This window comes from Cohnella rhizosphaerae (assembly GCF_029525575.1).
In the GTDB taxonomy this organism is placed as follows: Bacteria; Bacillota; Bacilli; order Paenibacillales; family Paenibacillaceae; genus Cohnella; species Cohnella rhizosphaerae.
Genome location: NZ_JAPDIA010000007.1, coordinates 865,070 through 921,014, shown reverse-complemented (window position 1 = coordinate 921,014; position 55,945 = coordinate 865,070). Strand labels below are relative to the sequence as shown.

The 55,945-nt window shown below is 61.7% G+C and carries 49 protein-coding genes, 10 pseudogenes and 3 riboswitches (1 of these 62 only partly in view); of the genes and pseudogenes, 17 read left to right on the top strand and 42 right to left on the bottom strand.

Features of this window, described 5'->3' with window-relative positions:
* From OMP40_RS22030 to rpiB, 8 genes are all read right to left on the bottom strand, one after another.
* Nucleotides 1–667: the 5' portion of a DUF4247 domain-containing protein gene (locus OMP40_RS22030; RefSeq protein WP_277534560.1), read on the bottom strand. It extends 113 nt beyond the left edge of the window; only the first 667 of its 780 coding nucleotides appear in the window; the start codon lies at nucleotides 665–667; its stop codon lies beyond the left edge, outside the window.
* Nucleotides 664–1,179 carry a DUF4178 domain-containing protein gene (locus OMP40_RS22025; RefSeq protein WP_277534559.1) on the bottom strand — a complete coding sequence of 172 codons (516 nt, stop codon included), beginning with the start codon at nucleotides 1,177–1,179 and terminating at the stop codon, nucleotides 664–666. Before OMP40_RS22025 ends, OMP40_RS22030 begins: the two co-directional genes overlap by 4 nt.
* Before the next feature lie 24 nt (nucleotides 1,180–1,203).
* Entirely contained in the window at nucleotides 1,204–1,608 is a 405-nt protein-coding gene (locus OMP40_RS22020) for a DUF350 domain-containing protein (protein ID WP_277534558.1), read from the bottom strand.
* Between the two features lie 167 nt (nucleotides 1,609–1,775).
* Nucleotides 1,776–2,444, bottom strand: coding sequence for a PspA/IM30 family protein (locus tag OMP40_RS22015; protein ID WP_277534556.1), 669 nt, complete (start codon nucleotides 2,442–2,444; stop codon nucleotides 1,776–1,778).
* Between the two features lie 173 nt (nucleotides 2,445–2,617).
* Nucleotides 2,618–3,691, bottom strand: coding sequence for a KamA family radical SAM protein (locus OMP40_RS22010; protein WP_420872030.1), 1,074 nt, complete (start codon nucleotides 3,689–3,691; stop codon nucleotides 2,618–2,620).
* Between the two features lie 164 nt (nucleotides 3,692–3,855).
* Nucleotides 3,856–4,003: riboswitch (cyclic di-AMP (ydaO/yuaA leader) on the bottom strand.
* 108 nt (nucleotides 4,004–4,111) lie between these two features.
* Nucleotides 4,112–5,362 (bottom strand): serine hydroxymethyltransferase, encoded by a 1,251-nt coding sequence (locus tag OMP40_RS22005; protein WP_277534551.1) that lies wholly within the window; start codon nucleotides 5,360–5,362, stop codon nucleotides 4,112–4,114.
* 185 nt (nucleotides 5,363–5,547) lie between these two features.
* Nucleotides 5,548–6,141, bottom strand: a complete 594-nt coding sequence (locus OMP40_RS22000) for a TIGR01440 family protein (RefSeq protein ID WP_277534549.1) — start codon at nucleotides 6,139–6,141, stop codon at nucleotides 5,548–5,550.
* A gap of 25 nt (nucleotides 6,142–6,166) precedes the next feature.
* Nucleotides 6,167–6,625, bottom strand: coding sequence for a ribose 5-phosphate isomerase B (gene rpiB, locus OMP40_RS21995; protein WP_277534547.1), 459 nt, complete (start codon nucleotides 6,623–6,625; stop codon nucleotides 6,167–6,169).
* A gap of 88 nt (nucleotides 6,626–6,713) precedes the next feature.
* Nucleotides 6,714–6,795: riboswitch (ZMP/ZTP riboswitch) on the bottom strand.
* Nucleotides 6,796–6,896: 101 nt separating this feature from the next.
* On the opposite strand from rpiB, the gene OMP40_RS21990 reads away from it, so the two are divergent.
* The gene (locus OMP40_RS21990; RefSeq protein WP_277534546.1) at nucleotides 6,897–7,511 is read left to right on the top strand and encodes an SLOG family protein; all 615 of its coding nucleotides are present in this window, start codon (nucleotides 6,897–6,899) and stop codon (nucleotides 7,509–7,511) included.
* Nucleotides 7,512–7,649: 138 nt separating this feature from the next.
* A complete protein-coding gene (locus OMP40_RS21985) occupies nucleotides 7,650–8,549 on the top strand; it encodes an Rpn family recombination-promoting nuclease/putative transposase (protein ID WP_277534545.1) in 900 nt (299 codons plus the stop codon).
* Nucleotides 8,550–8,624: 75 nt separating this feature from the next.
* Here OMP40_RS21985 and OMP40_RS21980 read toward each other — a convergent pair whose 3' ends face one another.
* From OMP40_RS21980 to OMP40_RS21955, 6 genes are all read right to left on the bottom strand, one after another.
* A complete protein-coding gene (locus OMP40_RS21980; protein ID WP_338131223.1) occupies nucleotides 8,625–9,191 on the bottom strand; it encodes a low molecular weight protein arginine phosphatase in 567 nt (188 codons plus the stop codon).
* Between the two features lie 14 nt (nucleotides 9,192–9,205).
* Nucleotides 9,206–9,823: a manganese efflux pump MntP gene (locus OMP40_RS21975; RefSeq protein WP_277534543.1), complete on the bottom strand. Its 618-nt coding sequence runs from the start codon at nucleotides 9,821–9,823 to the stop codon at nucleotides 9,206–9,208.
* A gap of 235 nt (nucleotides 9,824–10,058) precedes the next feature.
* A complete protein-coding gene (locus OMP40_RS21970; protein ID WP_277534541.1) occupies nucleotides 10,059–11,321 on the bottom strand; it encodes an L-threonylcarbamoyladenylate synthase in 1,263 nt (420 codons plus the stop codon).
* A gap of 48 nt (nucleotides 11,322–11,369) precedes the next feature.
* A complete protein-coding gene (locus tag OMP40_RS21965; protein ID WP_277534954.1) occupies nucleotides 11,370–12,053 on the bottom strand; it encodes a stage II sporulation protein R in 684 nt (227 codons plus the stop codon).
* A gap of 190 nt (nucleotides 12,054–12,243) precedes the next feature.
* Complete coding sequence (gene prmC / locus OMP40_RS21960) at nucleotides 12,244–13,185, bottom strand: peptide chain release factor N(5)-glutamine methyltransferase (RefSeq protein WP_277534539.1); 942 nt, start codon at nucleotides 13,183–13,185, stop codon at nucleotides 12,244–12,246.
* Nucleotides 13,186–13,606: 421 nt separating this feature from the next.
* Entirely contained in the window at nucleotides 13,607–14,995 is a 1,389-nt protein-coding gene (locus OMP40_RS21955; protein WP_277534538.1) for an MFS transporter, read from the bottom strand.
* 155 nt (nucleotides 14,996–15,150) lie between these two features.
* Between OMP40_RS21955 and OMP40_RS21950 the strand changes: the two genes are divergently transcribed.
* Entirely contained in the window at nucleotides 15,151–16,020 is an 870-nt protein-coding gene (locus tag OMP40_RS21950; RefSeq protein WP_277534536.1) for a helix-turn-helix transcriptional regulator, read from the top strand.
* Nucleotides 16,021–16,093: 73 nt separating this feature from the next.
* On the opposite strand, the gene OMP40_RS21945 is transcribed toward OMP40_RS21950, so the two are convergent.
* The 3 genes from OMP40_RS21945 to OMP40_RS21935 form a co-directional block, all read right to left on the bottom strand.
* A complete protein-coding gene (locus OMP40_RS21945) occupies nucleotides 16,094–16,555 on the bottom strand; it encodes a hypothetical protein (RefSeq protein ID WP_277534534.1) in 462 nt (153 codons plus the stop codon).
* 214 nt (nucleotides 16,556–16,769) lie between these two features.
* On the bottom strand, nucleotides 16,770–17,852 hold the full coding sequence (prfA, locus tag OMP40_RS21940) for a peptide chain release factor 1 (protein ID WP_277534532.1): 1,083 nt from the start codon (nucleotides 17,850–17,852) through the stop codon (nucleotides 16,770–16,772).
* Between the two features lie 77 nt (nucleotides 17,853–17,929).
* Nucleotides 17,930–18,814: a DMT family transporter gene (locus tag OMP40_RS21935; RefSeq protein ID WP_277534530.1), complete on the bottom strand. Its 885-nt coding sequence runs from the start codon at nucleotides 18,812–18,814 to the stop codon at nucleotides 17,930–17,932.
* 127 nt (nucleotides 18,815–18,941) lie between these two features.
* Between OMP40_RS21935 and OMP40_RS21930 the strand changes: the two genes are divergently transcribed.
* From OMP40_RS21930 to OMP40_RS21920, 3 genes are all read left to right on the top strand, one after another.
* Complete coding sequence (locus OMP40_RS21930) at nucleotides 18,942–19,919, top strand: LysR family transcriptional regulator (protein WP_277534953.1); 978 nt, start codon at nucleotides 18,942–18,944, stop codon at nucleotides 19,917–19,919.
* On the top strand, nucleotides 19,916–20,899 hold the full coding sequence (locus OMP40_RS21925; RefSeq protein WP_277534529.1) for a helix-turn-helix transcriptional regulator: 984 nt from the start codon (nucleotides 19,916–19,918) through the stop codon (nucleotides 20,897–20,899). The genes OMP40_RS21930 and OMP40_RS21925 overlap by 4 nt, the downstream gene beginning before the upstream one ends.
* Nucleotides 20,900–20,977: 78 nt before the next feature.
* Nucleotides 20,978–21,481, top strand: coding sequence for a DinB family protein (locus tag OMP40_RS21920; RefSeq protein WP_277534527.1), 504 nt, complete (start codon nucleotides 20,978–20,980; stop codon nucleotides 21,479–21,481).
* Between the two features lie 1,162 nt (nucleotides 21,482–22,643).
* Here the strand turns inward: OMP40_RS21920 and OMP40_RS21915 are convergent.
* The 4 genes and pseudogenes from OMP40_RS21915 to OMP40_RS42105 all read right to left on the bottom strand — a co-directional run.
* Nucleotides 22,644–23,984, bottom strand: a pseudogene (locus tag OMP40_RS21915) (ABC transporter ATP-binding protein); the annotation flags it as partial.
* A 187-nt stretch (nucleotides 23,985–24,171) separates the two neighbouring features.
* The gene (locus tag OMP40_RS21910; RefSeq protein WP_277534526.1) at nucleotides 24,172–25,014 is read right to left on the bottom strand and encodes a stalk domain-containing protein; all 843 of its coding nucleotides are present in this window, start codon (nucleotides 25,012–25,014) and stop codon (nucleotides 24,172–24,174) included.
* A gap of 185 nt (nucleotides 25,015–25,199) precedes the next feature.
* Complete coding sequence (locus OMP40_RS21905; RefSeq protein WP_277534524.1) at nucleotides 25,200–26,444, bottom strand: MFS transporter; 1,245 nt, start codon at nucleotides 26,442–26,444, stop codon at nucleotides 25,200–25,202.
* A gap of 276 nt (nucleotides 26,445–26,720) precedes the next feature.
* Nucleotides 26,721–26,954 carry a CBS domain-containing protein gene (locus OMP40_RS42105; RefSeq protein ID WP_420872006.1) on the bottom strand — a complete coding sequence of 78 codons (234 nt, stop codon included), beginning with the start codon at nucleotides 26,952–26,954 and terminating at the stop codon, nucleotides 26,721–26,723.
* Nucleotides 26,955–27,113: 159 nt separating this feature from the next.
* Between OMP40_RS42105 and OMP40_RS21895 the strand changes: the two genes are divergently transcribed.
* Nucleotides 27,114–27,542 carry a MarR family winged helix-turn-helix transcriptional regulator gene (locus OMP40_RS21895; RefSeq protein WP_277534522.1) on the top strand — a complete coding sequence of 143 codons (429 nt, stop codon included), beginning with the start codon at nucleotides 27,114–27,116 and terminating at the stop codon, nucleotides 27,540–27,542.
* A 1,160-nt stretch (nucleotides 27,543–28,702) separates the two neighbouring features.
* Here the strand turns inward: OMP40_RS21895 and ychF are convergent.
* The gene (ychF, locus tag OMP40_RS21890; RefSeq protein WP_277534520.1) at nucleotides 28,703–29,803 is read right to left on the bottom strand and encodes a redox-regulated ATPase YchF; all 1,101 of its coding nucleotides are present in this window, start codon (nucleotides 29,801–29,803) and stop codon (nucleotides 28,703–28,705) included.
* 110 nt (nucleotides 29,804–29,913) lie between these two features.
* On the opposite strand from ychF, the pseudogene OMP40_RS42100 reads away from it, so the two are divergent.
* Nucleotides 29,914–29,979: pseudogene (locus OMP40_RS42100) on the top strand (hypothetical protein); the annotation flags it as partial.
* 132 nt (nucleotides 29,980–30,111) lie between these two features.
* Here the strand turns inward: OMP40_RS42100 and OMP40_RS21885 are convergent.
* The gene (locus OMP40_RS21885; RefSeq protein ID WP_277534518.1) at nucleotides 30,112–31,083 is read right to left on the bottom strand and encodes a DUF6612 family protein; all 972 of its coding nucleotides are present in this window, start codon (nucleotides 31,081–31,083) and stop codon (nucleotides 30,112–30,114) included.
* Nucleotides 31,084–31,197: 114 nt separating this feature from the next.
* On the opposite strand from OMP40_RS21885, the gene OMP40_RS21880 reads away from it, so the two are divergent.
* The 4 genes and pseudogenes from OMP40_RS21880 to OMP40_RS42095 all read left to right on the top strand — a co-directional run.
* The gene (locus tag OMP40_RS21880; protein WP_277534516.1) at nucleotides 31,198–31,341 is read left to right on the top strand and encodes a hypothetical protein; all 144 of its coding nucleotides are present in this window, start codon (nucleotides 31,198–31,200) and stop codon (nucleotides 31,339–31,341) included.
* Nucleotides 31,342–31,592: 251 nt separating this feature from the next.
* Complete coding sequence (locus OMP40_RS21875) at nucleotides 31,593–32,225, top strand: RNA polymerase sigma factor (protein WP_338131202.1); 633 nt, start codon at nucleotides 31,593–31,595, stop codon at nucleotides 32,223–32,225.
* A gap of 102 nt (nucleotides 32,226–32,327) precedes the next feature.
* Nucleotides 32,328–32,708, top strand: a complete 381-nt coding sequence (locus tag OMP40_RS21870) for a hypothetical protein (protein WP_277534514.1) — start codon at nucleotides 32,328–32,330, stop codon at nucleotides 32,706–32,708.
* Nucleotides 32,647–33,048, top strand: a pseudogene (locus OMP40_RS42095) (ABC transporter substrate-binding protein); the annotation flags it as partial. The gene OMP40_RS21870 and the pseudogene OMP40_RS42095, both read left to right, overlap by 62 nt.
* Here OMP40_RS42095 and OMP40_RS21865 read toward each other — a convergent pair.
* Nucleotides 32,997–33,119 (bottom strand): hypothetical protein, encoded by a 123-nt coding sequence (locus tag OMP40_RS21865; protein WP_277534512.1) that lies wholly within the window; start codon nucleotides 33,117–33,119, stop codon nucleotides 32,997–32,999. The pseudogene OMP40_RS42095 and the gene OMP40_RS21865 sit on opposite strands and share 52 nt — an antisense overlap.
* Nucleotides 33,120–33,190: 71 nt before the next feature.
* Between OMP40_RS21865 and OMP40_RS21860 the strand changes: the two genes are divergently transcribed.
* Complete coding sequence (locus OMP40_RS21860) at nucleotides 33,191–33,772, top strand: extracellular solute-binding protein (protein WP_277534509.1); 582 nt, start codon at nucleotides 33,191–33,193, stop codon at nucleotides 33,770–33,772.
* Nucleotides 33,769–35,178, top strand: coding sequence for an extracellular solute-binding protein (locus tag OMP40_RS21855; RefSeq protein ID WP_277534507.1), 1,410 nt, complete (start codon nucleotides 33,769–33,771; stop codon nucleotides 35,176–35,178). Before OMP40_RS21860 ends, OMP40_RS21855 begins: the two co-directional genes overlap by 4 nt.
* A gap of 27 nt (nucleotides 35,179–35,205) precedes the next feature.
* Here OMP40_RS21855 and OMP40_RS40305 read toward each other — a convergent pair whose 3' ends face one another.
* The 5 genes and pseudogenes from OMP40_RS40305 to OMP40_RS21830 form a co-directional block, all read right to left on the bottom strand.
* Nucleotides 35,206–35,694 (bottom strand): molybdopterin-dependent oxidoreductase, encoded by a 489-nt coding sequence (locus tag OMP40_RS40305; protein WP_338131201.1) that lies wholly within the window; start codon nucleotides 35,692–35,694, stop codon nucleotides 35,206–35,208.
* 770 nt (nucleotides 35,695–36,464) lie between these two features.
* Nucleotides 36,465–37,571 carry a sensor histidine kinase gene (locus OMP40_RS21845; RefSeq protein WP_277534949.1) on the bottom strand — a complete coding sequence of 369 codons (1,107 nt, stop codon included), beginning with the start codon at nucleotides 37,569–37,571 and terminating at the stop codon, nucleotides 36,465–36,467.
* Entirely contained in the window at nucleotides 37,568–37,810 is a 243-nt protein-coding gene (locus tag OMP40_RS21840) for a winged helix-turn-helix domain-containing protein (RefSeq protein WP_277534948.1), read from the bottom strand. The genes OMP40_RS21845 and OMP40_RS21840 overlap by 4 nt, the downstream gene beginning before the upstream one ends.
* Nucleotides 37,811–38,003: 193 nt before the next feature.
* Nucleotides 38,004–38,282 (bottom strand): annotated as a pseudogene (locus tag OMP40_RS21835) (response regulator); the annotation flags it as partial.
* A gap of 63 nt (nucleotides 38,283–38,345) precedes the next feature.
* Nucleotides 38,346–38,795: a hypothetical protein gene (locus OMP40_RS21830; protein WP_277534505.1), complete on the bottom strand. Its 450-nt coding sequence runs from the start codon at nucleotides 38,793–38,795 to the stop codon at nucleotides 38,346–38,348.
* A 273-nt stretch (nucleotides 38,796–39,068) separates the two neighbouring features.
* Between OMP40_RS21830 and OMP40_RS21825 the strand changes: the two genes are divergently transcribed.
* The gene (locus OMP40_RS21825) at nucleotides 39,069–39,761 is read left to right on the top strand and encodes a hypothetical protein (RefSeq protein WP_277534503.1); all 693 of its coding nucleotides are present in this window, start codon (nucleotides 39,069–39,071) and stop codon (nucleotides 39,759–39,761) included.
* Nucleotides 39,762–40,253: 492 nt separating this feature from the next.
* On the opposite strand, the gene trxA is transcribed toward OMP40_RS21825, so the two are convergent.
* From trxA to OMP40_RS21810, 3 genes are all read right to left on the bottom strand, one after another.
* On the bottom strand, nucleotides 40,254–40,565 hold the full coding sequence (gene trxA / locus OMP40_RS21820) for a thioredoxin (RefSeq protein WP_090116128.1): 312 nt from the start codon (nucleotides 40,563–40,565) through the stop codon (nucleotides 40,254–40,256).
* Nucleotides 40,566–40,712: 147 nt separating this feature from the next.
* Entirely contained in the window at nucleotides 40,713–41,138 is a 426-nt protein-coding gene (locus tag OMP40_RS21815) for an RrF2 family transcriptional regulator (RefSeq protein ID WP_277534501.1), read from the bottom strand.
* Nucleotides 41,139–41,271: 133 nt separating this feature from the next.
* Nucleotides 41,272–42,102 (bottom strand): aldo/keto reductase, encoded by an 831-nt coding sequence (locus tag OMP40_RS21810; protein ID WP_277534498.1) that lies wholly within the window; start codon nucleotides 42,100–42,102, stop codon nucleotides 41,272–41,274.
* Between the two features lie 70 nt (nucleotides 42,103–42,172).
* On the opposite strand from OMP40_RS21810, the gene OMP40_RS21805 reads away from it, so the two are divergent.
* The gene (locus OMP40_RS21805) at nucleotides 42,173–42,895 is read left to right on the top strand and encodes a DsbA family oxidoreductase (RefSeq protein ID WP_277534947.1); all 723 of its coding nucleotides are present in this window, start codon (nucleotides 42,173–42,175) and stop codon (nucleotides 42,893–42,895) included.
* Nucleotides 42,896–42,963: 68 nt separating this feature from the next.
* Here OMP40_RS21805 and OMP40_RS21800 read toward each other — a convergent pair.
* A pseudogene (locus OMP40_RS21800) lies at nucleotides 42,964–43,849 on the bottom strand (LysR family transcriptional regulator).
* 173 nt (nucleotides 43,850–44,022) lie between these two features.
* Here OMP40_RS21800 and OMP40_RS21795 point away from each other — a divergent pair.
* On the top strand, nucleotides 44,023–45,087 hold the full coding sequence (locus OMP40_RS21795) for a YeiH family protein (protein ID WP_277534496.1): 1,065 nt from the start codon (nucleotides 44,023–44,025) through the stop codon (nucleotides 45,085–45,087).
* Nucleotides 45,088–45,144: 57 nt separating this feature from the next.
* Here OMP40_RS21795 and gtfA read toward each other — a convergent pair.
* From gtfA to OMP40_RS21745, 9 genes and pseudogenes are all read right to left on the bottom strand, one after another.
* Nucleotides 45,145–46,590: pseudogene (gene gtfA / locus OMP40_RS42090) on the bottom strand (sucrose phosphorylase).
* Between the two features lie 40 nt (nucleotides 46,591–46,630).
* Nucleotides 46,631–47,587: a carbohydrate kinase family protein gene (locus tag OMP40_RS21780; RefSeq protein ID WP_277534494.1), complete on the bottom strand. Its 957-nt coding sequence runs from the start codon at nucleotides 47,585–47,587 to the stop codon at nucleotides 46,631–46,633.
* 56 nt (nucleotides 47,588–47,643) lie between these two features.
* A pseudogene (locus OMP40_RS21775) lies at nucleotides 47,644–48,621 on the bottom strand (LacI family DNA-binding transcriptional regulator).
* Between the two features lie 138 nt (nucleotides 48,622–48,759).
* A pseudogene (locus OMP40_RS21770) lies at nucleotides 48,760–49,750 on the bottom strand (LacI family DNA-binding transcriptional regulator).
* 68 nt (nucleotides 49,751–49,818) lie between these two features.
* A pseudogene (locus OMP40_RS42085) lies at nucleotides 49,819–50,644 on the bottom strand (carbohydrate ABC transporter permease).
* Nucleotides 50,644–51,525 (bottom strand): carbohydrate ABC transporter permease, encoded by an 882-nt coding sequence (locus tag OMP40_RS21760; protein WP_277534493.1) that lies wholly within the window; start codon nucleotides 51,523–51,525, stop codon nucleotides 50,644–50,646. The pseudogene OMP40_RS42085 and the gene OMP40_RS21760 overlap by 1 nt, the downstream one beginning before the upstream one ends.
* Nucleotides 51,526–51,611: 86 nt before the next feature.
* Nucleotides 51,612–52,094: a type 2 periplasmic-binding domain-containing protein gene (locus tag OMP40_RS21755; RefSeq protein WP_277534491.1), complete on the bottom strand. Its 483-nt coding sequence runs from the start codon at nucleotides 52,092–52,094 to the stop codon at nucleotides 51,612–51,614.
* A 43-nt stretch (nucleotides 52,095–52,137) separates the two neighbouring features.
* Nucleotides 52,138–53,001 (bottom strand): ABC transporter substrate-binding protein, encoded by an 864-nt coding sequence (locus tag OMP40_RS21750; RefSeq protein ID WP_277534946.1) that lies wholly within the window; start codon nucleotides 52,999–53,001, stop codon nucleotides 52,138–52,140.
* Between the two features lie 347 nt (nucleotides 53,002–53,348).
* Nucleotides 53,349–54,840: pseudogene (locus tag OMP40_RS21745) on the bottom strand (NAD(P)/FAD-dependent oxidoreductase).
* A 50-nt stretch (nucleotides 54,841–54,890) separates the two neighbouring features.
* Nucleotides 54,891–54,990, bottom strand: a riboswitch (purine riboswitch).
* Between the last annotated feature and the right edge of the window lie 955 nt (nucleotides 54,991–55,945).

Sequence of the window (55,945 nt, the reverse complement as noted above, 5' to 3'; positions counted from 1 at the left end):
TGATGCTGCCCGTCGACGACTTCTTTTTGCCGAACAATCCGTCCGATCCTACGCTGCTGCCGGAGTCGGACTTGCCGCCCCGCTTGAAGATCGAGCCCTTCTTGTCCACCGTGAGCGGCGGCGCGACTTTCTGATCGCTCACCGTCGGCGTCCGATAGGTGCCGGTGGTCGGCGGATACGACTTCTGGCTGCCGTAGCCGCGATAGTCGCCGTAATAACCGCCCCGCGACGAATCGAACAGGTTCCCGATCAAGCTCGCGAGCAGGTAGCCTTCGAGAAACGAAGGGCTGTAGTTCTGCCGCACGTATTCTTTGGAGTCTACCTCGACCAGGCTGTCCGCCGCGTTGTTCGGATCCTTCTGCACGTGAATGATCTGATCCGCGTACACGAGGAACATGTGATCCGGATCTTCCTTGGACACCTGCTGCGGATTTTTCTTGGCCTCGAGCGCCGCGGCGACCTCCTGGACCGTCTCGCCCGCCGCGCGGTAGACGTACGAGGTCTGGCTGCCGCTGCCGCTCACCGACTCGAGCGGATACGTCTCCTGAACGTTCAGGCTCGAACCGCATGCGGAGAGCAGCGTCGCGAAGAGCGCCAGCATCACGGTCAGGTGGATCGAAGAACGCAGCCAACCGCGGCCGGATCGCCGACGCCACGGACGGCTCATCGTCCGCTCCCTTTCAGCCACTCGACGTCGCCGGGCAGCACGCTCTCGCCTTCATACAGCATGAAGCGCCCGTCCTGCCACTCGATCCGGAGCAGCTTGCGCCCGTCGGACTGGAAGCGCCAGACGTATACTTCGCCCCCGGCCGAGGTAAAGGGCGTGCTGCCCGCCTCGACGATCCGGGTGCTGTACTGATCCTCCAGATGATAATCGATGCCGTCCAGCTCGATATGCGCCGGCACCTCGTCCATCGAATCGAGTCGTCCGTCGATCGTATTGAATAAGGAATACGACAGATCGAGCCGCTGCTCGATGTTCAAGTAGCGCACGTCCGCGCCGTCCCGCAGCGTCAGCCACACTTCGTTGCGGGCGGTCGGCTTCGTGCGGCCGGTCACCTGGTAGGTGACAAGGGATACCTCGCACACGTCCCCCGGCCCCATCGTCAACACGCTTCGCTCTTGCGGAAGCGGCTCGGCTTTTTTCAAAATATTTTTAACCCGTTTGAACAGGCTCATCTGTTGTCCTCCTCTCCCGCAGCCCTACAGGCACGAGCCGATGATCATCGCGCCGACCAGATGCAGGGAGCCCGCGATCAGGCCATGCCCCACGATGCCGTCCCGCACGCCCTCGTCCAAACGCAAATCCCCGATGCGCCTGAACGCGAATTCGACGATCCACTCCAGCACGAACAGGATGACGAACGAAATAAACGAGACGAGCAGCGCCTCGCCCAGATCGTCGGACGTCACGATCGAGCGGGACAAAATATAGCCCTGGGCGACGAGCTTCAGCACGAACCGAACGGTAACGGCCGTATTGCCCTTCTTCATCTCGGCCATATCCTTGTACTTGGTAAAATAAGCGTCGATGCCCATGAGCACGAACAGAAGCACCGCGCCCGCCGCCGTCCACAGCAGCGTGCCGACCACGTTTTCAATCGTCACTTTTAACGTCTCTCCTCCCGCGGATAAACCGGGCGGTTCCCGACTCCCCGCGGGAACGGGCCGCCCGATGCGCGCCGTTTCGGACGCGCCATGCACGTCTTACCTCATTTTAGCTTAGATGGGCATTTGAAAAAAGGACCCCGCGGGGGAGTCCTCTTCGAGCGCCTTTAGCTCTCGTACTTTTTCAGCAAAGCCGCCAGTTCGTCCTCGACCGCCTTGTCCTTGCCCAGCGCCGCGAACTCGTCGTCCAGCGACTTGCCCTTGGACTGGCTGAGCTCCTCGGTTGCCTCCGCATGAGCCTCCATCTGCCGGACCTTCTCTTCCATCCGGCTGAGTCCGGACATCGCGGTGTCGGTGCCGAAGCCCGCCATCGCTTTGTTGATGCCGGCCTGCGCCTTGGCGGCGTTGGCGCGGGCGACGAGCGTCTCGCGACGGTTCTTGAGATCGGTGAACTGCTTGCGCATCTCGTCGAGCTTCAGGCGCAGATTGTCGGCGGCCTGCTTGTTCTGCTCGTAGCTGGCCTTGTACTCATTCGCCTTCGTATCGGCCGTTTTCTTCTCCTCGAGCGCGCGGCGGGCCAGGTCGATATTCTTCGCCTGCGCCGCGATGTTCGCCTGTTCCTCGCGCTTGGCGACGAGGGCGGCTTGCTCTTCGTACAGCTGCTTGAAACGCTTCTCGATCGCGATCTGGGCGGCGACGGCCTTCTCGGCGTCCTCGAGATCCTCCGCCATGTCGCGCAAATATTGATCGGTCATTTTGACCGGGTCTTCCGCCTTTTCGATCAGGGCATATACGTTCGACAGCGTGAGATCGCGCAACCGTTTAAAAATAGACATGTACACGAATCCTCCTCTTGTCCGCGTGTTCGCGGCTATGTATGTTAGTACGCGGATGCAGGCCGACCGTTTCAACATTTCCCCGGGCGCCCGCGAATATCCGTCAAAATAAATATACATCCGGCCCGCCTCGGAAGGCAAAGCCGGATGCATGGCGGCAGTCGCGCGGTCCATCAGTCTCCGATCTGATACGGCCGTTTGACGTATGAAGTGCGGAGTCCGTAATCTTCGGAATCCGTCCAATCGATCTGCAGCGCCCCGATCCTGGATTCGCTGCCCGGCAGCTCGCTCAGCCACAGCGCGTCGTCGGGACAATCGGCGGTGATGAACTTGCCCGCGTCGTCGTCGGGAGACGCATGAAACTTCAGGTAAGCCTTGCCGCCCTCGACGGCCAGCACCTCGACGAAGCCCGCGTCGTGGTTGACCGCAAGACGCGCTCTCCGCCCGAGTCCCGCCGTCGTCAGCTTGGCCTCTTCGACCAGCCGGTACGCCCTGGACAACGGTACCGCGAACTCGCCGCTCTCCTCGCTCGGCCGGTCGACAAAAAAGTAATACGGCGTCACGCCGGCCAGCTCGAGGCGTTCAAGCAGCTCGCCCAGCAGCTCCGGCGCGTCGTTGATCCCGCCCAGGATCGGCGTCCGGTTCACGATGACCGCGCCGGCGTCGCCAAGCGAGCGAAACGCGCGAATCGCCTGGTCCGTCATCTCCCGGGGATGATGGATGTGCGCCATCAGGTAAAGCGGCTTCGACGGCGTCGAAAATTCGCGGATCAGTCGCAGCAGGCCGAGGTCGTCCGATATGCGCATCGGGTCCATGACCGGCATACGCGTGCTAAGCCGAATGATGCCGACGTGCGGAATGGCGCGCAGGCTCTTAAGCAGCTTGCGCAGCTTAAGCGTAGGCAGCTTGAAGCAGTCGCCGCCGGCCAGGATGACCTGCCGAATCTCCGGGTGGGCCGCCACATAATCGAGCGCAGGCGAAACGCCTTCTTCAGCCTCCGCCTCGGTGAGCATCAGGAAAGCGGATGTCCGAAACTTGTGCCGATAGCCTTGGGCCAAATAATCGGCCTCGTCGTCCGAGGCGCCCCAGATGCCTTTGCCGCCGGCCGCCGGCAGGGATGGAGACAGCAGCTTGCGGAGCGGATCGTTCGCGTCGCCCCAATCGATGAGGCTATGATAGTACGTGTTCGTGGACGTGCAAACAGGAGCGGCAGCGTCTAGGTCCATGTTTCTGGCGAATTCCGGCATGGCCAACGTGAATTCCTCCTTCTCCCGGTGTAAAGTCGACACGCCCCGAAGGACAGAAAAGACCCTTCTGCAGCAGGCGCGCGCAATACGCTTAGCCAGACAGAGGGGTCTTGTAGAGACGCCAAAAGACCCGGCGTGGGTCATTCAAGCTTCAATAATGTTAGATGTGACCCATCCACTGCCTACGAGGTTAGCTGACGGACTCGGGTAAGATGGTACCCTATGAAGCCTGACAAAGACTTCAATTCGCCCCGTAAAGATTCGGTTCCCCCCGCTTCCCGGCCGATACCGGGAATTAAGCGTACACTTAGTTTATACCGAATGTCCCGAATCGTCAAACAAAACAGCGCCCAATTCGGCCTCGAAAGGTCAAAATTGGGCGCCTGTACCTGTTTTTAGGCGATTGGGACGGGACGGATCTTAGTATTCAAGACCTTGGTAAAGCGGATATTGCGCGGCGAGCTCGCGCACGAGCTTGCGGGCTTCTTCCAGCTTGGTCTCGTCCTTGGCGTTCTTCAGCGTGATGGCGATCGCCTGGCCGATCTTCTTCATCGCCGCGGCGTCCATGCCGCGCGAAGTAACGGCCGGGGTGCCAATGCGGATGCCGCTCGTAATGAACGGGCTCGTCGGATCGAACGGGATCGCGTTCTTGTTGACGGTAATGCCGACGGAGTCGAGCACATGCTCGGCATCCTTGCCCGTGATGTTCAGGTTGCGGGTGTCCACGAGCATCAGGTGATTGTCCGTGCCGCCGGAGACAAGGTTGATGCCCTCAGCGGTCAGCGATTCGGCGAGCGCCTTGGCGTTGGTCACAACGTTGGCCGCGTAGTCCTTGAAGGACGGCTGCAGCGCTTCGCCGAGCGCGACGGCCTTGGCCGCGATCGTGTGCATGAGCGGGCCGCCTTGCGTGCCGGGGAATACCGCTTTGTCGATCGCCGCCGCCCAAGGCTTGGTGCAGAGGATCAGGCCGCCGCGCGGACCGCGCAGCGTCTTGTGCGTCGTCGTCGTGACGAAGTGCGCGTGCGGCACCGGGCTCGGGTGCTGGCCGCCTGCCACGAGGCCGGCGATATGCGCCATGTCGACCATGAACAGCGCGCCTACGTCGCGGGCGATCTGGCCGAGGACTTCGAAGTCGATGATGCGCGGATAAGCGCTCGCGCCGGCGACGATCATGCGCGGACGATGCTTGAACGCCGCTTTGCGGACTTCGTCGTAGTTGATCGTGAACGTCGACTCATCGACGCCGTAAGCGACGAAGTTGTACAGGATGCCCGACGCGTTGACCGGGCTGCCGTGCGTCAGGTGACCGCCGTGCGCCAGGTTCATGCCGAGCACGGTGTCGCCCGGTTGCAGCGCAGCGAGGTATACGGCGAGGTTCGCCTGCGCGCCTGAGTGCGGCTGCACGTTGGCATGCTCGGCGCCGAACAGTTCCTTCGCGCGGTTGCGGGCGATCTCCTCGGGGATGTCGACGTATTCGCAGCCGCCGTAGTAACGCTTGCCCGGATAGCCTTCAGCGTACTTGTTCGTGAGCACCGTGCCCATCGCTTCGAGAACGGCCTCGCTTACGATGTTCTCGGACGCGATCAGCTCGAGGTTGTCGCGTTGGCGGCCGAGCTCGAGGTTAAGGGCTTTGACGATCTCGGGGTCTTGCTTGCGCAGATTGGCGGTCATGGTTGGTCCTCCTTAGGATTATGGGAAAAGTTGATTTATGGTAAGGGATGGTTGGTGAAAAGGCGTTCGCTTGGCGGCCGGCTTCGGCCGATTGGCCCGCGGGGCGCATGGCCACCGTCCGGCGTGCCGTTAGCCGATTTTATCGGCTATCTCGCCGAAATGGGCCGCTGCCGCGCCCCGGCGACTCAGTCGCAGGTGCCTGACGGAGGCGTCTGCCTCGCAGGCGGCGCGTATACGGCGCGCTCGCCGCCGATCAGCTTCGGCCGCGCGTAAGCCATCGTCACCCGCGCCTCGCCGACCCAGCGGCTGGAAGGCCTGAGCGGCACGGCGACGGGGCGCAGATGCATGCCGATCATCGTTTCGCCGATATCGAGTCCCGCGTCGACGGAAACCGCCTCGACGAGGCAAGGATCCGTCAGTTGGCCGTATGCATAGGCCGCCATGGAGCCGCCGGCCTTGGGCACCGGCACGGCCGACACGATCGTCCAGCCCCGGGCCGCGGCCAAGCTTCGCTCGGTCACGAGCGCGCGGTTCAGGTGCTCGCAGCATTGCCACACCGTCTCGAAGCCCCTCCGGTCGCGAACGCGACGCACGCCTTCGTAAATCTCGCGGGCGACGGCCGGCGCTCCGGACGTACCGATCCGGCGGCCCTGCACTTCGCTCGTGCTGACGCCCAGCACGACGATCTGTCCCGCGCCCAAAGCCGCGGCTTCGGCCAGCTCGGACAGCGCCCTTTCGACTTGGCCCGACACGGGCAACGCTTGGTCTTGGTCAGTCATCGTCGCTTCGCGCCTCCCTGTCCGTTCAAGGATGAAGTGCCTGCTGCGTTTCGATCGCCTTGACCTTGTTCAACCGGCCGACGTGGCGCGGACCTTCGGAGAAGGGCGTGTCCAGCCAGACGCGCACGATCTCCTCGGCGACGCCGGGACCGACGACGCGCTCGCCCATCGCCAGTACGTTGGTGTCGTTATGCTCGCGCGTAGCCTTGGCCGAGAACAGATCGTGCACGAGCGCGCAACGGATGCCCGGCGTCTTGTTCGCCGCGATCGACATGCCGATCCCGGTGCCGCAGATCAGAATGCCCCTGTCCGCTTCTCCGCTGACGACTTTGTCGCATACGGGCACGGCATAATCCGGGTAGTCCACCGAGTCCGCGCAATTGCATCCGAGATCGATAATCCGGTGACCCTGCGCTTCCAGGAACGGGACGATGACGTCCTTGAGACGATAGCCCGCGTGGTCGGCGCCGATAGCGATGATCATGACTGTACCTACCTCCCTTGATTGTCAGATGTATTATACCGAATTTGCCGCAAAAAGACGAAAAAGAGCACGCGTGCTAAAGCACGCTGCTCTCTGCCCAGGCGACCGGCCGACATTCCGGTGCTCCACTGTGGTTAATCCCACTTGTGTCGCCAGTTACACCGGAACTGCAACTTGTAGCTCCATCATAACGAAGGAAAATGCCGAAGTCAATCGAAAATAGACTATAATCAACCTTATAAAGGCCATGACGGTTGAGTAAGGAGCACGCATGAACAATCTGCTGATCACCGGATACCGCGCGCACGAGCTCGGCATTTTCGGACAGAAACACAAGGGCATTCCTTATATACGCAAGGCGATCGAGTCCAAACTCGTCCCTTTGGTCGAAGAGGGTCTCGAGTGGGTCGTCACGCCCGGTCAGTACGGCGTCGATCTGTGGGCATGCGAATCGGTCATCGCGCTGAAAAAGCATTATCCGCAGCTCCGGCTGTCCATCCTGACGGCATTCGAGGGCCAAGAGGAAAAGTGGAGCGAGGACAAGCAGGAATATTACCGCGGCATTCTGAAGGATGTCGACTTTTATGGCGCCGTTAGCAAACAGCCTTACAGCGGCCCTTGGCAGTTCGCGGCGCGAGACGACCTGCTTCTCCGCAAAACGGAAGGCATCATCCTCGTTTACGACGAGGAAGCCGGAGACGCCAGCCCTAAGTTCATGAAGGAAAAGGCGCTGCGCAAAAACCGCGAGGACGGCTATCTCTATCTCTCGGTGAGCTCCGAGGACATCCAAAGCGCCGCGAACGAGGAGCAGTACGACATGGCGGACGGGATCGGCGAATCGGAAAATGACGAGGAACGAGGCCGTGACTGGAATGATGAGATTTGATTGAAGCTTGCAGTTGCTTCGACGCCGCATGCCTGTTAAACTGATGTCACGAATACGGTCGCAAAGCATGCGCCGCACGCTCTCATACGAGAGTTTGCGGCGCTTTTCTTTTTTCCGGGGGGAGCGTGACGATCCGATATGGCGCCGCACGACGAAGCGTTCAAAAAGCTGCTGCAAGCTTTTTTCGCCGAATTCATGTCCTTGTTTTTCCCCGAGCTTCATCGTTTAATCGACTTCGCCCATACTCGCTTTCTCATGCAGGAGCTTTTGGTGGACGTCGTCGGCGGCGAGAAACGTACGGTGGACCTGCTCGTCGAAGTGCGCTTGCGCGGCAGAAACGTCTTCATCCTCATTCATCTGGAGCCTCAATCTTATGCGCAGGCGGATTTCGGAGAGCGGATGTTTCTATACTTTGCGCGGCTGCTCGAACGTCACCGCAAAGCCTACAAGGTGATCCTCCCCGTAGCCATATTCACCGGAAGCCGCGCCAGAGACGAGCCTGACGGATATTCGATGCGCTTTGAGGACGAGCGTATCGTGGAGTTCCGCTATCGCAAGCTGGAGCTGGCACGCCTGGATTGGCGGCGCTTCGCCAAGTCGGACAATCCCGTGGCCGCTGCGCTGTTGTCGCGGATGGGTTATAATGAAAAAGACAGACGCGAGCTTCGCCTGTCGTACCTGAGAATGCTGGCGAGGCTGCATCCGAAGCTGGACGACGCCAAATTGGCGCTCGTCATGTCGATCGCGGATCTTTATTACGGGCCCGAAGCCGAAGAGGACCGGTCCATTTTGCGCGAGCTGCACGCCCGCGATCCGAAGGAGGCCGAACGCGTAATGGAATTGATGCCAGCTTGGAAGCGCTGGGGCTACGAGGAAGGCTTGGAGGAAGGCTTGGAAAAGGGAAGAGAAAAAGGCATTGAAGCCGGCCGCGCCGAGAGCGTGCGCAAGCTGCTGGCAAAGGGCTTCACGCCCGGCCAGATCGCCGAACTGCTCGATCTGCCGCAGGACGAGGTCGCAAAGCTGCGGGATTCGCATTAAAATAGCGCCGCCTGCTCCAAGGACACGGAGCAAGCGGCGCTTTGCCGTTCGATAAAAAAAGTTCAAGCCCCTCGCCTAATCAGCGGCCTGCCGCCCGCCGAAGGCCCGCTCGATCGCCTCGCGAATCTCCCGCGCGCAGGCCTCGTACAGCGCCAGCGGCCCGCCGTACGGATCCGCGATGTCCAGATCCGGCGCGCGCCGCGACAGCTCGGACAGGCGTTGCCTGTCCCGCTCGGGGAACGGCTTGCCGAGCGCCAGCGCCATCTGGAATTCCGCGTGAAGACGATCCATCTCCTGCAAATCCGGCAGCAGCGCTTCGCTCTGGCGCGCATATTCCTTGAGCGTGTAGGTCTTGGACGCCGCGTGCGGATATCGCTCCGCGATCGCGCGCTTATGGGAGACGGTCATCGTCAAGATGAGATCCGCCCACTCTACGTCCCCACGGTCCAGTCTCGTCGAAGCGCCGGGCAGCGCGATACGGCCGCGCTTCAGCGTCTCCGCCGCATGCGCGGAGATCGGCATGCCCGATTGGGCGGCCACCCCCGCGGATCGCACTTCCATCTCGGTACCCGTCCGTGCCGCCCAATCGCGCAGCAGGGCTTCGGCCATCGGACTCCGACAGGTATTCCCGGTGCATACCATCAATATACGCCGCATCATCCTAGCCTCCTCTTTCGGACGGTTCGTCGCCTCGTCGCTTTTAATAGTGAACTAGTTATATCAAAAAAGAGCAGGCCGAATGCAAACAAAATGACCCCGCCGAACGCTTCTCCATAGCCGCCGAGCGACCGGCTCACGCGCGTTCCCAGCAGCAAGCCCAGCACGCTCATGACCCCGCCCACGAATCCGAACATAAGTACCGTGAACATCATATGCGCGGAAAACATGCCCAGCGAAACGCCGACCGAAAAAGCGTCGATGCTCACGCTGAGCGCAAAAACGAGCATGCCCCAAAATGTCCGGTGGCTGAAAGACGAGACCGATTCCCCGCGAATCGCGCTGTACACCATATGTCCGCCGAGGAGCAGCAAAAGCGCGCCCGCCGCCGACGTGGCGACGCCGCCCAGCAATCCGCTCACGTAATGCCCGGTCAGCATGCCGCCGAGCGGCATCAATACGTGGAACAACGCGATCAAGGCGCTCAGCTTGAGCACGTCCAGCTTGCGGACGCCCTTCAGCCCGATCCCGATGCCGAGCGAGAAGGCATCCATCCCGAGCGCGACCGCCATAATGCCGATCGTAATCAAATGCCCTGCCGCCGCAGACCATTCCATGCTTTAGCCCCCCTTGTCCAGCTAACCCGATATAGGGAGCATATGCGGACAAGGCGGCGAACATGACCCGACGAAGGCAGGGAACCCGTTTGTGCCAGAAGAAGAGCGGGCGCATGTCGGAGGCTGCGAGCTTGGAACGGGTGGATGCGGGAGAGCGGCGCTGCGAGCGGGAGCGTTCAGGCTCGCGTCTGGCGGCGAGCCAAAATTGCGTTGCGTCGCCCTTTGACGGCGCCGGTCAGACCGGCAGCGCGCGGCCGCCTGCCGCCTTGCGCATGCGGTTCATGAGCGCGGCCCCGATGCCTTCCTCCGGGAAGGCTTCGGCCGCGATGAACCGCAGGCCGCGCGCGTCGCACTCGCGCAGCGCCGCGTACAGCGCCTGCGCGGCCGCCGCCGGCGCCGCGCGCGGTCCCAGCGCGATGACGGCGTCCGCGCTGTAAGCCTTGGCGTGCTCGTCGCAGCACAGCACGCCGGCAGGCTCGCCCCGCCGCCGCGCGTCGTCGACGGCGGCCTGCACCGCGGCGCGCACCGCCTCGGGCGCGCCGCTCGCAATCGCCATGACGCCCTGCGGGGCGTAATGGGCGTACTTCACGCCGGGCGAGCGCGGCGCGCCTAGGGCATCCGCTGCCGCCGCATCGCCTACCGTGGCACCGATCGCGCCAGCGGCCCCGGAGGCGCCAGCCGTGCCTGCGGCATCGACCGCGCCCGCAGCCCGGGCGGCGCCGGTCCCTGCGGCCGAAGCACCTTCCCCGGCGCCCGCCCATTCGGCGAGCACGTCCGCTCCGCCGCCGGCAACCGCATCGCCCGCGCCCGACACCGCGATGCGGTCCGTCTCGCCAGCGTCCGACGCCGCGATGCGAACCGCGCCGCCCGCCGCCTCGCGCAGCTGCTCGGCCGTCACGCCGCCCGGCCGCAAAATGTGCACGTCGTCCCCGAGCACGCGGACGACGGTCGACTCCACGCCGACGCCGGTCGGACCGCCGTCGAGCACGCCGTCGATGCGCCCGTCGAGGTCGTCGCGCACATGGCGCGCGAGCGTCGGGCTCGGCCGGCCCGAGCGGTTCGCGCTGGGCGCCGCGACCGGGCAGCCCGCGGCCGCGATCAGCCGCCGCGCGGTCTCGTGCGCCGGCACGCGCACGGCGACCGTATCGAGGCCCGCGGTGACGCGTGCCGCCACGGCCCCAGAGCGCACGGGCAGCACAAGCGTGAGCGGCCCCGGCCAGAAGGCCGCCATAAGCGTCCGCTCCAGCGGCGACACCTCGGCGGCCAGCGCGTCCACGTCCGCCGCTTCCGCCAGATGCACGATCAGCGGATTGTCCGAAGGCCGTCCCTTGGCCGCGAAGATCCGCTCCGCGGCGGCTTCGCTGCGCGCATCCGCCCCGAGCCCGTACACCGTCTCGGTCGGAAACGCCACGACGCCGCCTGCGGCAAGCGCCGCGGCGGCTTCGTTCAGGCCGGCGTCTCCGTCGGCCGGCGTCCAGTATTTCGTCTTCGTATGCATGTCCGTCCCTCGCGTTTCTTCAAGTTAGGACGATTATATCACAGCGTTTCAGGAGAACAACGATCCGATGAAGCTGAACAGCTTCTTGAGCAGGACGAGCAGGAAGAACTCGGCCTTCGGTTTCTCTGCAGGCACGGCCGCGGCGATGACGCCGTCCTCCTGCGCAGCGTTTGCGGAAGCTTGCTTGATCTTGGCCGCATTGCTTGGGACGCCCTTTTGCGCAGCCGCCTTTTGTTCCGTTTCCTTTATCGCAGCCGCCGTCCGCTTGGGGGATTGCTTCTCGTCCGCAGCAGCCGGCTCGTCCGCCTTGACCGACGCGGCCAGGCACAGCGGCGGGAACAGCACGCACCACCAGTTGGCGCCTCCGCCCTTGCCGAGCGTGATCCGAAGCGCCTCGTATTGCCCCGCCGGATACGTCTTGCCCTCGAACGTTTTCGCCGGAAAATCCACGACCGCGAGCTCCGTTTTTTCGCCGTAACCCGCCTTGGCGCCCTTCAGCGACTTGTTCGCCGCCGCTTCGACGTCCGCCAGACGCAAACGGATCAGCGCGCGCGCTTCCTCGATCGTGCCCGGCATCTCGCCCCAGGATTCGATCAACGCGGAGACCTCGTCCCGCACCCCTCGCTTTATTGCTTGATCGCGGTCGCTGTCCGAATTGGCGATGATCCGGATGCGGATCGCCTGATTCGGTATCGTATCGTCGCCTTCGGCGTCCGCCGAGGCGCGGTTCACTGCCAATGTGGAAAAACCCGACAGACCGATAAGAAGAAGAAAAAGAAAAGGACCATAATGACGAAGACCACGCATCGTTCTCGCTCCTTGTGCGCACCCGTCGGTGCGGCCGATGCGTTCCGGAACGGCTTAGTCCTCATTATGTCCCTCTCTCGAATCTGTAAACCTAGCAGTCTATATTTTGTTTTTTTTAGAAACGAAGCGCGAGCACGTGACGGTCGATGCCGCCGTAATCGCGAACGATGCGGATCTCGTCCCAGTCGGCGACCTCGCGCAAAAGCGCGGCCGCCTGCTCCGCCTGATGGATGCCGACCTCCCAGGCGACCATCGCCGGCAGTTCCGCCAGCCCGCTCAGTTGCAGCGCCATCCGGCGATACGGCGCGAGCCCGTCCGGTCCGCCGTCCAGCGCAAGGCGAGGCTCATGGTCCCGTACTTCCGCCTGCAAGCCGGGCAAGTCCGAGGACGGGATATACGGCGGATTCGATACGAGGATATCGATCCGCTCGCCGGCATGCGCGCCCCCTTCCATAAATGGCGCCAGCAAATCGCCTTGCGCGAAGCGGACGCGCGCGCCAAGCGCCGCCGCGTTGCCCGCAGCCACTTCGAGCGCTTCGGGCGACAAATCGCTGGCGGTCACCTGCCAGCCGGGCCGCTCGAGCTTCAGCGTGACCGCCAGCGCGCCGCTGCCCGTGCCGACGTCCAGGACGCGCAGCTCCGCGTCGCTCGGACGTTCGCGCGCTCCATCGTTTTCCGCCGCCTCGGTCCGTTCCTCGCTTTGCCTGGCCCTGCGCGCCGCAACGATCCTTGCCGCCCCTTCCAGCACGGCCTCGGCCAGCAGCTCCGTCTCGGGCCTCGGGATCAGCACCGCCGGGGTCACGGCGAACCTGCGCCCGTAAAAATATTGCTCGCCGGTCACGTACTGCGCCGGCTCTCCCGCCGCCCTCCGCGCCAGCATCGTCTCCCAGGCCTGCCGCTTCTCCTCGGGAAACGGCTCCCGCAGATCCCGCAGCAGCTCGCTCTTGCCGATGCCGAGAAGATGCAGGATCAGCAGCTCCGCCCCCCGACTCGGCCTCCGCTTCCTCGATGCCCGCCTCCGCCAATCGCCGAACTCCGGCCTTCCACACTTCGCCATAGGTTTGTCCTCGTTGCATGCCGCTCTCCCTTTACCGAATCTGCTCTGCGTTCCGGACTTCAATATAACGCCATCGTACCACAAGCAGCTTCACATATTCGAGGAGACACAGATTGTGAGGCGAGCGATAGCGGAGCTCGGGGCCGTTATTGGCTCCGGGGCCGGCACTTCGCGCTCGATAGCGGCACTCCGGACCGTTATTCGCTCCGGGGCCGGCACTTCACGCTTGATAGCGGCACTCCGGACCGTTATTCGCTCCGGGGCCGGCACTTCGCGCTCGATAGCGGCACCCCGGACCGTTATTCGCTCCAGGGCCGGCACTTCGCGCTTGATAGCGGCACTCCGGACCGTTATTCGCTCCGGGGCCGGCACTTCGCGCTCGATAGCGGCACTCACGACCGTTATTTGCTCGCTGGTATGCCTAACGCCGTTGCTCCCGCCCGATCCTGGACCACGTCAGGATCGCGCCCGCCGCCAGTACGAGCCCCAGCGCGACGAAACCCTGCCTGACCCCGGCTTCCGTCGAAGCGGCATGCCCGATGAAGGCGCCCGTCAGCACGACGCCGAGCGTAGCGCCGAGCTGGCGCGAGGCGTTTAGCGCGCCGGAGGCGGCCCCCGTCCACTCGGGCGGCGACGCGGCCATCACGGCGGCCATGAGCGACGGTATGGCGAGAGAGGTACCGAAGCCGACGAGCAGCAGGCCGACCAGATGGATGCTGTAACCGGACTCCCCCGTCGCCGCGGCCACGGTCAGCACGCCCGCCGCGCACAGCGCGAAGCCCGCGGTCATCGGCCATCTCGGACCGATGCGGACGACGATTCTACCCGTTAATATTGGGTTGAACGCCAGCGGGATGGTCAACGGGAGCAGGGCGAGGCCGGCGGCATGCGCCTCGTACCCCCGCGCCTGTTGGAAATAGAGCGGCAGCGCGAACAGCACGCCGGACAAGCCGTTATTGACGAGCAGTCCGGCCAGCATGCCGGCAGACACGGTCGGCACCGCGAGCAGACAAAGCGGAAGCAGCGGCGACCGGCCCCGCGACTCCGCAGCCGCAAACCCCGCCGATGCGAGCGCGAACAAACCGAAGGCGCCCAGTACGACGGGCGACGTCCATCCGCGCGTCTGCCCTTCGGTGAGCGCATAGGCGAGCGATGCGATCGCCGCAATACACGTCGCTTGCCCAACAGGATCAAGGCCGCGCCGACCGCGACCGGCATCGGCGCCTGCCAGACGCCCGACGACGATCAAACTGACGGCGGCAAGCGGCACGTTGATCAGAAAGATGCTCCTCCAGCCCAAGCCGTCCGCGAGCAAGCCGCCGGCGACCGGACCGATGGCCATCGCGGCCCCCGTCGTCGCCGCCCAGATGCCGAGTGCCTTCGCCCTAGCGGCCGGCTCCGGATACGACTTCGCCAGCAGCGTGAGCGAAGCGGGCAGCAGGGCTGCCCCGCCTACGCCCAGCACGGCGCGAAACCCGATCAGCGCGCCAAGCGTTGGCGAAGCGGCGCAAAGCGCCGACGCGGCCAGAAAGACGGCCAGTCCGGCCGAGTAAACGCGTTTGGCGCCGAGCCGGTCGGCCAGCGCGCCCATCGACATGAGCAAGCCCGCGAACACGATCGTGTACGCGTTGACCACCCACTGTAAGCCCGACAAGCCTCCGCCGAGGTCGGCCCGGATGGCGGGGAGCGCCACCCCGAGCGCCGTCGTATCCATCAACACCATAAAATAGCCGAGCGACAGGCCGAGCAGCAGCGCCGCCCTGCCTTGCTTGGTTTCGCGCCAAATGCCCGTTTGAGCGACAGTTTCCATTTTGGTTCCCTCCCGTTTTTCGGACGGCGTCGGTCGCCATCCGCATCCCGGTCAGTTTATAATGGTGCTGATGCATGCGTAAGCGGAGGCTTTATCCCGGGACCGGCACTCCCCGGATAAATGCGCGCCTCAGGGAAAAGGAAGTGAACCCACTCATGGAACCTGCAAACGACCAGCGGCAGCGGGAGCTCGCGCTGTTTCTGAAGACGCGGCGAGCCAGGCTTTCCCCCGAGCAGGTCGGATTGCCAAGCGGGGGCAGACGGCGCACGCCCGGTCTGCGGCGCGAGGAAGTGGCGCTGCTCGCCGGCGTGAGCGCGGATTGGTATACGTGGCTGGAGCAGGCGCGCGACATCCAGGCGTCCGCTCAGGTGCTCGACAGCATCGCCGCAGCCCTGCGGCTCGACGCGACCGAGCGAAGGCATTTGTACTTGCTGGCGCTGCGGCAGCTGCCGGCCGACCCGCAGCCGGCTGACGAGGCCGTGCCGAGAACGCTGTGGCGGTTTCTCGAGCTGCAAGCGCCATGCCCGGCTATCGCGACCGATCAGCGGATGGACGTCGTGGCCTGGAACCGGCCTGCCTGCCTGATTTATGGCGACTATGGGGCAATGTCTCAGCGCGATCGCAATACTGTATGGCGGACATTTACCTCGCCTTACATGCGCGAATTGCTTCGGGAAGGCTGGGAGCCGCATGCGCGCCACCGTCTGGCTCAGTTTCGCGCCGGTTACGCCAGATTCGCCGGAGATCCCTGGTGGTTGGCGATGATCGAGGACCTGAATCGCATTAGCGCCGAGTTCCGAGAATGGTGGCCGGCGCACGACGTGCTGAACGGACCCGAGGGCACGAAGCGCAACTATCATCCGTCGGCAGGGCTGCTCGTCTTCGAGCAAGCCGCCTTCACCGTGTCGAACGCGCCGCATCTGACGGCGATCGTCAACATGCCCTCGCCCGAAGACGACACGGCGTCCAAGCTGGCACGCCTGACGAACGATTCTCCCCCCTCAAAAGATGAGCTCGCCGAATAAAAATATTTCCAAATAAAAGACTCCTGCGCCGTTAATCGCAAGAGCCTTTTTGTTTTTCAGCCGCTGCGGCGAGCTACACCTCCGTCCAGGTCAGCGTGAGCTCCACGACGCCCTCTTCGGATGCCATCGGACCGCCGATCAGCGACCACGATTCTTTATTGCTTTTCCCCTTCCCTTGTATGATCAGGTTTTTGTCGTCGACCGTCCGGACGGCATTGTCGCCCAACTCGGCATCGAAATAATCCTTGTACAAGGCCGAAACTTCGTCCATGCTCTTCTTGGTTGCGAAAATGAGCAGCACCGAACGTTTGCCGTCCGTCGTTTCCTGGTGGGACGTACGAATATCGGCATCGGCGGGCAGCGGAAAGCGGTCGGGCAAAAACGATGGGCGCTGCGTAGCGTTCGAATCGACGGCAGCCCCGGCGGTCCCGCCGACGGACGGCGAATTCGCGGCCGGTTCCTTGTCGGCGCACGCGCCGAGCAGCGCGCTTCCCAGAAGCAGTACGGCCGCTCCGCGGGCGATACGATTGATCATGAGCTTCACTCCTTACGCTTCGATGAATATCGCCTGACCCTCTTCGCGCTATCCAAGGCATACAAGGGCAAGGCATTTCCAATTCCTACCCAATTTTACCTTCCAAGAAACGGCATTCATTGGCCGCTAACGGCGTTAACGGAGCGAATGCATGTCCAATGCCCAAAAAAAAGAAGACATCGCCCCGTCGAGGTCCGATGTCTTCAAATTCATTTTAATGGCTCGCAGCCATGCCTTCCTTCTCCAGCAGCTCCGCTTGCTCCGCGATCGACAGCGCCTGCACGATCTCGTTCATCTCGCCGTTCAGCACGGCGTCGAGCTTGTGCAGCGTGAGGCCGATGCGGTGATCGGTGACGCGGCTCTGCGGGAAGTTGTACGTCCGGATGCGCTCGCTGCGATCGCCCGTGCCGACCTTCTCGCGGCGCTCGCCCGCGTACTTGGCGGTCTCCTCCTGGATCTTGATGTCCATGATCCGGGTGCGGAGCACCTGAAGCGCCTTCGCCTTGTTGTCGTTCTGGGACTTGCCGTCCTGGCAGGTGGCGATGATCCCGGTCGGAATGTGCGTCACGCGAACGGCGGACTTGGTCGTATTGACCGACTGGCCGCCCGCGCCGCTCGAGCAGAACGTGTCCACGCGGATATCCTTGTCGAGAATCTCGATGTCCAGCTCTTCGGCCTCCGGCATGACGACGACCGTCGAGGTCGATGTATGGATGCGTCCGCCGGACTCGGTCTCGGGCACGCGCTGCACGCGATGGGCGCCGCTCTCGAACTTCATCTTGCTATAAGCGCCCTGGCCGTTGATCGTAAAAATGACTTCCTTGAAGCCGCCGAGGTCGCTGACGCTCGCTTCGAGCAGCTCCGTGCGCCAGCCCTGGCTGTCGGCGTACTTGGCGTACATCCGGTACAGCTCCGCGGCGAACAAGTTCGCCTCTTCGCCGCCGGCCGCGCCCCGGATCTCGACGATGACGTTCTTGTCGTCGTTGGGATCCTTCGGCAGCAGCAGAACGCGCACGAGTTCCTCCAGTTCCTCTTTGCGGGCGGCGAGCTCCTCGATCTCCATTTTGACCATGGCCTTCATCTCGTCGTCCAACTTGTCTTCGAGCATCGCCTTGGCGTCGCTCAACTGCTCCGATACTTGCTTATATTCGACGTAAGCCTGATACGGCTCTTGCAGGTCCGATTGTTCCTTCGCATACGCGCGCAGCCGGGCGGAATCGTTCATCACGTCCGGGTCGCACAACAACTCGCTCAGCTTCTCGTATCGGTCCGCCAGTGCCTGCAGACGATCCAGCACTTCAACCAGCCTCCGGTATTCGTAATCGTAGTCTCCCCATTATATCATACCGTTGCAAGTGCCGGCGCGCGACGGACTCAAGCCCGCTCGGCCGTCGTCGCGACGCTTCGCGGCGCCGCGCCCCGCCAGTTGACGAGGAAGATGCCCGCGCAGATCATCGCGCCGCCCGCCGCCACGTAAGCATGAAGCGGTTCGCCGAGCAGCAGCGCCCCGCCGACGACGCCGAAGAACGGCGCCAGAAACAAGAACGCGTTGGTTTTGGCCGGATCGCCCCGCTTCAGCAGCCAGGACCAGCCGGAAAACTGGAGGATCGAATTGACGAACACGAGCCAGACGAGCGAGAAATAAAAGCCGCCGCCGAAATCGATGCGCGGATGCTCGAACAGCGCGCTTAGCAGGCCAAGCACGATGCCGCCGAACAGCATCTGATAGCCGGTCAGCACCCAAGTATCGAACGTTTGCCCCCACCGTTTGATCAGCAACGAGGACGCAGCGAAGCAGCAGGCGCCCAGCAGCGAGATGAGCGTACCGGGATTCATCGACAGATGGGCGCCCATCGTGCAGAAGACGCCTGCGAAGCCAAGCGTTACGCCAGCCCACTGGAGCGCCCCGTACCTGACCTTCATGAACAGCGCGCCGAACAAGATGACAAGCAGCGGATTTACGAAAATAAGGATCGCCGATTCGCCGGACGTGATCCACCGCATGCTGTAATAGCTGCAGCCCATGACCCCGGCGGAGTTCAGCGCGCCGATCAGCGCGATGCGCAGCCAGGGCAAGAGGCGCTTCGGTCTGGGCCGGCGCGCGGTTAAAGCGGCCATGAGCAGGCCGGCGATCACGAAGCGAACGCTCATCAGCAGGAATGGCGGCGCATAGTCGAGGCCGATCCGGCCGACCGGGAATGCGAGCCCCATCGTTAACGTGGTCACGAGGATCAGCGAAGCATAGGCTTTGGGATTCATCCGGTATTCTCTCCTTCGCGAATTCGTTTCATAAAAATGATTGTAATCGCCGCTCGCGTTCAAATAAAATAGAAATAAATCATGTTCGACATCACCATGAGTGATAGCTAAGAAGGGGATGACGGGAATGGAGAGCGGTGATTTGCGCGTATTTCAGGCGGTGGCGCTGGAGGGAACGGTGACGGCCGCCGCGGCCAAGCTCGGTTATGTGCAATCGAACGTGACCGCGCGCATCCGCCAGCTGGAGACCGATCTAGGCAAGCCATTGTTCCATCGCCACAACCGGGGCATGACGCTGACGGCTGACGGGAAGCTGCTGCTGGATTACGCCGGACGAATCGTCGGGCTGCTGGACGAGGCGGCCAAAGCCGTATCGTCGCCCGAAGGGCCGCTCGGATCGCTCGCGATCGCCTCCACGCAAAGCTGTGCGGCGGTGCGTCTGCCGAAGCTGCTCGCCGGCTATCATCGCCAATATCCGGACGTCGACCTTTCGCTTTCGACGGGACATTCGGCTGCGGTGCTGGAAAAAGTGCTGCGGTATGAAGCCGACGGCGGATTTCTGGCGGGACCGTGGCCCGAGGATGTTCATGCCGTACCGGCGTTCGACGAGGAGATCGTCCTGGTGTCCGCGGCGGAGCATAGCGAGACGGACGCGCTGGCCGGCGCGCCGCTGCTCGTATTCACGGACGGCTGCTACTATCGGTCCGTGCTGGAGCGCTGGACGAAGGATCGCGCCTGGTCGCAGCCCCGAATCATGGAGTTCGGCACGCTGGAGGCGATCGTCGGCGGCGTGTCGGCCGGGCTCGGCATCTCGCTGCTCCCGCTTAGCGTCGTCGCCAAGGCCGCGGCGGAGGGCTTGCTGCGCGTACATTCGCTGCCGAAGCCGTACAACCGGATCCGGACTTACTTCGTCATCCGCAAGGACGCCTACGTGAGCGGGCCGTTGTCGTTGTTTCTGGAAGAGCTGGCGGGCACGCGGGAAGCCGCGGACGGTTTGGCGAGGGAGCTTGGAGGCGGTTCGGCGAAGGAACCCGGACAGACGCATGAAGTCGGGCAAGACAAGGCGCCGCGCCGAGGCAAACGCAAAGGAGAGATCACCGCATGAAGCTGGACCGGCTGTTGGCCATCACGATGCTGATGCTCGGCAGGCGCCGGATCGGCGCCAAGGAGCTTGCCGACCGGTTCGAAGTGTCGCTTCGGACCGTCTACCGCGACATGGAGACGCTCTGCCAAGCGGGTATTCCCATCGTTTCGTACGCGGGCGAAGGCGGCGGCTACGAGATTATGGAGCGTTACCGGCTGGAGCGCCAGTTCCTCACGCTCGAGGAGCTGCAGGCGATGGTCATCGCGTTGAAGGGCATTCGGCCGACGCTCGAGGAGCGGGAGATCGGCAGGCTGCTGGACAAGGTCGGCGCGATGCTGTCCGGATCGGAGCATGACCGCCTGGCCGACGCATCGGAGCAGATGGTCATCGACATCAACCCTTGGGGCGGCGGCGCCCGGGACAAAGCGAAGGTCGCCCTGCTCCGCGAGGCAATCAGAGACCGGCAGATCGTGCGTTTCGCTTATACGGATATGTCCGGCGAGCGCTCCGAGCGCCGCTGCGAGCCGGTGCGTTTGGTACTCAAGGGGCTCGTCTGGTACGTGTACGGATACTGCCTGATCCGGGAGGACTTCCGGTTGTTTCGGCTGTCGCGCGTCAGGGATTTGACGCGAACGGAGGAGACGTTCGAGCGCCGTGAAGAACCGGAAGCGCGGCCGCTCACATGGAGCGGCATATCGAACGGGGCGTGCGCCAGCGTGACAGAGATCGTCGTCCGGTTCGCGCCGGCCGCGCGGACGCGGGCGGAGGATTACTTCGGCTCGCTCGACGGCGCGCAGGTCATGGAGGATCTGCCCGACGGCTCCCTGCTCGTGCGCGCGACGCAGCCTGACGAGCCTTGGCTGCACCTGTGGCTGCTGGGATTCGGCACAAGCGCTTACGTCGTATCGCCGCCCGAATTGGCCGCCGCCGTTCGCGAACGCGCAGAAGAAGTACTGCGTCTTTATCCGGTCGCTGACACGCAGTTGTCAGGGGTTCGTTGATATGCTGGACTGGAAACGTACGGAGCGGCCGCCTGCCCGGACAGGCGGCCGCAGTTAAATCCAGGGAGGATGACGGTTATGTTCACGAGTATCGAAAGCTTCATTCAGGAGTGGGAAAACGAATCCGCCCGCACGCGCCGGCTGCTGGAGACGCTGACCGACGCATCGCTGTCCCAAAGCGTAGGCGAAGGCTTCCGGACGCTAGGACGGCTCGCCTGGCATTTGACCTGCAGCCCGCAAGAGATGCTGGTCCGCACGGGACTCTCGCTGCCGGCGCCCGGCGACGAGCATATCGTACCGGGGTCGGCGGCGGAGATCGCGGCCGCATACGCGCGGACCGCGCGCGAGGTCTCCGACGCCGTGCGCGCCCAGTGGACCGACGCCAACCTGACAGCGTCGAGCGACATGTACGGCGAGCAGTGGCCGAACGGCCTGACACTGCGCGCCGTCATCCAGCATGAGGTGCATCATCGGGGCCAGATGACCGTGCTGATGCGCCAGGCGGGATTGTCGGTGCCGGGCGTATACGGACCGGCGCGCGAGGAATGGGCCGCCATGGGCATGGAGCCGCCGGTCGTCTGAAGCTGCGAGCCGAGATAGCCGGCTCCGTTAGCCGGTTTTTCCGGTTATCTCGGCCGCACCTGCCTCGAAGGTTGCTCTGAAAGGCGCCGATACGCACATATGGGCACTATCTCCGCCCCCATCTCGCTCAAATAGGCACCGATACGCGCATACGGGCACTATCTCCGCCCCCATCTCGCTCAAAAAAGGCACCGATACGCGCATACGGGCACTATCTCCGCCCCCATCTCGCTCAAAAAAGGCGCCGATACGCGCATATGGGCACGATCTCCGCCCCCAACTCGCTCAAAAAAGGCGCCGATACGCACATATGGGCACGATCTCCGCCCCCAACTCGCTCAAAAAAGGCGCCGATAAGCGCATACAGGCACTATCTCCGCCCCCAACTCGCTCAAAAAAGGCGCCGATACGCGCATATGGGCACTATCTCCGCCCCCCACTAGCTCAAAAAAGGCGCCGATACGCGCATATGGGCACTATCTCCGCAGCCCTCTCGCTCGAAAAGGCGCCGATACGCGCATATGGACACTATCTCCGCCCCCCCACTCGCTCAAAAAAGGCGCCGATACGCACATATGGGCACGATCTCCGCCCCCAACTCGCTCGAATATGTGCCTATCCACCCATGCGGGCACCAACTTCGCCGCCTGTGGCGCCCACTCCTTGGCCCCTCTTCTTATCCGCTCCTCCGTGCCGCTTTTCAAACTACTCCGCAGCGCCCGCCGGCGTCTCCGCGAACTGCGTGCGGTACAGCTTGGCGTAGAGGCCGTCCCGCGACAGCAGTTCCTCATGCGCGCCCAGCTCGACGATGCGGCCCCGGTCCATTACCGCGATCGCGTCGGCGGCGCGAACGGTGGACAGGCGGTGCGCGATCGCGATCGTCGTGCGGCCGGCCATCAAGCGATCGAGCGCCTCTTGCACGTATGCCTCGGAACGCGAGTCCAAATGCGAGGTTGCTTCGTCGAGCACGAGAATACGAGGATTTTTCAGTATTGCCCGCGCGATCGCGATCCGCTGGCGTTCGCCGCCCGAGAGACGATGCCCCCCGCTCCCCCACCTTCGTGTCGTAGCCCTGCGGCAGTCCCGCGATCACGTCGTGGATGTAAGCTTGCCGACAGGCGGCTTCCATTTCCGCCATCGTTGCGTCCTCCTTGGCAAACCGAAGATTGTCGGCGATCGTGCCGTAAAATAAAAAGGGCTCCTGCGTCACGTAACCAACCTGCTCGCGCAGCGAAGCAAGCGTCACGCCGCGAATGTCGCTCCCGTCGATGCGTAAGGTTCCCCGCGTCGGGTCGTACAGCCGGCCGACCAGACCAGCCAGCGTGGTCTTGCCGGCACCGCTCGGCCCTACCAGCGCGAGCAGCTGCCCCGGCCGCGCAGTCAGGTTAATCTCTTTCAGAACGGCCGCTCCTCCTGCCGCATACGCGAACGATACGCCCTCGAACTCCACCAGACCGCCTCCGCGTTGGAGCGGCCGGGCATCCGGCGCATCCTCGACCTCTGGCTTCAGATCGAGATATTCGAAGATGCGTTGAAAAATGCCCATCGCCGCGGACAAGTCCAAATGCATGCCGAGCAGGCCGGACACGGGCTCGTACATGCGGCCGGTCAACGCAGCGAACGCGATGACCGAGCCGATGGACAAACCGCCGTGAATCACAAGCCAGCCGCCGTACAAGTACACGATCGCCGTCGCCACCGGATTCGATACGCCCGCCGCCATCCCGTACCATCTGCCGATGAGTCCGAGCCTCAGCTCCATGCTTTTCACCGTGTCGTTCATCTCGCCGAATTTACGAACCTGAGCCTCCTCCCGTCCGTAAATGCGGGTCAGCAGCGCACCCGATACGCCGAACGTCTCCGAGAGATGGGAGGACATCTCGCCGCGCAGCGTTTGTACGCGCAGCCGGAGCGATTTGCGCAAAGCTCCGATTCGTCTGGCGGGGAGCAGCAGAACCGGGATGACGACCATCGACACGAGCGCCAGCCGCCAATCGAGCCGAAGCAGGATGACGACGGTCGCAATAAGCGTGACCGCCTGCGTGATCGCGTTGACGATCGTGCCCGTGATGGCGCCCTGCACGGCCTGCACGTCGCCGGAGATGCGCTGAACGATCTCGCCCGTCCGCGATCTCGTGAAGAACGACATCGACTGCCGCTGCAAATTGCGGAACAGCCGGTCGTTCAAATCCCGCATGACGCTCTGGCCGACCTTATTGTTCAGATGCGTCTGCCAGACGTTCAAAACGCCCTTGAGGAGCGGGCTCGCAGCCATCACGCCTGCGAACAGCAGCAGCAGACCGGCATCCTTCTTCGGTATCGCCTGGTCGACGAGCTCCTTCGTCGCGAGCGGAGCCGCCAGTCCCGCCAGCGTCGCCGCAAGAGATAGCAGCAAGATAAACGCCAATTGGCCTACGTACGGCCTGAACAACAGCAGAACCCGGGACAGCTTGACGTCCGACAGTTTGGCGCCGGCCTGGTGATTTTCGCTAAGTCTTCGCATATTCGCATTGCTTCTTTCTTCGATCCGTAATAAGTGCCTGTTAGATCGATTATAGCAAGATCGTCGCGGCCTCACACCCGCCCGCCCGACGCGAAGGCATTTGCCCGTCAAAAAAAGAACGGCCCCTCCCGGGACCGCTCCGCTTTAACAATTGCAGGACAACTTCGTGCCCCAACTTCCCGTCCGATTATTTCCCGTCCGCCGGCAGCACCACGATCGTGTCAGCCGCGCTTTGCGGCGGAATGCTCCTGGTCGTCGCCGGCCCGTAGTACGCCCGCACCTTGTCGCCGACCTTGATATCCTCGGCCTTGATCGGCTCGCCCATCGACGTCACGATCAACGTGTCCGCGCCGACGTTCAGCACCAGGTTGGAGATGGCCGCATCGCCCGTACCCGAGCCGAGCTGAATCTGCCAACCGCCGTCCGTCTTGTTGACGGCGCCGACTTTGTCCTCCTTGATCGAACGTTCGCCGAGCAGCGTAACCTTGGCCGCATGCGATTGGGCGGGGAAGCTGAGCGCGACCATCGGGCCGTACTCGACGGCGACGCGCGAGCCCGCTTTGAGGTCGGCAGCCGTCTTGACGGCGCCGGCTTCGTCCACGATGAGCGTGTCCTTGTCCACCTTGGCGACAATCCAGTCGAAAGTTCCCGCGGCCCCCTTTCCCATAACGTTCAAGCTCGTCAGGCCGTTCGCCGTCTGCGCGTCAGTCACGACGCCGGTGTTCAAAATATAAGCGTCCACGGGCGCCTGCTCCTCCTTCTTCGGCGTCAAGTCGAACTGCTTGGCTTGCTGATTCCAGGTGAGCTCGTAGCCGAGAGCGACCGCGGTGTCGCGCAGCGGCACGTATGCTTTGCCGTCGATGTAGACCGGCTGGATCGAGCCGTATGCGGCGCCGTTGACGGACACATGGATATCGCTGCGCAGGAGGCCGCTGACCTTCTGGGTGAGGCCGGCGGCGCCGGCGACCGCGGAAGCGCCAAGGATACCGGCGGCGGTGAGCAGGATAACGGATTTCTTTTTAAGTTTCATAGGAGATGCTCCTCTCTAGGTTGCGTTGCCTTAACGCGAAACCGCCCGATTGGCGGCGGCCATTAAGGCAAGTCAGGCAGTAATTGTACATCCCCCCCAGACGAGCGCCCGGCGCCAAAGGTTGCACGGTAGCAAAACGGCCGTCTCCCCGAAGAAGCCGGGAAACGGCCGAGACAGACGGCTGGTTAGTGCGCGCCGGCTTTGTCGACGTGCAGCAAGTGACGTTGGTTCAGCAGGATGACGAGGACGGCGGCCAGAACGAAAGCTCCGCCGACGACGAACGGCACGTGCGGGTTGTACCATTCGGCGAGCTTGCCGGCGAAGTAAGGCGCGATGGCGCCGCCGATAAAACGCAGGAAGCTGTAGGCCGCGGAAGCCGTCGGACGTTCGACGGGCGCTGCGTTCATTACCGCGGTCGTGATGAGCGTGTTGTTGTTGCCCAGCAGCGCGCCGGCGAATACGATCGCGCCTACGACGACCCACTCGGTCGTCGTCCAGATGCCCATCGCGAACAGCAGGAGGCCGAATAGCGTCAGCATGGCGTACATCGACTTGAGCGTGCCGAACTTGCGCTGGAGCATCGGCGCCATGAATACCGAAGTGACGGCAAGCAGAACGCCCCACCCGAGGAAAATGTAGCCCAGTCCGTGCGCGTCATAGCCGAAGTAGTGGTCCAGTACGAGCGGCGCATAGGCCAGCAAGGTAAAGAAGCCGAAGTTATACAGGCATGCGCCGAGTCCGAACACGAGCAGCGAGCGATGCTTGAGCGCGCGGAACGGATCGGCAAGCGAAGCCTTGGGGCGACCGGACGATCCGGCCGGCTTGTTTGTCTTCGGCATCGTGAACGCCAGAGAGATAAACGCGATGACCATCAGCACGGCCACCCCGAAGAACGGGCCCCGCCAGGAGATCGATCCGAGCTCGCCGCCGATCAGCGGTCCGACCGAGATGCCGAGGCCGATCGCGGCCTCGTACAGAATGATCGCGCGGGCGACGCTGCCCGTCGATAGCGAGACGATCGCCGTCAGCGAGGTCGCGACGAACAGCGAGTTGCCGAGGCCCCAGCCGCCGCGCAAACCGATCAGCGCCCAGATCCCGTCTGAAGCGCCGCCCAGAGCGGCGAACGCAGCGATAATAACGATGCCCGCGAGCAGCGTTCCTTTCATGCCGAGACGGGACTGGATGACGCCGGTGATGAGCATCATGACGGCCATGACGGCATTGTAGCTGGTGAAGAGCAAGGAAACTTCGCTTGGCGAGGCTTCCAGTTGTTTGGCGATGGCAGGCAGAATCGGGTCGACGAGACCGATGCCCATGAACGCGATGACGCAGGCAAAGCCGACCGCCCATACGGCGCGCGGCTGCTTGAGCAAGCTTCCTTCCGGCGCCAACGGGGATGCGGCCGGGGATGCTTTGAATGTGGATGACATGAGATGAAGGTCCCCTTTTGGTTATGAAATGCGAACGTTGAAGCGATTGGCCTTATAGCAAATTCTCGAACGCGTGGCGAACGACATTGCCGCGGCTGATGATGCCGACCAGAACGCCGTCCCGTTCGACCGGCACCTTTTTTGATCTGTTTTTTTCCCAGCATAGCCGCGATATGCTCGACCTCGTCGTTCCACATGGCCTTGACTACCTTGGTCTTGGCGATCGACATGACGTTCAGGTCCAGCAGCCTGCGGGCGCGTTCTTCGAACTGCTCGTTATCCCCTTGGATCAGGATGGATGCATAAAAAAAAGTCGACGTACCGGTCCTCGTGCTTGCCGATGTACCGCATGACGTCGCCGTCGCTGACGTATCCGACGATCTCGTTGCGATCGTTGACGACGGGCAGCCCGCTGATTCCGTGCTCGATGAACCTTTCGATCACGCGGCGTACGGTGTCGCTCTCTTTGACCTTGTACACCTGCTTGATCATGATGTCTTGAGCTAGCATGGACAGCCCCCTCCAATTAGTTGTATTGCAAAACTAAACATTTAAGTGTATTATACAACTACTTTGCGAAAAGTCAATCCCCAAGCCGCGCCCTCCGCTTGAAATGCGTGGTCCATATGGTACGATGGGGAACAGAAAAGCAGCAAGGTGGTGAGAGCCGTGAGTCACGAAACGAATACCAGCATCGAACTCGAGATCGCCCTTCTGATTCGCCGCCTCACTTCGATCACGACCAGCCGCAAGTTCGGAACGCTCGATCGCTCCGCCTATTTGCTGCTTGGTCAGATCGAGTCGCACGGCTCGGCCGGCGTCAAGGCGCTCGCGGAGGAATTTCGCCTAGACATCTCCACCGTCAGCAGGCAGACGTCCGCGCTCGAGCAAAAAGGCTACGTCTACAAAATGCCCGATCCGGAAGACGGCAGGGCTTACTTTTACCAGCTCACGGAAGAAGGACGCCGCATGCTGTTAGAGACGCGGGCGCAGCGCACCGAACGGATCGACGAGCTGCTGAAGGGCTGGACCGAGGACGAGCGGACCCGCTTCGGCGAGCTGCTCGCCAAGTTCAATCGGACCTACCTGGACGATTAACGCTGCTGTTATTGTATTCAAATGCTTCCTAAGTTATTGGGCGGCGGCCCGGTACGGGAATTATCGAGAAGAAAAAGAAGCGGAAGATGGTTGGTTTGATGAAATTGTGCGGCGGGGTCGCATAAATCGCGGTTTTGGCCGGCTGCAGGGGCGGTGCTGTGCGGCGGGATCGCGTAACTCGATGTCTTAGCCGGCTGCGTAGCCGAATTGTGCGGCGGGATCGCATAACTCGCTGCCTTGACCCGCTGCGGGGCAGAATTGTGCGGCGGGATCGCATAACTCGCGGGCTTGGCCGGCCTGCTGGACCGAATTGTGCGGCGGGGTCGCATAAATCGCGGTTTTGGCCGGCTGCAGGGGCGGTGCTGTGCGGCGGGATCGCATAACTCGCTGCCTTGACCCGCTGCGAGACCGAATTTGTGCGGCGGGATCGCATAACTCGCGGGCTTGGCCGGCTGCGGGGCCGAATTGTGCGGCGGGATCGCATAACTCGCGGGCTTGGCCGGCTGCGAGGCCGAATTGTGCGGCGGGATCGCATAAATCGCGGTTTTGGCCGGCTGCAGGGGCGGTGCTGTGCGGCGGGATCGCGTAACTCGATGTCTTAGCCGGCTGCGTAGCCGAATTGTGCGGCGGGATCGCATAACTCGCTGCCTTGACCCGCTGCGGGGCAGAATTGTGCGGCGGGATCGCATAACTCGCGGGCTTGGCCGGCTGCGGGGCCGAATTGTGCGTCGGGATCGCATAACTCGCAGCTTTAGCCGGCTACGAGGCCGAATTGTGCGGCGGGATCGCATAACTCGCGGGCTTGGCCGGCTGCGGGGCCGAATTGTGCGGCGGGATCGCATAACTCGCGGGCTTGGCCGGCTACGAGGCCGAATTGTGCGGCGGGATCGCATAACTCGAGGTCTTAGCCTGCTGCGAGACCGAATTGTGCGGCGGGATCGCATAACTCGCAGCTTTAGCCGGCTGCGGGGCCGAATTGTGCGGCGGTATCGCATAACTCGCTGCCTTGACCCGCTGCGAGACCGAATTGTGCGGCGGTATCGCATAACTCGAGGTCTTAGCCTGCTGCGTTGCCGAATTGTGCGGCGGTGTCGCGTAACGCAAGGAAAGCCCGGGCATCCCGCCCGGGCTTCTTCGTTTCGCTTAGCGGCGCAGCTCGCCTATACGTTAAACCGGAAATGCATGACGTCGCCGTCGGCGACGACGTACTCCTTGCCTTCGAGGCGAAGCTGGCCCTTCTCTTTGGCCGCGTTCATGGAGCCTGCGTTCACCAGGTCCTCGTACGAGACGACCTCGGCGCGGATGAAGCCGCGCTCGAAGTCGGTGTGGATGACGGCGGCGGCTTGCGGCGCCTTCGTGCCCTTGCGGATCGTCCATGCGCGCACTTCCTGCACGCCGGCCGTAAAGTAAGTGTACAGGCCGAGCAGCTTGTAGGCAGCGCGGATCAGGCGGTCAAGCCCGGACTCGGTCAAGCCGAGCTCCTCGAGGAACATCTCGCGGTCCTCGCCCTCGAGCTCGGCGATCTCGGATTCGACGCGCGCGCTGATCGGCACGACCTCGGAGCCTTCGGCCGCCGCGAATTCGCGGACGCGCTGCACGTACTCGTTGGCGTCGGCATTCGCCGCCTCGCCCTCGCTCACGTTGGCTGCGTACAGCACAGGCTTGATCGTCAGCAAGTGCAGATCGCGCACGAGCAGGCGTTCCTCGTCCGACAGCTCGACGCTGCGGACAGGCTTCTCCTCGAGCAGCGCGGCGTGGATGCGCTCCAGCACCTCGACCTCTTGGGCGTACTTCTTGTCTCCGCCCTTCATGTTCTTGCGGGAGCGATCCATGCGCTTCTCGACCGAGTCGATATCCGCCAGAATCAGCTCCAGGTTGATGACCTCGATATCGTTGATCGGATCGATCTTGCCCGATACGTGAGTGATATTCTCGTCCACGAAGCAGCGCACGACGTGCACGATGGCGTCGACTTCGCGGATGTTGGCCAGAAACTTGTTGCCCAGGCCTTCGCCGCGGCTCGCGCCCTTGACCAGGCCGGCGATGTCGACGAATTCGAAGGCGGTCGGCACGATCCGGTTCGGGGTAACGATATCGGCGAGCTTCTGCAGACGCTCGTCCGGCACTTCGACGACGCCGACGTTCGGGTCGATCGTGCAAAACGGATAGTTGGCCATCTCGGCACCCGCTTGGGTGATGGCATTGAATAAAGTCGACTTGCCGACGTTCGGCAGGCCGACGATACCACAGGACAGTGGCATTCGCTATACACTCCTGACTTCGCGCGGCCCTCGCGGAGTAGCGCCGGACGGCCGTTCACGGTTCAATTATACTTCAGACATTATAACGGAAGCCCGGGACCTGCGTCCACCTGGCCAGCAACCTCAGCTCCACCAACTTCAGCTCCACCAACTTCAGCTCCACCAACCTCAGTTCCACCAACCTCAGTTCCACCAACCTCAGTTCCACCAACCTCAGCTCCACCAACCTCGCTACCGGCAACCTCAACCTTCCAAGCCAAAGGCCTCCGCCATCCTCCATACGAATCGAGCCTCTCCTCCCAAAATCCTCAATACGAATCAAGCCCCTCGAGCTCGTCCAAATCGTCCAACGTCCCGATATCCCCCTCGGTCGCCGCCGGATCGTCGATCGGCGGATCGAGCTCGGGCGCAGCCTGCGCCGCTTCCGGAACGACGATGGCTTCGGTCTCCCCATGCTTGGCATAGGTGCCTTCGAACAATTGGCTAAGCGCGGAAGGCGAGCCCGGCTCGTATTCGATCGTCATCTCCGACGCGATGCGGTAGGCAAGCGGCAAATGCGTGACCGCGTCCAGCGTAAAGCTGGCGGAAAGCGACTTCAATGCGATGCTCTTCCGCGCCGCTTCGTCCAGACTGCCGAGGTCGAGCGTGCCCTCCAGGATGTTTTCGAGAAATGCCAGCGCCTCTGGCCCCTTCCCTTCGTAGCTGACGACGTCCCGCCCCGCTTCGACGGCGAGCGAAAGGCCGGCGCCGAGCGAAGCGGCCGAAGACAATGCGGCAGCCGGATCGATCTGGTAATCGGACAGCGTCCGCGCGATATCCGCCGCCTGCTCGTCGGACAGCTTGCCCCATTCTTCGAAGGACGGATCGTACACGTAGTAGGCGCCCGGCACGAGGATCGCGCGCAGCGAGGACTTTTCCCCGTCCTGCACGCTGTCGATCGTCTGGTCGAGTTTGAGCGGCGAACGCTCGACCTTGCCGGCGTTGGTCACCTCGAACGCCGAGGCGGCCGCCGCCCCGCCGCTCAGCTTCTGAACGAGATGCAGCGTAAAGGCGTAGCGCCCGACGTCCGCCATGGCCGCTCGGGCCTGCTCGATCAGCGCGGCAGCTGCCCCGGCAGCGGCGGAAGGCGACGCTCCAGCAGCCTCGGACGGCGAGGCGGTCGATGACGAATCGGCCGCCGGTTCCGCAGGCGCAGCGCCCCGGCACGCCGTCAGCGCGAGCGCCGCCGCGAACGCGATAATGAAAACGAAAATCCGCCGGCCCTTGGATGTGCATGACATGATGGATAACAGCCCCTTCAATTCGGTTAACCTAAGCTGAAGCGCGAGGCGCCGCAGAGGCTGACGACTGGTCGCCGCTTCGCCTATAATCGCAGAAGTTTAAGGAGGATTCGCATGGAAAACGACAGCCGCAAAGGCAATTACAAAGGAACGACGAACATGGCGGCCAAAAACCAGGATATGGCGTTCGTCAATGACACGTTGGAAAATACGAAATCCGTCTCTCCGACGCCGCAGAAAAAGAAAAAGACCGACTGACCCGTCGCGGTCCATCCCATCGGAACCCCCGCGGAGCGGCTCCATGCCGCTCTGTTTGCCGTGCTTCCGCAAGTCTCTCTACCCTACCATACCCCCGCCTTCGCCCACAACGTTCACGCTCTCGGAAAATCGGCGAAGCGAATCAGGGAACTTTTGCCGACGCGCCTCGTTCCTTAGATGTGCCGGCCGCACGATCATCGGGCAAAGGAGAATGCGAAGCGGTCTTCCCCGGACGGCGCCGGAAGGCTACTATGAAAACGAGAATGCACAGGGGCTCCGCAGCGGCTGCGGCCGTCGACGGAGAAGAGGTGGATGCGTTGGATCACGACTATTTGAAGCATATGACCGAAGGCGTCGACCGCGACGCCGTACTGGAGGAGCTTATGCTCACCTACGGCCGCGACGTATGGAATTACGCCTTCTTTATGACCGGCAAGCGGGAGACGGCCGAAGATATCGCGCAGGACGTATTTATCAAGGCTTATCAGAGCCTGCATACGTTCCGCGGCGAATCGGGCGCCCGCGCCTGGCTGCTGAAGATCACGCGCAATACGGCGCTGGATCATTTCAAGTCGGCCTGGTATCGCCGCATTCGCCTGCCGGCGGTCATGCCGGTTCGCGAATCCCAGATATCCGCGGAGAACGAATGGCTCGGCTCCTATCGGCAGCGGGAAATATGGCGGACGGTCATGGAACTGCCGCGCAAGCTGCGGGAGAGTCTGCTGCTCCAGGCGCACCACGGCCTGAGCATGGCCGAGATCGCCGAGCTGCTCCAGGTGTCGGAAGGAACGGTCAAATCGCGCATTCACAGGGCGCGGGCCGCCATGAACAAGCAATTCGAACGAGGGCGCGAAGACGAAGAAGAAGGGAGCGGACGAGCATGACGGACGATCGCGACCGCTGGGAACGCACGCTGTCGGACCTGCCGCTCGGCTCCGGCGGCTTCGGCACCCCGACGATCAAAAAAAGTGAAGGAGCGCATCAGAATGCTGGAACGACGAGCCAGGCGCAGAAGACGCGTCGCGGCGGCCTCCGTCGTCGCGCTGCTGATCGCAGGAGCAGCAGTCTTCCGGGGCGAACTGGCCGAACTGTTGAAGCGCGAAGAAGCGGCGAAGCCGGTGATCAGCGAGACCGAGACGACGACGCTGAACATTATGTATTGGGACAATAGCGGCTTCATGTCCTTGTACGGCCAGCCCTTTATTATCCGTCATCCGTCGGTCAGATTCGAATATGCGGAATACCCGGGGGAAGAGCGCCAATCTATACAACCTGACGCCGGGCATCGATACATTCAAGAAGCAGTTGGAAAACAATCCGGCCGATCTCGTTCAGGTTCCGCTCGCCTACTTGCCCGAGCTGACTGATGCCGGCCTGCTGAAGCCGCTGGACGCGTGGATGAAGCGGGACGGGATCGACGATGACAGCTGGCAGACGGCCGTCAAGCAAACCATGCGCGAAGCCGGCGGCGGCGGGCTCTACGGGTTCGCCCCCGAATTTACGGGCTACGCGCTGTATTACAACCGCAAGCTGTTCAGGGAAAACGGCGTTCCGGAGCCAACGGACGGCATGACGTGGGACGAAGTCATGAACGCGGCCGCGCGGTTCCAGGGGCTTCAAAAAAACGGAAAGCCGGTCTACGGTCTCAGCTTCGGCTATAACTCCGCGATCTGGGTAGAGGCCAATTCGATCGGCAGCAGCCAGGGACTGCGCTTCGCCGATGCCAAGCTGGGCGCCGCGACGGTCGACACGCCGGCCTGGAGCGCCATCTGGACCAAGCTGACCGTCGGCCATCAGGAGGGCTGGATCAGCAACGAGCCCCCCGCTCAAATGGGAAGGCAGCGTCGAGATGAAGGAGCTGTACGCGCACGATCCGTTTCTGAACGGCCGCTCGGCGTTGACGTATGGCTCCAGCTCGTATCTCCGCAACATCGCTCAGGCCGGCTCCCAAATGGGACTCGGCGAGGACGACTGGGGCGTTCTGTCTCCGCCGACGGACGAAGGGTCGCGCGGGACAGACGGCGCTTTCGAGATCCCGTTCGTATTCGCCATTCCCGAAAAAGCGCCCCATGCGGACGCCGCCTGGGAGCTGCTGAAGTACATCATGAGTCCGTCGCAGGCCAACCGGCTGGTCCGCCTCCCGCACGGCGACGCCTTGCCTACGGTAGCGGCGGACGCCGCGGCAGCCGACAGCCGTTCCGCCGTGTTTTACCGCGCCGAGGTCGATCCGTCGCGCGTGCTCGACGCCGCCGCTCGCAATGCCGATCCGTCCTACCGGCGCGTCGCGAGCGCCATCTGGACCGAAGCCAACGGCAGGATGCAGAGCTTGAACGACGGCGTTCTCGACGTGCCGGAGCTCCTCAAGGCGCTGCAAGCCAAAGCCGCGCAAACGATTCGCGACGCGCAGGCGAAGCCGGAGGCGAAGCCATGAGGCGGCTCGCCGCGCTGATGACGCTCGCCTTGCTGCTCGCGGTCGCGTCGGGGTGCGCGAACGGCAGGCAAACGCCGAACGAGCCGAAGACGCTCACCATCGCCTGCTGCCAAACTTCCGCGTACGACATGAAATTCAGGGATTTTATCGAAGCCCGCTTCCCGGACTGGAACGTCAGCTATGTGCCGATGCAGCCGGAGAACGACTATAAGGCTTACGACGACAAGACGATGGCCGCCTTTATGGACAAGGAGAAGCCCGACCTGTTGATCCTGAGCATTCCCGACTATCGGCTGCTGCGCAACGCGGACAAGCTCCGGAATCTGGAGGAATTGTCCGCGCAGAACAAGTCGAAGCTGACCGAAGGCGTAACGCCCGGCGCGCTGGATTTCCTTCGCGGCGAGGACGGCGGCCCGCTCAACGGGATCGGCCCCGGCTTCCATGCCAGCGCGTTGTATTACAACAAAAACATGTTCGACAGGCTCGGCATTCCCTACCCGACGGACGGCATGAGCTGGGAGCAGACGATCGCGTTGGCCGACCGCGTCATGCAGGACAAACGCCTGCAAAAAGGCGAGGTCGGACTGCATATCCCTTGGCTCCGCGGCCCCTTCGACTTGCTGCAGCGCATCGCCGGCACCGAAGGACTGACTTACGCGAACGCCAAGACAGGCGCGGTCACCTTCGACTCGCCCGCATGGGAGCGGCTGTTCAAGCAGGTCGCCGCCGCCTACAAGCGCGGCACGTTCGTCCCCTCCTGGCCGCAAGCCCGGGAGACCGACGGCACATCGTACGTCGATCAAGCGGCGATGGAGGCCGTCGATCTGTTCAAGCAAGGCAAAGCCGCGATCACGATCGACGACGATAACCTGATGGCGAATCTGAAGTCGGGCAAGCCGAAGTTCGACTGGGGCGCGGTCACGGTCCCCGCCCGCAGCTCCGATCCGGCCGTCGGCGGGGAGGTGCAGGTGTACGAGATATTCGCCATTCCCGCCGCCGCATCGCATGCCGAAGAGGCCTGGGAAGTACTTTCCTACTTTATGTCCGCATCTGTCGGCAAGGCGAAGGCCGCGATCGGCGGCATGGTGGGCGGCATGGATCTGTCCGTTCGAACGGAGTATCCCGAATGGAAGCAGGACCCGGATTACAAACCGTTTTACGCGCTGCGTCCGACCAATTCGATCGACCGCTACTACTTCGGGGAGCCGCAAGGTCCCGGCAGCTTCGACGAATCGTTCGCCGAATCGGTGAACGGGCATATCCGCAGCATTGTCGACGAAAAGGAAACGGAAGACGAGGCCTACAAGGCGATTCAGTCCGAAGCGGAGGCGCTCATGAAAAAAGCGCAGTCGGAGGTTCAAGCCGACGGCGCGAACGAAGCGAACAAGGCGAGCACAGCCGAATAAAGCGTGACACGAACGGGGTGAGGGCCGTCAGGCCTTCACCCATGCGTCGTTGTCGTAGCCCCGCTCCTCCCAGTATCCGATGTGGGGACGGTCGATCAATTCGATCCGGTCCAGCCATTTGACCGACTTGTAAGCGTACATGCCCGGGACGATCAGACGGACCGGACCGCCGTAGTCGCGGTGGATCGGCTTGCCGTCGTGGAGCACGGCGACCAGGACGTCCTTCATCCTCGCCTGCTCAAGGGACAACGCATCGGTGTACACGCCGTCCCCGGAATAGAACTTCACGAACTGCGCGTTCGTCCGCACGCCCGCGGCGTCCAGCAGCTGCGCGAGCGGGATGCCTTCCCACGTGTTGCCGTACACCGACCAGCCGGTGACGCAGTGGAAGTCGCTGACCTGCACCTTGCGCTTGATCGCCAGAAACTGCTCCCACGTCCACGTCGCGGGCTTGTCGACCAGTCCGTCGATCGTGAAGCGCCAGCTGTCCGAGTCGAAGTGCGGGAGCGGCGTCACCGTATATAGGCGGAAGCTGCCCTTGGCGCCGCCGCCGACGACGTTCGCCGAGTCCGGGCAGCGGCTGGGGCGCCGGGAGCATGCGGTTCGCGTCCGTTTCGTCCGCGGCGATGTTGCCCGTGCCGGCGTTCAGACTTAGACTGCTGCCCATCCAGCGGAAAAAGGACGGCAGCACCGCGGCGGCCAGCGCCACGCCCACGGCGCTCCGGATGAACTGGCGGCGCGTCATCCAGGGCTGCGGGCTGGCGGCCGGGTGCAGCCCGCCAGCGGACGGGCGATGCGCGCCCGTTCCGCCTGCGGTTGCCGCGCCATCGTCTGTGCGAACGGCGCGCCGCTGCGGCTTTTTGGCCCAACGCATCCGGGTGATCGAGTGGTACGCCGCATACGGCAGCCCCACCCACGTCAGCAGATCGTGAACGACCAGCGCGTTCGTCGCCCAGCGGGGCGGCAGATGGCGGAGCTGCCAGAGCACGATGCCCGACGCCAGCCAGCCAAGCAGCAGGAACACGACGAACGCCAGATTGCCTCGCTGCCCCGGCCTGCCCCGGAGCTGCTTGAGATGCCTTTTGAGCAGCGGCGCATACAGGACAAGCACGATGCCCGTGATCAGGCCGATGTAAATGTGCAACTGCTTGATCCACACGCGCCCTTCCCCAAGCCAGCCTCGCGCCGCGCCCCAGGACAGGATCAATCCGCTGACCGCCAGCGCGACGACCAGCCATGCGTTCCAGCGGTGCAGCTCCGCCAGCTGCTTGCCGAAGCCCGCCCGTTTACGCTCCTTCATCTTCTGCGTCCCTCCTCCTGCCGAGAGCCGCGCCGCTTCCGGCGTCGGCCAGCTTCAGCGTAAATCGAAATTCGCTTCCTCCGTCTCCCGCAGGCGTCACGCCGATCTCGCCGCCGTGCCGCTCCGTCAGCGACTTGGCGATCGAGAGGCCGAGACCGGCGCCTCCGCCCTCGCGCCGCCTGCTCCGATCCGACCGGAAAAACCGCTCGAAAATTCGCTCCCGCTCCTCCTCCGGCACGCCGTCCCCTTCGTCCCTGAGCGCGATCGAAACCATCCCGCCCTCCACGATCGCGGCCCGCCATTCGATGCAGCCACCGTTCGGAGAATGCCGAATCGCGTTGTCGAGCAGGTTGGCCGCGATCCGGCGCAACTCGCTCTCTACGCCCCACACGAGCGGGGATGGCTCGGGAAGCTTGACGACGACCTCGAGATTTTTCTCCTCCAGCTTTGGCCTGTAAACGTTCAACGCGTCGATCAGCACGTCTTCGAGCGCTACGGGCCGAGGCTCGAAAGGGTCCGAGCCCGCATCCAGCTTCGACAGGTCGAACAGATCCTGGACCAGGCGCCCCAGCCTTATCGATTCCTTGCGGATGACTTGCAGGTAATCGCCGCGCGCGGTCTCGTCTTCGACGACCCCGTCCAGCAGCGCCTCGGAGTGCGACTGCAGCAGCGCGAGCGGCGTGCGCAGGTCATGCGCGACGTTCGCCACGAGCTCCCTGCGCGAGGACTCGGACCTCGTCACGTTTTCGAAGCTGGTCTTGAGCCGGCGGCTCATCGCGTTGAACCGCTCCGCCAATAGACGAAACTCGGCCGGCCCCACGATGGGCACCTCCGTGCCGAGCTCGCCCGAAGCGATCTTGCCCGACGCCTCGCCGATCCGGTTCGCCGCGCGGGCAAGCGGCATGACCAGCACGAAGTGGAGGATGAACGACAAGCCGCCGGCCAGCAGCGTGGCGCCGCCGAGCCAGACGAACGTCGGCGCGCTGAGCAGCATGCGGCTGTAGCAATAAAACAAGACGGCCAGAATTACGCCCAGACTGACGGCATTGGATAATAGAAGATAAGTGCGCAGCCTTACCGTACGGCCCCTCATTCGGCGGGTTGCCCTTCGAACCGGTAGCCGATGCCCCATACCGTTTTGAGCCATATCGGCTTGGACGGGTTCGGCTCGATCTTCTCGCGCAGCCGGCGCATGTGCACGGTGACCGTGGTCGAATCGCCTTCGAAGGCGATATCCCACACCCGGCTCAGCAGCTGGCTTCTCGAAAAGACCTGCCCCGGATGGCGCGCGAACCATTCCAGAAGATCGAACTCGGTGGCCGTGAGTTCCACGTCCCGCCCGCCCGCCTTCACCTTGCGCTGGGCCGGATAAAGGGAAAGGCCTTCGAAGTGAAGGCCTTCTTCCGGCTGCGCCAGCTTGTCTGCAGGCGCGGCGGGGGGGCGCCGTTCTGCGCAAAATATTGCGGACGCGGAGCACGAGTTCGCGGGGGCTGAACGGCTTGGTCAAGTAATCGTCCGCGCCAAGCGTCAAGCCGAGCAGCCGATCGCTCTCCTCGCCCCTGGCGGTCAGCATGATGATCGGTACGTCCTCCTCGTCGCGAACGGCGGTGCAGACGTCCCAACCCGATACGCCCGGCATCATCAGATCGAGCACGAGCAGGTCGGGTCGCTCCGACCGCCAGAGGCGCAGCGCCTGATCGCCGTCGTCCGCGACGAGCACCTCGAACCCATCGCGCTCCAGGTATCTCCGGCAGACGTCGGTAATATCCCGCTCGTCGTCCGCGACCAGCACCGTTGCAGCCATCCGTATCTCCCCTTCATCCGAATACCCAGATTATAGCACAGCCGGGCGGCGAAATTGTTGCGCTTACTTCTTGCCCATGCTATCGTCCTTCATGCTTGCCTCCGGCGACATCATGCCGTCGTCCTTCATGCTCGCCTCCGGCGACTTCATGCCGTCGTCCTTCATGCTCGCCTCCGGCGACTTCATGCCGTCGTCCTTCATGCTCGCCTCCGGCGACATCATGCCGTCGTCCTTCATGCTTGCCTCCGGCGACATCATGCCGTCGTCCTTCATGCTCGCCTCCGGCGACATCATGCCGTCGTCCTTCATGCTTGCCTCCGGCGACATCATGCCGTCGTCCTTCATGCTCGCCTCCGGCGACATCATGCCGTCGTCCTTCATGCTCGCCGACGGCATCGGCGGATTGTCGTTCGCCTTGTCCGTCCCGCATCCCGCCAATGCAACCGACAGCGCGACGGTGGACAGCAGCAGGCAGAACGTCTTTCCCGTTTTTCGCAGCCCTGATCGTTTCACGATGAATCGCCTCCTCGACACGTTATAGTCTCAAGGTACCGTCCCGGGCTAACGAACCGCTAACCGATTTCCAAATAAAGAATTAAATGATTCTTACAGAAGCATTACGACCGGTAAAACTCTCGACCTCCTCGAATTCCCAGTTCTCCGGCGCACGCAATTTCCTATAATCCCTCCGGATCACCGGAACATCCGGCGATATTTTGCGTCTAACCTATTCGAAAGTTAAAAAAAGAGCTAAATTCCGCAACTCTTCTAGGAGGTTATAACACCATGAAACCCAGGATGCTCCCATACTTAGCCGCGCTGCTCGCGGTTATGCTGCTGGCCGGATGCGGCGGCGGCAACGACGATCGCAACGCCGCCCCGCATTCTCCGGGCACGGCGGTCGCTTCGCAATCCGGCTCGACGCCGTCGGAGAGCGCGTCGGCGACATCCTCTTCTTCCGCATCGGCTGCGCCGTCCGATTCCCAACAGACGCTGTCCGCCGCGGCCAAGGACGTCGTCGAAGCGCTCCGCGACCGCAACTTGAAGCGGCTTTCCTCGTGGATCGATCCGAAGCTCGGCCTGCGCTTCTCTCCTTATGCCGCGATGACGGAGGAAGACCAAATTTTCAAACCGGAAGCCTTGCCTTCCTTCAAAAGCCAGGACAAGATCAAATGGGGCACGGCGGACGGCAGCGGCGACCCGATCGAACTGTCCTTTCGCGATTACTTCGACAAGTTCGTGTACGACAAGGACTTCGACACGGCCCCGTCGATCTCCGCGAACAAGCTCGTCGGCAAGGGCAATACCGTCTACAATGGCCAAGATACGTATCCCGGCTCCTCCTTCGTGGAGTTCCACTTCCCGGGCTTCGACGATTCGACGGACGGCATGGACTGGGAGAGCCTGATCGTTACGTTCGTGCAGGACGGCGGCGATTGGCGGCTGGTCGCCTTGACGCATGCGCAGTGGACGATTTGATCGTCCGTGCAGCGCCGGCCCTTCTAACGCGTGCGCTTGGCAAGTTGGCGGACTGAGCAGCCGTTATTGTTGCTCCAATCCCTATTTGCAGCCCTTCCGCGGACCCAAGGGCCGTTATCGCGGGATTGCCGGCCTTATTTAGCCTTGATCTAAGTAAATAAGGTCCCGCCAGTCCGCAACGATCGCCATCCGGACCGATTTTTGCGAAATAGCGTCCCCCGAGTCCGATACCCGATACCGATACCCAATACCGATACCGATACCGATTCCGATTCCGATTCCGATTCCGATTCTGATACCCGATACCGATACCCGATACCCGGCGCCGGTTCCCCGTGCCCTCTGCGAGACTTGCATGCAACGGTGTCCGCAGTTCTTATTTTTGCATCCGTCCGCTTGCCTTCCCGCCTGTCGTCGACTTTCCATCCGACTTGGTCAAAAAAACAAAGCACCGCGTCCTCGGACGCGGTGCTTGTTCGCGCAGCAGCTCGATTAGAGCTGGTTCTGAATCTTGGCCTTCAGGGAATCCTTGCTTTGCAGACCGACCAGCTTGTCGACCGGTTGGCCGTCCTTGAACAGGATCAGGGTCGGGATGCTCATGACGCCGAATTGGGAAGCCAGCTCAGGCTGCTCGTCGACGTTCACCTTGGCGATCGTCGCCGTGCCTTGGAGCTCGGACGACAGCTCTTCTACGATCGGGAGCTGCATCTTGCAAGGTCCGCACCACGGCGCCCAGAAATCAAGCAGAGACACGCCTTCGCTAACGGTCTCGTTAAAGTTGTCCTTCGTTACGACTACGGCCATCGTAATCCACTCCTTCAGAGGTTTGATGAATTGTGTATATCGTTCCTATATGATGATCGGACGGCGAAGCGCGATCGCTCCGGTCCGCTCCATCCTGCGACTGCTGCCGTCCCCGCGCGCGGAGCGCACAACGAACCTTACCCCCGGCTACGTCTTCTGACACGCCTTGATGCGCGACAGCATCTGGCCGATCGTAATGCCCTGAAAGTAGCTCTCGAGCTGCTTCTCGGCGCCGCAGAACACGTCGTTCATCACTTCCTGCATATTGGACCCGACCATGCAGTCCATGTCCGGATTGCCGCTGCACCAGTTCGGCTTGATCGCGCCGGCCGCCATCGTCCGGTAAATATCCGCCAGCGTCATGTCCGAAGGGTCGATGCACAGCCTGTAGCCGCCGCCCGAGCCTTCTCGCGTCGTCACATAGCCATTTTTTCGCAAGAACCCGAGCACCTTCCGCACCCGTGCCGGATGCGTGCAGACGTTGGCCGCGATCTCTTCGCTCGACGCCATGCCGTCCGGCTTGTGCGCGAGCAGGACCAGGCTGTGTACGGCGATAATAAATTCGCTGTTCAAAATGCGGCGCCCCCTTTCCCGGCGGGTTACTGTAATATTAACAGTTACAGTTGGAGCTGTCAAGGGGTGCTGCGACACGGGTCAACGCATAGCATGCCGCCCGCGTTCCCGCCCTATTCCGCCGGATGCGCCTTCAAGCGCCGCCGACCAGATCCGGATCCATGCCGAAGCGGCGATCCTCGTTCAGTCCGTCGATCCGGGCCATATCGTCATCGGACAGCGCGAAGTCGAACACGTCCGCGTTCTCCTCGATCCGTGCGGCCCGCACAGACTTCGGAATGACGACGATCTCCTGCTGCAAATGCCAGCGAATGACGATTTGCGCCGGCGTCTTGCCGTGCTTGCCCGCCAGCTCGGCCAGCAGCGGGAGGTCCAGCCGCCCCTGCATCAGCGGCCGCCACGCCTCCGGCTGGATGCCCTCGCGCCGCAGGAAATCAAGCAAGGGCTTCTGCGTCAACAGCGGATGCAGCTCCACCTGGTTGACCATCGGCTTGATCCGGCAGGCGCCCATCAGATCCTCCAGATGATGGATCTTGAAGTTGCTGACGCCGATGGCGCGCACTTCGCCTTCGTCGTACAGGCGCTCCAGCGCCCTGTAAGTATCCTTGTATTTGCCGGGCACGGGCCAATGCACCAGATAAAGATCGACCGCGCCGATCCCGAGCCGATCCTTGCTCCTGTAAAAGGCGCGCAGCGTCTCGTCGTAGCCCTGCTCGTCGTTCCATACCTTGGACGTGACGAACAGCTTGTCCCTCGCGATGCCCGAATCGCGGATCGCCCGGCCTACGTCCGCCTCGTTGCCGTACAGCGAAGCGGTATCGATCGCGCGGTACCCCGCCGCCAGCGCGGCCCGAACGGCATTCTCCGTTTCCGCGCCCGACTTGGCCCGCCATACGCCCAGCCCCAGCCGAGGCATCCGTTCGCCGTTCAGCAGCTCCACGGCCGATGCCTTCGTCCATCCCATTTGCGTCCACTCCTTTTCGCGCCGATCTTACGCCATGTTACCATGGTTATGCAGGGTCCGCACGTTGATCGTGATCGTTCGATCTGGCATACTCAAAGTGTCGGCGAGCCATGCGCCCGCCCAACTTTACAGAGACGAGGAGCTTGCGCTCATGCATATCGACATTTACTCCGACATGGTCTGCCCTTGGTGCAGAATCGGCAAAAAGAACGTGACCGACGCGATCGACCAGTGGGTCGCGGAGTCCGGGGAGGACGTCACGGTCAGCTATCATGCCTTTCTTCTGGATCATTCGCTGCCTCCCGAAGGACTGCCCTTCCGCGCTTCGATGGCGCACAAGATGGGCGGCGAGCACCGCATCGAGGAAATGCTGCAGCGCGTAACCGATGCCGGCGCGGCCGTCGGCGTGCCGTTCCGGTTCGACCGGGTGACGCGGATGCCGAATACGGTGCTGGCGCATCGCCTGACCGCGATATTGCCCGCCGACCGGCAGGAAGCGTGGATCGACGCCGTCATGATGGCTTACTTCGAATACGGCAGGGATATCGCGAAGCGCGAAGTGCTGCTCGAGATCGCGTCGGACCTCGGCCTTGAGACCTTCCCGCTCGAGACGGCGCTGGACGAAGGCCGCGGAGCCGAGGAGGTCCAGGAGGATTTGGAGCGCGCTTCGGCCATGGGCATCTCGGGCGTTCCTTTCTTCGTGCTGAACGGCAAATACGGCTTGTCCGGCGCTTATCCGGCGGCCGAATTCGTCAAGGCGTTCGGGAAGATCGCGGAGCAGAGCGGGCAATAAGCCGCGCCGGTCGCGCGAGGCCGAAGCGAACGGCGGTGCAGGCGGTCCCTTTCACGCCCATCCGCCGATCACCCGAGGTCTCGCGCGTCGATCCCGTTCCGCGCCATCAGCCGCCGCATCGTCTCCTCCAACTGCGCCAGAAAAGCCTCCAGCGTGCGCGTGCGCAATTCGCCTTTTCGCAGCAGGACATAGAAGCTTCTTTTAAAAGGCAAGCCCGGCGCCCGGACGGTCTTTAGCGCGCCGCTCTCCAGCTCCTTGCGCAGAGACCAGCGAGACTGCAGCGTCACGCCGAGCCCCGCCTCCGCCATTTCCTTGACCAACTGCGTACTGCCCAGCTCCATCAGTCGGGACGGGCGAATCCCCCCACGCCTCGAACATCCGCTCCGTCGCCGCGCGCGTGCCCGAGCCCCGCTCCCTTACCAGCCAGACCTCCTCTTGCAGCCCGGCCGCCTTGGCTTCGGCACCCCCGGCCAGCGCATGCTCCGCTCCCGCTACCAATACCATCTCGTCTCCCGCAATCCGTCTGCTATCGAGTCCGGGCCCGATCTCTTCGCCTTCGACGACGCAGACGTCGAGTTCCCGCCTGCGCAGACGCTCGGCGATCTCAGCCGTGTTCGCGATCGCGATGGACGGCTTGACGTCGGGGTAAACGCGCATCAAATCGCCCAACGCACGAGGCAGCACATACTCTCCGAACGTATAGCTGGCGCCGATCGTCAGCGGGCCGCGCACGCTGCCCGAGAGCTCGTCGACCATCTCTTGCATCCGCTCGTACAGCTTGCCGATCTCCTTGGCGTGCCCGAGCACGATCTCGCCCGCGCGCGTGAGCGCGACCGACTTGCTGCTGCGATCCAGCAGGCGGGCGCCGAGCGCGGTTTCGAGCGCGCGGATATGCTGGCTGACGGCGGGCTGGGTCATATGCAGACGCTCGGCCGCGCGGGAAAAATTCCGCATCTCGGCCGCGGCGACGAACACCTGAAGCGCGATATCCAAGCTACCCACTCCTTCTAATCATAAGCAATTACTTATCTTCATTATAATAATAATTCATTTCTCTTATGGAAAAAAGCGAGCTATGCTTGCACTAACAAAAAAAAGCCCACGCAAGCGACGAGGAGATGGATCGAATGAACATCGCTCCGACACGACAAATACAGCCCGTCCCCCTGTTGCGCACGCGCGTGGCGCGTCTAACCGCATACGCGCCCGGCCTGACGCTCGCAGCGGCGTTGGCCCTGCTCGGCTGGCAGCTCGCGCGTCTCCCGGGCTTCGGCCTGTTCGGCCCGATGGCCTGCACGCTGCTGGCTGCGATTGCTTTTCGCCAGCTTTTCGGCTATTCGCAGGCTTGGGCGCCGGGCGTTCGCTTCGGCACGACCAAGCTGCTTCGCGCGGCGATTGTTTTGTTCGGATTAAAGCTGCCGCTGGATGTCGTGCTCCACCAGGGCTTGCCGCTTCTGGCGAGAAGCGTCGGCACGCTGGCCTTCTCGCTGGCAGCGGGGCTCGCGCTGGGCCGTTTGCTGAAGGCCGACCGGCAGTTGACGCTGCTCCTGGCCGTTGGCACGGGCATTTGCGGCGCGGCCGCGATCGCCGCCGTCTCGCCGCTGGTCGCGGCCAGGGAAGACCGCACCGCGACCGCTGCGGGTTTGATCGCGATCGTCGGCACGGCGGCGGCTGTCGCCTCGATGCTGCTCGCGGACATCCTTCCGCTGAGCGGGACCGCATACGGTCTGTGGACCGGCTTGACGCTGCACGAGATCGCGCATGTCGCCATGGCCGCTTCGGCTGGCGGACCCGACGCGCTTGAGAGCGGCATGCTGGCGAAGCTCGCCCGCGTGTTTTTGCTGGTGCCGCTCTGCCTGGCGCTTCACTGGCGCAACAGCCGACTCGCCCGGCGCCGGCCGGCAGGCGAAAAAGAAGCCGCGGCAGGCGCCGCAGCTTCGTTCCCCTGGTTTTTAATCGGTTTCCTGGCCATGAGTCTGCTCGGTTCGGGCTTGGCCGCCGCCGGATGGCCGCTCCCTTCCCGCGCGACCGCCGGCGCTTCGACGCTGACGACCGTCCTGCTCACGGTCGCGATGGCCGGCATGGGCCTTAACGTGAATATTCGCGCGCTCCGGCATGCCGTACGCCCGATCGCCGTCCTGCTGATCGTATCCGCGCTTCTGTCGGGCTTGACGCTCCTGACGCTGCTCTAAGCGATTAGCCGGACCTTCGACGGCTCTCTCTCTTTATTTAGCGAACGATCTTCTTCGTCAGATCCAGTATTCTTCCGTCTTTCCCGTAGGGGCGACATAAGCGATCCATGCCAGATGCGTTCTTAAATCGACAAAAAGCTCGCAGTTCTTATCTTCGTTCGTCCATTTTAGCCTGATCTCTTCTTCGGGGGGAATCCACGACCTGGAATTCCCCCCTGGAACGCTTCGTATTCGTTTCTGAAGCGAATCAGCTTCAGCAGCCGCTGCACCGCTTCCTTCTCCAACGACAGCTCGATCTCTTCCGGACTGAAGTTGTGGCGGTTAATCTCTCTGCCTTCACCTGTCTCTTGCACGCGCGCGTCGTCGTTCTCCCCTGCCAGCAAACCCACATAATAAACCTGAGGAATTCCGGGCGCGAAAAACTGGATCGCCCTGGCAGCCAAATAGGCATTATCGTCGCGATTCAACATCGAATAATAGGAGCATCGGATCTGATGAACATCGAAGCCGTCCGCGGACTTGTGCTCGTCCGACAGGATCAGGCTGAGATTGGCGCCCCTTTGTAGGCAAGTATCCACGACCTTGCGGGCCTCCGACGAATCGATCAGATCGTCCAAGTCGGGCTTCACCGGAATCCCGTCATGACAATCGAGCATCGTGAACTGCTTCGCGGGGCGGTTTTTCAAATATTGAACAAGCGCGCGGCCATTCCGGTTCAGCAGCGTATCGAGTATGCGATACGGCAAAATAAAGTCGTAAATCCAGCAGCCATGCTCGGCAAGCTTGTACTGAATCGTATAGTGCGCGTGCACCTCCGGCAGCAATTCCATATCGAGCGATGCCGCGAGCGCCATGACCCAATCCAGAAACTCGAAAATTTCCGGCTCCACGAAAAAGCAGCTGGTACCCAGCTTTTTTGATCACATAGCCGACAGCGTCCAGCCTGACGATTTTGACATTGTTCTTCTTGAAGTTCAAGAAAAATGTCGTCAGCAGATCCTTTACTTTGTCCGAGCGGATATCGAGATCGATCTGCTCCGAAGGATCGGTCTTGCCGAACGTCGTCCACACCTTTTCCTCCGTGCCCGAATTCCCGATGGCGAACGTCGAATAAGGCAGCGGTCTGCGCAAGAACATTTTATCGATATCGTCCTGGACAGGGTGGCCGTCCGGCCAGATCTTATCCAGCGTCAGAAACAAGTCGGCATATTCGGACGCCCGGCCATTCGCGAGAAAATCCTGAAAATAAGGCGATTGACGGGAGATATGATTCACCATCAGATCGACCAGGACGTCGAATCGCTCTCCGATCGACTTGATATCCTCCCATGTGCCGAATTGAGGATCGATCTCCAGGTAGGTAAGCGGAGCGAAGCCGCGATCCCCGGAGGAGGGGAACGGCGGCAAAATATGAACGCCGCCTTTGAAGATGTCGGAAAAATGCGTCTCCAGCACGCGGCCCAGCGTCTTCAGATCGCCGCCCAGCGAATCGGGGTACGTGATGAGCTGAACCTGATTTTTTTAATGCCATCCTATGCACCTCTTAAATTCCGTATCGTGCTTTTAATTCATCGAGGCGAGGGAGATCCGCAAGGGCGCCGGTATACTTGAGCTTAAAAGCGCTCGCCGCAAGCCCGGTCCGGATCGCCTCCCGCAGCACGCAGCCTTGCGCCAGCGCCGCGTAGAGGCCGGACCAGAACGCGTCTCCCGCGCCCGTCGTATCTTCGACTTCCGCAGCCAGCGAAGGAAACCGGATCGTCTCCTTGCCGTTGGATACCAGCGCGCCGTCCTTCCCGAGCGTCAAAATAACCAGCTTGGCGCCAAGGTCCAGAAAACGGCGAATATGATTGTCGGGCGAATCTTTGCCGAACAGTCTCTCCGCGTCATCGTCCGACGGCTTCACGATATCCGCTTTTCCGATCATCGCTTTGATGTAGCCGACGCCGTCCTCCTCCTTCGGCCAGAGCATCGGATGATAGTTCGGATCGAAGCCGATCCATATGCCGTTTGCCCTGGCGATCTCGACCATGCGTTCGATCGTGCCGCGGGAAGGCTGCATGGAGATGGGCCAGCTGGAGAAGTGCATCATCTTGGATTGGCGAAGGCTCCGTTCGAGCCCGGGCGAGAAGGATAAGCGATAGTCCGCGCCGCGATAAAAGATCGGAACCGGCGTCGACCGGCTCTTGGTCACAAGCACGAGGCTGGTCGCATGTTCGACTGTCTCGATAAGCGCCGGCTCGATCCCTGCCGCGCGCACTTGCCGGATGAGCGCCTTCCCCAGACCGTCCGCGCCTACCGCCGCGGCCAGCTGCGGCCGTATGCCCAGCTTGTTCGCGTTCATCGCGATGTTCGCGGGCGAGCCTCCGAAATATTTATGATAGACGGAGGCGTCATGGTGATCGCCGTATTCCGCCGAGATCAGGTCGACCAGAAGCTCGCCGACGGTTAACAGATCATATTCGCCGGCCGACATGGCCAATGAACGGTTCAGGTCCAGCACATATTTACCTCCTGCTTGAATAATGATGATAGAATCGAAAACGCGGATCGAAAAACCTATGTCGTTCCCTTCTCCAGCAGCCTGACAGGCAGTATGGTCTCAAGCGGCGTCTCCTCGCCGGCCATTTGCTGCAGCAAGCCGCTGCACGGCGAGCTTGCCCATCTCCTGGATCGGCTGCTCGATCGTCGTCAAATCTTCCGCTCCGCCGATCTGAATCCCGTCGTACCCGACGACTTTGACCTGCTCGGGCACCGATCTGCCAAGTCTGCGGCACTCCCGAAGCACCTGCAGGGCCAGCATATCGCTGCTGGCGAATACGCCGTCGATATCCGGATGCTCCCCGAACAGCTCGCGGACGAGCCGCTCGTATTCCTTGTATTTGAATCCGTTCAGATCCGTTTGTCTCACGACATACTCGACCTCTTGTCCTGCGACCTGCGCCATGAACGCGTCGTGTCTCTGCTTCGCCAGCAGGTTCAACTGCAAGCTGCCGCTGAGATACGCTACTTTTTTTGCAATTCTTCTTGAGCAGAAGCCTGGTAGCCAGCGCCCCGCCGCGATAATTGTCCGACGAAATATAAGGAATGCTGTCGGAGATTCGACGGTCCAGCGTGACGAGCGGCAGGCGTATCGCCATATAGTCCTCGACGCGCATCGTATGGCTGCCCATAATAATGCCGTCCACTTGGCTCGCTCTTAACAATTCGATATACTCTTTTTCCTTCTTTTTGTTCAGCAGCGAATTGCAAAGCATAAGCTTATAGCCGTACTTATAAGCGTAGTACTCGATATGCTTGGCCATTTGTCCGAAAAACGGATGCGAAATATCCGGAACGATGAGTCCGATCACATTCGATTTTTTGCGCGAGAGCGAACGAGCCAATTCATTCGGCTGGTAGTTCATCTCCTCCATCGCTTCGTGAACCTTTTTTTTTCAGGTTGTCGCTTAAATACCCGCGGTTGTTCAACACGCGGGATATCGTCGTGACGGACACGCCCACTCTTTCCGCAATATCTTTAATGGTGACAACCATCAAAGAGCCTCCTTATGCAAACAGCCGCCATGATGTCAACCGGTTGACACGAAATTCGAAAGCCTGTCCCGTCCGAAAGGGCGCATCGGATGCCTCCGTCCGACATCCGCTGCCGACCGGCAAACGCCCCGTCTAAGTTTAAGTCGTCTCGCGTTCAATTAATGTTACGGGAAAGGAATGAAGCCCGGCCACTTCCTCGCCTTCGAGCTGCCTGGCAATCAATTCGACGGAACGCTGGCACATTTCCCGGATCGGCTGCCTGATCGTGCTAAGGCGCGGAGTCACCAGCGACGCGATATGGACATCGTCGTATCCGATGAGCTTCATGTCGCGCGGAATACGCTTGGACAGCCGATGGCAAGCCTGCATCACCTCTGCGGCGATCACGTCGCTGCTTGCGAAAATGCCGTCCACGTCCGGGTTTTCCTCCAGAAAGCGGTCAATCGACTCGTCGGTCCGGTCCTCCTCCTCGCTCGCCTGACCAAGCTCGATATGGAAGGGAGCGACACCGGCGAGACGAAGCGCCTCGTCGAAGCCTTGCGCTCTCCCGCTGGCCAGCAAAGCCCGATGATGAGGTCCTCCGAGGCCCCGATAGACATAGACCGGTCTCCTGCAGTCTTTCTCAAGAAGCAGTCGTGCGGCGAGACTTCCTCCCAATCTATTGTCGGAGGTAACGATCGGGATATTCCCCGCGATCGTGCGGTCGAACGAGACGATCGGCAGGTTCAAATCCAGATAATGTTGAACGTCTAACACCGAGCTGCCCATCACGATCGCATCCACGCGATTTTTTTTCAACATATCGATGTACTCGCGTTCCTTGGCGATATCGCGATTCGAATTGCAGAGCAGCAGCTTGTACCCGCTCCGGTCCGCGTAATATTCCAGGTGATAAGCCAGCTCGCTAAAAAAAAGGATGCGCGACCGACGGGACGATGAGGCCGATCATGTTCGATTTTTTGCGGAACAGCGCCCGGGCCATCTCGTTGGGCTGGTAGTTCAACGCCTTCATCGCTTCGTCCACTTTATCCCGCGTTTTCTGGCTGATGTAACCTCGATTGTTGAGCACGCGGGAGACTGTCGTGACAGACACGCCCGCCCTTTCAGCGACATCTTCGATTTTTGCCATAGGGCCCACCTAGCGTTTTAAGCTCATTATAAGCTTATTGCCGCACTTTTTCAGCCGGGGACCGATCGTTATTTTAACGCGCCTTCCGTAATGCCTTTGATGATCTGGTTTTGCAAAAACAAGTACAGCACCAGTACCGGAACGATCGTCATGACCAATCCGGCCATCAACGGCGAGAAATCGACGGAGTACGAGGAGAAGAACGTATAGGTCGACAGCGGCAGCGTCTTCTGACCCGGAGACAATAGCACCAGGCTCGGCAGCAGGTAGTCGTTCCAGATCCACAGGACGTCCAGCACGAGAAGCGTGACGATGACCGGTTTCAGCAAAGGCAATACGATCTGGAAGAAGGTTCGAAATCTCGAACTGCCTTCCATGAACGCAGACTCCTCCAGTTCGAACGGAATGCCCTTGATGAAGCCGTGAAAGGTGAAGACGCCGAACGGAATGCCAAAACCCATGTACATGAACAGCAGGCTCAGCTTCGTATCCAGCAGATGCATATTGCCGTACAGCATGACAAGCGGAATCATGATGACCTGGAACGGCAGCGTCATGGAAGCCAGCATAATAAAAAAAGAGCACGGTATTCATTTTCCATTTAAACCGAACGAACAGATACCCCGTCATCGACGAGAAAACGAGGATCAGGGCAACGCCTGCGACCGTAATGATCAAGGAGTTGGTAAACGCCTGCAAAAAGCCCATATTTTCAAACGCGCTTTTGTAGTTGGAGAAATCGAAGCTCGTCGGCCATGCGATCGGATTTTCGACAAAGTATTGCGTCTTCTTGAACGAGTTCATAAGGATCAAAAGGAACGGGATCAGAAAGACGAACAGCGCGACATAGAGCAGCGCCGCTTTGAGGTAGGCACGGGGTTGTCTCGCGGACATTACGATTCAACCTCCAATCTTTTCAGCAGATACGATTGCGTAAGCGCGATTAGCGCCACGACGGCGAACAGCACGACGGCTTCAGCCTGGCCGATCCCGTATTGATTGGACAAGAAAGCTTTCTGCACAATGTGATAGGACGCCAGCTCGGTCGAATTAAAAGGACCGCCCTTCGTTAAGGCGAGATTGATGTCGTAGGTCAGGAACGATCGGGACAGGGAGATGAACACGCAGATGACGATAGCCGGAACGGCAAGCGGCAGCGTGATTCGCCGAAGAATGGCGGCACCGTTCGCCCCGTCGATTTGGGCGGCCTCCAGTACGTCGCCTGGAACGCCGGAGATGCCCGCGATATAAATAATCATCAGGTAACCCGCCAACTGCCAGGAAGTCGCGATGATAAGCGCCCAGAACGCGGTGTTCGTGTCGGTAAGCCAAGAGGTGTCGAACCACGACCAGCCGTACTTTTCGCCCATGTACGGGAGGACTTGGGAGAAAAGCGTCTGCCATAAATAGCCGAGAACGATGCCGCCGATCAGATTCGGCGTAAAGAAGCCCGTCCGAAGCCATTTTTCGCCCTTTAGGCCGCTCGTCAGCGCAAGCGCGATCAGGAAAGCGACCGCATTCGATATGAGTACGGTAAAGAACACATATTTGATCGTAAACCACAGCTGCGTGAGGAATGCCTTGTCGCGCAGCACCTCCGCATAATTGGACAAGCCGATAAACGAGTTGTCCCCGGAGCGAACGTCCCAATTGGTAAAGGTCAAGTAAAGGCCGACCACGAAGGGCACGAGGACAACGGCCGTAAAAGCAAAGGTCGCAGGTCCTCCGAATAGCAAAAAGGTGCCCGTGTTTTTCATCCAACTCTTGTTGTTCATAGCGCTGCCGCCCCTTCTTCACCGACTTCGTCGAATATAAAGAGGGGCCGAGGCGGGGCCCCAGTCCCATCTTTGTTTATCGGTTTTTATTTGCCGGCATTCGATTCCCAGTAGGCCTGAACTTCGTCGGCGAGGCCTTTGCGATCGATCTTGCCCGCCAGATACTTTTGCATCGACGCTCCCGTTTTCGCCCAATAATCCTGCGGCAAATAGTTGATGACGCCGATGTTGATGACTTTGCCTTGATCCACGTACTTGCTCACGGCATCGGAGATGACATTCGTGCCCTTCGCCTTCAGATCCTTGTAGGGCAGCGCGAGTCCCATCTTGCCGATGATCGCGTCTTGTCCCTCCTGGCTCGTCACGAGCCATTCGATAAACGCCTTGGCAGCCGCCTGCTGTTCAGGCGTGGAGCCTGAATTGTCGATGGCGAAAAGCTTCGGCTCGCTGTAGGCGACCTGCGTGTTCCCGAAGTCGTCCGGATTGTCGCTGATCGGCACCGGCAATACGCCGAACTCCTGATCGCGGCCTTCCAGCGGACCGACGACCGCCCACGTCCAGTCGCCCATGAAATAGAACGCCGCGTCTCCCTTGGCGAAATCGGCGCTGTCCTTATTGTAGTCGGCGACGAGGGGGGTCCTTTTTCCTTGCGTTGTACTGCTTGAGCAGGTCGAACGTATCCATCAGGCCGTTAAAAGCCGCATTGTCGACGAGCTTGGCGCTGCCGCTTTTAAGGCTGTCTACGAATTTGCGGTTCTCGTCCACGCTGTTGGACTGCAAGGAGTAGGCCAGTCCGAGATAATGCGCGCCGAGCGACCAGTCCGCGCCGTGAATCATCACGGGCGCCTTGCCCGCCGCCTGAACCTTCTCGAACAACGCGGCCAGATCGCTGCGGGTCTTCACCGAAGCCGGATCGAACGACCCGCCGATCGCTTCCTCGACGACTCGCTTGTTGTAGAGCAGGCCGTAGCCTTGAGCCGTCCACGGAATGCCGAGGAACTTGCCGTCCAGCAGCGCGCCGTCCACAACGCCGGGCTTCGTCAGATCGACATACTTGGCCTTCTCCGACTCCAGATCCATGAACTTGTCCTTGAACTGGAGGATCGTGCCGGCGTCCAGATTCGCGATCGTAGCCGGATTGCCGGAAGCGAGCAGCGACTGGAACTTCTCCAGCTGTCCGCCGCCGATCGCGGTCGGAATGAGCTCGATCGTCACGTTGGGATGCTGTTCATGATACGTCTTGAACAGATTCTCGAACACCTCGTTGACTTCGGCCGACGTGTTGAAAAACGTAAGCTTGACGTTTTTGGCATCGGACCCTTGAGACGGGGCGGATGAGGAGCCTGCGGCACTGCTCGACGGCGCATTGCCGGCAGGGGCGCTGCTGGCCGAGGAATTATTGTTCCCCTTGCCGCAAGCTGCCAGCGAAGAGACCAGCAGGACGGAGCTGATTCCTAAAGCAATACCCTTTTTCATGTTCAAAATCGTTACCCCCCTGACCGTATTATGCGTAAATAATGCGTTTTCATAAACATGATAACCGGTTGACATATTATATGTCAACCGGTTATCACAATCAGTTCGGATATTTTGTAAGCGCTTTGTCCAACCGGCTTCACTGGCCGCGCTAATTCAAAATAAAGGGGCAGCCGGAAGAAGAGCAGCACGGTTCGGGGTATGCCCCGCAAACAAATAAGGAGCAGCAGCTTGAACGCCGTTGCCCCTTATTTGTATGCGCATGGCCGCGCATCCCGCCGACTATCGACGGTCGTTCACACTTCGGCCGCTCTCGGCCGCACATCCGGTCAACTATCGATCGTCGTTCACGCTTCGGCCGCACGGCCCTCCGGCGCCGGCCCTTCAGCCGCTCCTCGCGTGCCGCCCAGCCTTTCCGCGACCGCCCGCGCGATCCATACCCCCCGCCGCGCCGGCTTGCGCGAGGCCTCGCGTGATGCCCGCGCCGTCGCCGCCGCAGAACAAGCCGGCTATCTCGGTCTCGAGCCGGTCCGTCAACTGCGGGCGTGCGGAGTAAAACTTCGCCTCGACGCCGTAGAACAGGGTGTGCTCGGACGCAAGGCCCGGCGTGACCTTATCCAGCGCCTCCACCATCTCGATCAGGCTTTTCATCGTGTTGTAGGGCAATACCAGGCCGAGGTCTCCCGGTACGGCCTCCTTGAGCGTCGGCTCGAGGAAGCCCTCCTTGATCCGCGCGGCCGTCGAGCGGCGCCCACGCAAAATGTCGCCGTACTTCTGCACGATGACGCCCCCGCCGGACAGATCGTTCGCCCGCTCGCAGATCTCGCGCGCGTATTCGTTCGGCTTGTCGAACGGCTCGGTAAATTTGTGCGACACGAGCAGCGCAAAGTTCGTGTTGGAGGAGCCCAATGCGGGGTCCTTGTAGGCGTGGCCGTTGGCGGCCATGACGCCGCTGTGGTTTTCGACGACGACGTGACCCGACGGATTGCTGCAGAACGTACGGACGCGCGTGCCTACCGAGGTGTTGTATACGAACTTCCCCTCGTACAGATGCTCGTTGATCTCGCGCATGACGACGTCCGACGTCTCGACGCGCACGCCCACGTCGACCTGGTTGCTGTGCATCTTGATGCGCCGCTTCTTCAGCACCTCCGTCAGCCATGCGGAGCCGTCCCGGCCAGGAGCGATCACGACCGTGTCCGCCGCCAGCGCTTCGCCGCCTTTGAGCACGACGCCCGTCACCCGGTGCCCGCCGCCCGCCTTGACGGTGATCAGGTCCGCAACCTCCGTCTTGAACCGCATCTCGATCTTGTCCGACAGGTAAGCGGCGATCGACTTGAGGATCTCCAGGTTCTGCTCGGTGCCGAGATGCCGGACCTGCGCGCGCAGCAGCTTCAGGCCGGCGGCATAGGCGCGCCGCTCGATGCTTTTGACGACATCCGTCGTCGGGTCGGTGATCGTCCGGGTCGCGCCGTGCGCAAGGTTGACTTCGTCTACGTACTTGATGAGTCCGAGCACTTGGGACGCCGGCAAATAATCCGTCAGCCATCCGCCGAACTCGGTCGTAATGTTGAACTTGCCGTCGCTGTAAGCGCCCGCACCGCCGAAGCCCGCCGTGATCGAGCAGGCCGGCAGACAGCCGGCGAATTCCTTTTTCCCGGCGGCCGGGGGACAAAGCTGAATCTTCTCTTCGAGTATAGGGCAGCGGCGGCGCTGAATCTCGTGGCCTTTATCCAGCAGCAGCACCTTCAGTTGCGGGGACTTGCGATAGAGCTCGTAGCACGCGAATATACCCGCCGGTCCTGCGCCGACGACGATGACGTCATAAGTGTTCGTCATTTTGATCTGCCTCCCGAAAATGAAAAATGCCCGACCGCCAAAAGATACGGAGATGCTCTCCGCTCCTTCGTAGTCGGGAATTCACGGTTCCCGGTAGAGACCACCGGCCCTTATCGCCGGAGATATACGAATGCGCTTATAGTGGATGCCTATTGGCGGTTTGGTACATGTTGTCCTTGCCATTGGGAAAGCGAAGCGGTCATCGGATCGCCGCCCGACTTTTCGCTTCATCCCGACAGTTAGTTTACGCACAATAGACGCACGTGTCAATGCCGTCTTCCCAAAACGTACGTTAAAACTCAGAATAAATTCCTTTCGCCAACTAATTATCGATCGATACCGCAACCAAATCCGAACATTAATCGACACAACAAGCTTCTTCCAGGCAGATTTCCAGGCCTCTTCCCCGCCTTGCATCAGGCCTCTTTCCCGAACGGTAAGAAAAACCGCAGGCGGCCTTTGTTTGCGCAATGGCGCGCAGCGGACGGACTCAGGAGCCCTTATATTTGTTCCGATCGCGCTTTTCAGCCCGCTCGCGGACCCAGGAGCCCCTATTGCGGGATTAGAGACCTATTTTAGTCTTGATCTGGGTGAATAACGGCTCTTCAGTCCGTAATGATCACAATTGCACCGTCTTTTACGAAATAGCGTCATCTGAGTCCGGTATCTTTGCTCGACTTGCCTTCGGTTACTCCCGCAGTTTTCATTTGCATCTCACACTTACCTTTCCGCTTAACGTCATCGTAAGGTTGGCAAGTGAAGCCAGCGAGGGCGATTGGACGCCGCCGCTCCTGTTCGCAATATGCCTGCGCGAGGGATAACCTGCGAATGCTTGCAAAGGATGGGCAGGCATTTCTGCCTCGGCTCGTCCAATCGGCTGGAAAGCCTGCGTTATCCAGCTTTCCCCTTTCTCCCCTCGCGCGACGATGCGAGAGCGGGGCGTAAGGCGCTGTACAGCGTTACCTGTCGGGACTGTGACGTATTTCGGGCCGAAGAGGCACTGTGCAGCGTTACCTGCCGGGACTATGGCGTATTTCGGGCCGAAGAGGCGCTGTACAGAAAAAAAGCCGCCCTTCCGCCGCGATCCCGCGACTTCCGGACAACT

What these genes read in the sequence shown, in the direction of transcription:
- OMP40_RS22025 (WP_277534559.1), bottom strand. Translation starts at nt 1,179, where the DNA reads ATGAGCCTGTTCAAACGGGTTAAAAATATTTTGAAAAAAGCCGAGCCG.
- OMP40_RS22015 (WP_277534556.1), bottom strand. Translation starts at nt 2,444, where the DNA reads ATGTCTATTTTTAAACGGTTGCGCGATCTCACGCTGTCGAACGTATAT.
- OMP40_RS22010 (WP_420872030.1), bottom strand. Translation starts at nt 3,691, where the DNA reads ATGCCGGAATTCGCCAGAAACATGGACCTAGACGCTGCCGCTCCTGTT.
- OMP40_RS22005 (WP_277534551.1), bottom strand. Translation starts at nt 5,362, where the DNA reads ATGACCGCCAATCTGCGCAAGCAAGACCCCGAGATCGTCAAAGCCCTT.
- OMP40_RS22000 (WP_277534549.1), bottom strand. Translation starts at nt 6,141, where the DNA reads ATGACTGACCAAGACCAAGCGTTGCCCGTGTCGGGCCAAGTCGAAAGG.
- rpiB (WP_277534547.1), bottom strand. Translation starts at nt 6,625, where the DNA reads ATGATCATCGCTATCGGCGCCGACCACGCGGGCTATCGTCTCAAGGAC.
- OMP40_RS21990 (WP_277534546.1), top strand. Translation starts at nt 6,897, where the DNA reads ATGAACAATCTGCTGATCACCGGATACCGCGCGCACGAGCTCGGCATT.
- OMP40_RS21985 (WP_277534545.1), top strand. Translation starts at nt 7,650, where the DNA reads ATGGCGCCGCACGACGAAGCGTTCAAAAAGCTGCTGCAAGCTTTTTTC.
- OMP40_RS21980 (WP_338131223.1), bottom strand. Translation starts at nt 9,191, where the DNA reads ATGGTATGCACCGGGAATACCTGTCGGAGTCCGATGGCCGAAGCCCTG.
- OMP40_RS21975 (WP_277534543.1), bottom strand. Translation starts at nt 9,823, where the DNA reads ATGGAATGGTCTGCGGCGGCAGGGCATTTGATTACGATCGGCATTATG.
- OMP40_RS21970 (WP_277534541.1), bottom strand. Translation starts at nt 11,321, where the DNA reads ATGCATACGAAGACGAAATACTGGACGCCGGCCGACGGAGACGCCGGC.
- prmC (WP_277534539.1), bottom strand. Translation starts at nt 13,185, where the DNA reads ATGGCGAAGTGTGGAAGGCCGGAGTTCGGCGATTGGCGGAGGCGGGCA.
- OMP40_RS21955 (WP_277534538.1), bottom strand. Translation starts at nt 14,995, where the DNA reads ATGGAAACTGTCGCTCAAACGGGCATTTGGCGCGAAACCAAGCAAGGC.
- OMP40_RS21950 (WP_277534536.1), top strand. Translation starts at nt 15,151, where the DNA reads ATGGAACCTGCAAACGACCAGCGGCAGCGGGAGCTCGCGCTGTTTCTG.
- OMP40_RS21945 (WP_277534534.1), bottom strand. Translation starts at nt 16,555, where the DNA reads ATGATCAATCGTATCGCCCGCGGAGCGGCCGTACTGCTTCTGGGAAGC.
- OMP40_RS21935 (WP_277534530.1), bottom strand. Translation starts at nt 18,814, where the DNA reads ATGAATCCCAAAGCCTATGCTTCGCTGATCCTCGTGACCACGTTAACG.
- OMP40_RS21930 (WP_277534953.1), top strand. Translation starts at nt 18,942, where the DNA reads ATGGAGAGCGGTGATTTGCGCGTATTTCAGGCGGTGGCGCTGGAGGGA.
- OMP40_RS21925 (WP_277534529.1), top strand. Translation starts at nt 19,916, where the DNA reads ATGAAGCTGGACCGGCTGTTGGCCATCACGATGCTGATGCTCGGCAGG.
- OMP40_RS21920 (WP_277534527.1), top strand. Translation starts at nt 20,978, where the DNA reads ATGTTCACGAGTATCGAAAGCTTCATTCAGGAGTGGGAAAACGAATCC.
- OMP40_RS21910 (WP_277534526.1), bottom strand. Translation starts at nt 25,014, where the DNA reads ATGAAACTTAAAAAGAAATCCGTTATCCTGCTCACCGCCGCCGGTATC.
- OMP40_RS21905 (WP_277534524.1), bottom strand. Translation starts at nt 26,444, where the DNA reads ATGTCATCCACATTCAAAGCATCCCCGGCCGCATCCCCGTTGGCGCCG.
- OMP40_RS42105 (WP_420872006.1), bottom strand. Translation starts at nt 26,954, where the DNA reads ATGCTAGCTCAAGACATCATGATCAAGCAGGTGTACAAGGTCAAAGAG.
- ychF (WP_277534520.1), bottom strand. Translation starts at nt 29,803, where the DNA reads ATGCCACTGTCCTGTGGTATCGTCGGCCTGCCGAACGTCGGCAAGTCG.
- OMP40_RS21885 (WP_277534518.1), bottom strand. Translation starts at nt 31,083, where the DNA reads ATGTCATGCACATCCAAGGGCCGGCGGATTTTCGTTTTCATTATCGCG.
- OMP40_RS21880 (WP_277534516.1), top strand. Translation starts at nt 31,198, where the DNA reads ATGGAAAACGACAGCCGCAAAGGCAATTACAAAGGAACGACGAACATG.
- OMP40_RS21875 (WP_338131202.1), top strand. Translation starts at nt 31,593, where the DNA reads ATGAAAACGAGAATGCACAGGGGCTCCGCAGCGGCTGCGGCCGTCGAC.
- OMP40_RS21870 (WP_277534514.1), top strand. Translation starts at nt 32,328, where the DNA reads ATGCTGGAACGACGAGCCAGGCGCAGAAGACGCGTCGCGGCGGCCTCC.
- OMP40_RS21860 (WP_277534509.1), top strand. Translation starts at nt 33,191, where the DNA reads ATGAAGGAGCTGTACGCGCACGATCCGTTTCTGAACGGCCGCTCGGCG.
- OMP40_RS21855 (WP_277534507.1), top strand. Translation starts at nt 33,769, where the DNA reads ATGAGGCGGCTCGCCGCGCTGATGACGCTCGCCTTGCTGCTCGCGGTC.
- OMP40_RS21845 (WP_277534949.1), bottom strand. Translation starts at nt 37,571, where the DNA reads ATGAGGGGCCGTACGGTAAGGCTGCGCACTTATCTTCTATTATCCAAT.
- OMP40_RS21825 (WP_277534503.1), top strand. Translation starts at nt 39,069, where the DNA reads ATGAAACCCAGGATGCTCCCATACTTAGCCGCGCTGCTCGCGGTTATG.
- trxA (WP_090116128.1), bottom strand. Translation starts at nt 40,565, where the DNA reads ATGGCCGTAGTCGTAACGAAGGACAACTTTAACGAGACCGTTAGCGAA.
- OMP40_RS21810 (WP_277534498.1), bottom strand. Translation starts at nt 42,102, where the DNA reads ATGGGATGGACGAAGGCATCGGCCGTGGAGCTGCTGAACGGCGAACGG.
- OMP40_RS21795 (WP_277534496.1), top strand. Translation starts at nt 44,023, where the DNA reads ATGAACATCGCTCCGACACGACAAATACAGCCCGTCCCCCTGTTGCGC.
- OMP40_RS21760 (WP_277534493.1), bottom strand. Translation starts at nt 51,525, where the DNA reads ATGAACAACAAGAGTTGGATGAAAAACACGGGCACCTTTTTGCTATTC.
- OMP40_RS21755 (WP_277534491.1), bottom strand. Translation starts at nt 52,094, where the DNA reads ATGGGCGACTGGACGTGGGCGGTCGTCGGTCCGCTGGAAGGCCGCGAT.
- OMP40_RS21750 (WP_277534946.1), bottom strand. Translation starts at nt 53,001, where the DNA reads ATGAAAAAGGGTATTGCTTTAGGAATCAGCTCCGTCCTGCTGGTCTCT.